Below are 57671 nucleotides of genomic sequence, written 5' to 3'. Positions count from 1 at the left end.
AGAAATACCCGCGATTCCCACAATTTCGCCACCGTTAACATGAAGGCTAATATCGCTAAGCAGCGGCTTCGCTTTGACACCTGGAATAGATACATTCGATACCTCAAGAACAGGCTTGCCTCTGCTCACCTTATTCCGTGATATATGTACTAAATCCCGGCCTACCATAAGCCGTGACAAATGTTCCGCATTCGTGTCTTTCGCTTCGACTGCTCCCGTAACCTTGCCATCTCGAAGGACGGTAACACGGTCAGCAACTTCCATAATTTCTTGCAGCTTATGACTAATAAGAATAAAGCTTTTGCCCTGCGCCGCTAATCCTTTAATTGCAATGAGCAGCTCTTTCACTTCGAGCGGCGTCAAGACGCCAGTTGGCTCATCCAAAATAATAACTTCTGCGCCCTGATAGAGCACCTTCAATATTTCAACGCGCTGCTGCATGCCGAGCGAGCAATCTGCAACTTTCTTCCATGGGTCTACCGGCATGCCATAAAGCTTGCCGATTCTTTCCACCTCTGTGGCAGCTGCCTTGCGGTCAAAGCCTACCCCTTTGGAGGGCTCGCGCCCAATGACGATATTTTCGGCTATCGTAAACGTCGGGAATAACATGAAATGCTGATGAACCATTCCAATCTTATGCTTAATCGCATCAGCAGGGTTCCCGAACGAAACCGGCTTTCCGTCAATGCGAATTTCACCGCTAGTCGGACTTTCCATCCCGTACAGAATACGCATTAACGTCGTTTTCCCTGCACCGTTTTCACCTACTAAGGCATGAATTTCTCCTTTTTGCAGCGAAAACTGAACATTGCTATTTGCGGTTACGCTCCCATATGACTTCGTAATGCTGTCCATTTGCAGCAACATACAAAAGCTCTCCCCTTTCAATCCCGATATAAACAAAAAAACCGCTCCCTCGATTACAGAGGAAGCTTCTAGGCAACAAGCAAACCGGCTGCATGGGTAGCAGCCGGCGTGTTGTTCTATTGAGCTAGCGGATTAACTACTACGATTTTACCAGATTTAATGTCTTCTGCGATAGCTTTTACTTTATCGACATTTTCTTGGCCGATAAACGGGCTAAGCGTCGATTTGCTGTCTCTTGTTACGAAAGTCAAGCCTACGCCGTCTTCTTTCAAGCCGTAGTCTGCAACGCCGAATGCAAAGCTGCCTTCAACGAAGCTTTTCACTGTTTCGTAAGCAACTGCATCCGTACCTTTCAATTGTGAAAGCACGATATGCTCTGGATCTTCATCCGTACGGTCTGTATCTTGACCTGAAGTGAAGAAGCCTTTTTCTTTCGCTGCATCAAACACACCATTGTMGCCAACTGCTGCCATACCTGCGATAAAGTCAGCGCCTTTGGACTGTTGAAGAAGCGCAAGCTCTTTACCTTTAACTGGATCTGTAAAGCTGCCTACATAGTTGATAAGGAATTGTGCATCTGGGTTTGTGCTCTTCAGGCCTTGTTCAAAGCCTGATGTATATTTGCTAAGAAGTGGTGCATCCATTGCAACGACTGCACCCACAATATTTGTTTTAGTTGCAAGACCTGCAAGTGCTCCCATCAAGTAAGAAGCTTCATGCTCGCGGAAGTTAACGCTGCGAACGTTTGGAAGATCAACTACAGTATCGATAATTGCAAAAGACTTGTCCGGATTTTCAGCAGCCACCTTCTTAAGTGCATCTTCTGCTTGGAATGTTGCTGTAATAATCAAGTCGTAATCTTCTGCTACAGTTGCACGAAGATTTTGTTCAAAACCCGCTGGGTCAGTGGACTCAATTGTTTTCACTTCAGCGCCGAATTCGGAGCCTGCTTTTTTGAAGCCTTCATCCATCAATACAAAAAACTTGTTAACGCCAATTTTTTCGGGCAATACAAGAGCGATTTTTTTCTTGTCCGCTTTGTCGCCTGCACCGTTATTCGCTGCGTTTCCTGGTTCATTTTTGTTGGATCCGCAAGCTGCAACAATCGCAACCATTAGAAACAACGATACCGCCAAAGCAAAAACCTTTTTCATCGTAATCTCCCCTAAACAATTGAATGTATTAATTCCTTTTAATCCTAGTTGTTTTATCGGATTTTGTCAATCTTTTTCGATTCGACAAATTTCTAGTTTATTCTACACTAAATTCATCCACAATAATAATGAAATATGAAATTAGTCACGAATTTGTAACATCCGTCTCCATATTATGACTCATTTGCTCAAACATCCGCACACCTTGCTCCATATCAGCGATCGACATGCCATCGAACAGCTTAAGCATAAGCTTTGAGCGTATCGTCTCAATTAATTGAATGATTTCCATACCCTCATCTGTAATTTCGAGCATCACGACACGCCGATCCTTCTCGCCTCGTTCGCGCTTGACATACCCGAGCTCTATCAAACGATCAGCAATTCCAGTAACTCCACCACTAGTGATAAGCAGCTGCTCAGCCAAAGCTGATGCTTTCTGTGGCCCCGATTTCCCTAAAATAATTAACATTTTCCCATGGGTCATGCCTAAGCCATGCACATTATAGGTGTGCCATTCGGTGTTTATTTGTCTTCTCACTTGACGAAATGATTCGTCCAGCCGCCTCATTAACTCTTGTCTCTCCATATCTGAAGCTTCCAATTGATCACCAACCTATCTACTTTCTTTAGTCCATCCTGTTGTTCATATTATACCTTCCCTTTCTTTGTTTAACTAACGTTCTGCACGAAATAAATATGAAACCTTTTTGATTTAGCACAAAAAGACCAACCGAAGGTTGCAGGTTGACCTTTTTGTCTGAAAAAATATAAAACTGCTTAATTTATCCTTGCAAAAATCGCAGCGGCGGCTTGCCAAGCAGTCCCATTCGCGCAGTCTGCCACAGCTCTTGCATTAATTGCTGCAGCGGCCATGCTGCCGTTGAGGCTGCGGACACCGCAACACCGTATCGATAGGTCATAGACGCCCCGCCAATTACTTTATGAGCCTCGGGAGCTTCGAAGCTGTCCAGTTTCTCCTGAAGCTGCTCCAGATGGCTTCTGTTGACACGATCACTGAACATATAAAAGGTTGCCCAGTGCGTCATCTCGTCCCAGCTGCCAGGCGCAGTTATAACTTGACTGCCTGGCACTACTCGCTGACGCTGCGAGAAGATAAGCTCTTCACCATAATGAACGGTTAATGAATTGCTGTATGAGCGATAGTCGAAGCGTTCGCCGCGAAGCGTGCGGCCTGGACAAAGGACGTCGGCTTGCAGCCAAGCGGACCCTTTTTGCAGTCGAACCTGAGTATCGTTTCGAAAGGCCGCTTCCTTATATAGCATAATGGGCTCCGGCATATGCTCGACGACTGCATCTGTCTCTAGTTCGAACAATTGCTGCATCGAAGAGTCACTGTTAGGTAAACTAGGATGCACCTTCGTATACGATTGATTCGTAATCATGACATGAGAATGCTGCTCGGCTGTCCATTCCAGCTCATACCGGTCACCGCTAAGCAGGCCAGGTGAAACATCCATTACGATTACGCCCAGCTGACCAGCCAGTGGAAAAGCTTTGGCAATCTTTATCGGAGCAGTATGATATTTATTGCCGATTAACGTTTGACCGAGGCGGCTGGCAAACGTTGCACGCAGTACGGATGTCCTGACCTCTCCCACTGCATTATCCTCGTGCCGAATGGCTGCAGCCTCTGCACTGCTTTGCTCACGCCTCATTAGGAAGCTGTGTGCCGCTTGTCATCAGGTATGCTCGTAAGCTGAATCACATGCGAGTGTTCCGTTCCGCGCGCATGTGCTACCTCATGTGTAAGCCAATTCACAATCTCATCCACGCCATCGCCGCCAAACAAATTAGAGAAAACGAAAGGTCGCTCCCCGCGCATCTTAATTGTGTCAGCTTCCATAACTGCGAGACTCGCTCCTACATACGGCGCAAGATCGATTTTGTTAATGACAAGCAGGTCCGAGCGCATAATGCCAGGTCCGCCTTTGCGTGGAATCTTCTCGCCTTGGGCGACATCGATAATATAAATAAAACGATCGACAAGCTCAGGACTGAACGCCGCAGCAAGATTATCTCCGCCGCTCTCAATGAAAATAAGATCCAGATGGTCAAAGCGCCGCTCCAGCTCCTCGATCGCTTCAAAATTCATCGATGCATCCTCTCGAATGGCTGTATGCGGGCACCCGCCAGTTTCAACACCGATAATACGTTCTTCCGGCAGCACACCCGTATTGAACAAAATACGAGCATCCTCCTTCGTGTAAATATCGTTCGTAATGACAGCGAGGCTGTATTTGGTATGAAGCTCACGCGTTAATCGTTCTACAAGCGCTGTTTTTCCTGAACCTACTGGTCCCCCGATACCGATTCGGATCGGCCTTGAGCTGTCTATTGCCGGGCTTTCCCATTCCTGATGCGTATGTCCTTGTCCTTGGCACATTTTTCATTCCTCCATTAATTTATAATTAAGACATAAATAATCGCGAATATAACCTCTCGTGGCGCATCATCGCCATCTCCGCCATCGGCATATTAGAATAGGCTTGTTCCGGCTCCATCGCACGCACGATTTTCAAGGCGTCTGCTGTTAGCGGTATAAGCCTTGCGAGCAACGATTGACCCTCCGTCTGTCCCATCGACATCAGCCGCAGAGCGCTGTTGACGCAAGTTACGATGCAAGTATACAAATAGCCTTGGATCGCTTTCTCCTCCGATATGCCAAGCACCCAGCAGGCATAGCCGTGCGAGAGAGGATGGGAAGCAAAACAATTCCCTGCCTTCATTGCTTCCAGTAAAGGCGACCAATCCAGCTGCGGATGTATAGCTGCTGCAAGCTGAAGCAGCCGACGCCCCATTTTCTCTACGCCGCTGCGTGTTTCTGATGCGACCCTTTGCAAATGAACAATCCGCTCAATCGCCCACACCTTCTCCCAATTCCCTTTTGGCGCATCCCTATATACGGCCTTGATCACCATCGCATCCGAGCTTGCCCAGCTTTGCAAAAGCATGGCTGAGGCATAATCATAGAGCTGAGCTGAACGATTCATACGGCCATCTTGAACCATGGTCTCAAGACCGAACGAATGCGAGAAGCCGCCGATCGGCAGTGCTGAATCGAGCAGCTGCTGCATAGCCAGCCATTTCATATCATCATTCAATTTTTCGCTCGCCCTCCTGTCCTCCATGGCCGCAGCGCGCAGCTAAAATAAGAAATAACGCTGCGCCATCGGCAGCACCTCAGCTGGCTCGCAGGTCATATGCTCGCCATCTACCAGAACATGATAGGTTTCCGCGTCCACCTCAAGCTTAGGCGTTGCATCATTGTGGATCATATCCTTCTTCGTTACGCTGCGGCAGCCTTTTACAGGTTCAATACGCTTCTGCAGTCCGAGCTCCTTCGCAACCCCGAGGTCATAGGCTGCCTGAGATACAAAAGTAATCGAGCTGCTGAACACCAGCTTCCCGAAGGAAGCGAACATTGGCCGACCGAACACAGGCTGCGGTGTTGGGATTGAAGCGTTTGGATCACCCATCTGCGCAAATGCGATGCTCCCGCCCTTCAGCACAAGATCCGGCTTGACGCCAAAAAACATCGGATTCCAAATGACAAGATCGGCGAATTTGCCCGCTTCCAGCGAGCCTACCAGATGAGAGACACCATGCGTGATCGCAGGATTAATCGTATATTTGGCAATGTAGCGCTTAATACGGAAGTTATCATGCTGTTCATTGTCCGGAAGGAGCGGTCCTCGCTGCTTTTTCATCTTGTCTGCCGTTTGCCATGTGCGGATAATAACTTCTCCTACGCGCCCCATCGCTTGTGAATCGGAGCTAATCATGCTGAATACGCCCATATCATGCAATATATCTTCCGCTGCAATCGTCTCCGGCCTAATCCGAGAATCAGCAAATGCAACGTCCTCAGGAATGCTGCTGTCCAAATGGTGGCAAACCATCAGCATATCCAAATGTTCTTCTATCGTATTAATTGTAAAAGGACGAGTAGGGTTCGTGGATGACGGTAAAACATTCATCTCGCCTGCCGCGATAATGATGTCTGGGGCATGACCGCCGCCCGCGCCCTCGGTATGATACGTATGAATCGTTCTTCCGCCAATGGCCGCAAGCGTATCCTCAACAAAGCCTGCCTCATTCAGCGTATCGCTGTGGATAGCAACTTGAATGTCGTACTGATCTGCGGCTTGCAAGCAAGCGTTAATTGCTGCTGGTGTTGTTCCCCAGTCCTCATGCAGCTTAAGCCCAATGGCTCCCGCTTCAATTTGCTCAATGAGCGGAGCGGTGAACGAAGCATTGCCTTTACCCGTAAAGCCGATATTCATCGGAAAATGTTCGGCTGCCTCCAGCATGCGCCGCATATGCCACGCGCCAGGTGTAACCGTCGTTGCATTGGTTCCTGTTGCCGGACCTGTTCCGCCGCCGATCATCGTCGTGACGCCTGAGGAAAGCGCCGTTTCAATTTGCTGCGGACAAATAAAGTGAATATGCGAGTCAATGGCTCCTGCTGTTACAATCTTTCCTTCACCAGCAATAACCTCGGTACTTGCGCCAACAATCATATTCGGGTGCACGCCGTCCATAATGTCTGGATTTCCGGCTTTGCCGATACCAACGATAAATCCATCCTTTAAGCCGATATCCGCTTTCACAATGCCGGAATGATCGATAATAACGGCATTCGTAATCAATGTATCCAGCACACCCTCATCACGCAGCGCGCCGCTCGACTGCCCCATGCCATCGCGTATAACCTTGCCGCCGCCGAACTTGCATTCGTCGCCATACACCGTGTAATCATGTTCAATCTGTGCCCATAGCTCCGTATCTGCCAGCCGAATGGCATCACCCGTTGTAGGGCCAAACATGGCCGCATAGCTGCGTCGATCCATCTTAGTCATTTACCTTCGCCCTCCCAAGCCGCAAGCCGTTCGCGAACAACATCTGGCATCCTGCCGTTCTCCGCTTTCCCTTGGCTGAGACCATTAAGTCCATAAGATAGCTTTGTACCACCCAGCTCAACGACGGTTATAGGCTTCTCCTCACCGGGCTCGAAACGAACCGCTGTCCCTGCTGCGATGTGAAGACGCATCCCGAAAGCTGCCTCGCGATCAAACCTCAATGCACGATTCACTTCAAAAAAATGAAAATGAGAGCCTACCTGAACCGGTCTGTCTCCAGTATTTACTACAATTAACTGCTTCGTCATTCGCCTTGCATTCAATTCAATTTCACCGTCAGCCGTTCGATATTGTCCAGGTATCACAGGCCATTCTCTCCTCCCCTATAAAGCTGATCGTTCACATGCCACTTTCTATATCAAATGAAATGATGCCCAGAGCCGTTTTACTTATCGTTTTCAAGTTATCGGGTCGTGAATGGTAACAAGCTTCGTTCCGTCTGGGAAAGTCGCTTCCACCTGAACCTCGTGAATCATTTGCGGAATGCCAGTCATGACTTGATCTGCATTCAAAATTTTTGTTCCAAATGCCATTAGCTGTGCAACGGTCATTCCATCACGAGCGCCTTCCATAATTTCAGAGGTGATTAACGCTATGCTTTCAGGATAATTAAGCTTCAAGCCGCGATTCATTCGTCGTCTTGCCAAATCTGCAGCGATCGTAATGAGCAGCTTTTCTTTTTCACGTTCGGTCAATTGCATATACTCACCTCTTTATCTGTATTAGTTTTATTATAAACAGCAAATACGGGTTCGTAAATCATTTAATGTTAGTTTTTATGACATAAAAACAAAAAGTCCAGAAAAAGCGACTCGCGCTCGTTCTAGACTTAACATGACAATAACACAATTATTTCAATGAGAATAATCGACTTTTTTCAGCAACATTCGAGAAAAACAGATTTACCTCTACCTAGTTCATCCTACTTTAAAGCCTAGTTTGCTTTGAACATGCCCCATCACGCTCTCCAAGCCGCTTAATTGAAAACCGTATTCAAACAGCTTCCCTGTTTCCGTGAATCGCTGCTCTGGCGTCTTCGCCCCCATAATGACGGATACAAGCCGTTTGCCATCCTGCTTTGCAGTACCTGTAAAGCAATAGCCAGCCTGCACGGTATAACCTGTTTTCAATCCGTCATTGCCCGGAAATGCATACGGCATGCCGCTTAGCATCATGTTTGTCGTCTTCAATCTTTGCGAGGTGCTCGCAAGCTTCACGCTATTGCGGCTGGAAACATCGACTACCTCAGGATACTTCTTCAGTAAATAGGCAGCTAGTGTTGCTGTATCCTTAGCTGACATCATAGTATCCCTTTCCGAAGAAGCAGCTTCGAACGGAAGCAGATCCTCATGGCTAAGCCCCGTTGCATTCGCAAAGACGGTTTGATTGGACAAGTCCAGCTTAGCAGCCCGATTGTTCATTAATTGAACAAATGCAGCCTCACTGCCGCTAACATGCTCTGCAAGGGCTACTGCCGCATCGTTCGCGGAATGAATCGCCATCGCTTCAAAAAGCTCTCTAACCGTATAGGTCTCCCCTGCCGCAAAGCCTATTTGGGAACCTGGCACCTCTGCAGCATAAGCGCTGGTTTTCACTTGTTCTTTCCAATCAAGCGTACCTTCACTTGTGAGATCTAATAGGATAAGCTCTGTCATCAGCTTCGACATGCTTGCAGGCGGCAGCGCTTCATTTGCATTTTTTTCGTAGAGCACTTCCCCTGTATTGAGATCTATTAAAATCGCTGAGCTAGAATCCAATTGCAAATCAGCTTTAGATGGGCTGCCTTTTAATGAAATGACGTAAAAGACACTGACGATCACTCCAATTGCGGTTAGAAGCCACAAGATTGTACCTCCACGTTTTCTTCCATACGTTTCTTGCTGCATAAAAAACGATCCCCTTTCACTGTCTCTTCTATACAACCAAGTATAGGAGAGTCAGTTTAAGGAGACCGTAAACAAACCATAAGAAACCCTTAATTATTAATTAATAATCGGCAATGTTATACGGAATGCCGTTTGCTCCGAATCACTCGTCACCGAAATCGTACCTTCATGCTTTTCAACGATGCCTTTGACAATGGCAAGCCCTAAGCCGGAACCGCCTGACCACTGTGTTCTTGATTTGTCTACGCGATAAAATCGTTCAAAAATATGAGGAATGTCCATCATTGGAATCGGTTCACCAAAATTAATAACCTCGATAACGGCTGCACTGCCCTCCAACTGAACCGTCACAACGACCTGTTTGCCGTCTCTGCCGTAATTCATGGCATTCACTATCAAGTTCTCGAATACACGCACAAGCTTGGCTGCATCTCCCTTGATCATGACTGACGTTTTATCTGTCACCAGCTTGCTCTGCATTCCCGCTTCCTCCAGCGGCAATCGAAACTGCACAAGCAGCTGTCCGAGCATTTCGATTAAATTAAAATTCGTTACTTTAAGCGCAGTCGTATCATGCCTCATTCTCGTATATTCAAAAAGATCATTAATGAGGACATTCAGTCGCATCGATTTTTCATAAGCGATTTGAACATAGTGGCGCAGCTCTACCTCGTCTCGATAACGATCCTGCTCAATCAATCCCAAATAGCCAAGCACTGATGTTAAAGGTGTACGCAAATCATGGGAAACGTTCGTAATCAATTCGTTTTTGGTTTGCTCTGCCTTCCGCTCTTCCACGAGCGCATGATGGAGCCTTCCTGCCAAGCTGTTCATATTGGCTGCCATAGGACCAAATATATTTCTTTTCCGCACTTCGATTTTGTAATCCATATCATAGGTACCGTCAGCAATGCCGCGAACCGTCTTATTCATTTGACCGAGATAATGAAATAAGCTCCACTGGAGAATGATGTAGTAAAAAACAGACATTACAATCCCCGCAGCACCATACACAAGCCGTCGATCAAACCTATCAATGAATTGATACAAAACTCTCATTGGCCTTACATTATCGATAAGCCACATTCCGAACCCTAATAGGATATACAGTGAAAAGGCCGCTAGCACGGCGCTTATCGCGATATTCAGCAACGAACGGAAGACAAGCTTTAATGCAATGTTATCCTTCAATTTTATAGCCAACCCCCCAGACCGTGATGATCATCTTATCACCAAGCTCCTTCTCCAGCTTATCTCTGAGCTTGCTGATATGGACCATTACCGTATTGTTGGAATCAAAATATTTTTCTTTCCACACCTGCTGGAAAATATCCTCCGCACTAAACACGCGGCCAGGCTGGCCAGCGAGCAAATGCAAAATGCCGAACTCAGTAGAAGTCAGATGAAGCGGATTGCCGTCTATTTCAGCCGTATGGCTCAGCTTATCGATCCGCAGCGGTCCAAGGCGAAGCTCCTTATCTTGCCGCGCCCCATTATTCGCACTTGCTTGACCGCTGTACTGATAGGATCTTCTCAGTAAAGAGCGTACTCTAGCGACAAGCTCAAGCGGATTAAACGGCTTGATCATATAATCGTCCGCACCGGTCATCAGCCCCATAATTTTATCCATATCCTCTGCTTTTGCACTGAGCATTAGAATGGGGACCGATTGATCGCGCCTGAGCCGCCTCGTAGCTTCCAGCCCGTCCATATTCGGCATCATGATGTCTAAGATGACTAAGTCAAACGGATCTCGCGCATAAGCAAGCAGCGCCTGCTCCCCGTCATACGCCTTTTCGGTAATAAACCCTTCATTTTTCAAATAGATCTCTATAAGATCGGCAATTTCCCGCTCATCATCAACAATTAATACTCTTCTTTCCAATTTCAAGCGCCTCCTTATTCATCTTCAAATTATTCTCATCGTTACCAATGAGCATACTATACATGATTAACCTGCATGATGTCCTATTGTTTCACGGAATATCACAATGTTTAAGCCATTTTTAATGTTTTTTTAACATTTCTTTGCGAAACGCCTTTCGGCTGACGTTATAGCCAACGCCCGTCCGTTGTGATAAAATCGAGAGTATTGATATTTTAATAAGCATATAGGGGGAACTTACATGGCGGCCAAAAGAATGCGTTCAGACATGATCAAAAAAGGATTCGACCGCGCACCGCATCGCAGCTTGCTTCGCGCCGCAGGCGTAAAAGAGGAAGATTTCGACAAGCCGTTTATCGCGGTTTGCAACTCGTATATTGATATTATTCCTGGTCACGTTCATCTACAGGAGTTCGGCAAGCTCGTTAAAGAAGCGATCCGTGAAGCTGGCGGCGTTCCTTTCGAATTTAACACAATCGGCGTTGATGATGGGATTGCAATGGGTCACATCGGTATGCGTTATTCACTTGCCAGCCGTGAAATTATTGCCGATTCCATTGAAACAGTCGTAAATGCTCACTGGTTTGACGGTATGGTTTGTATTCCGAACTGTGACAAAATTACACCGGGCATGATCATGGGCGCACTTCGCGTCAATATCCCGACTATGCTTGTAAGCGGCGGACCTATGAAAGCCGGTAAAACATCCGATGGTCGTTCAATTTCACTCTCCAGCGTATTTGAAGGCGTAGGCGCTCACCAAGCTGGTAAAATCAATGACGATCAACTGATGGAGCTTGAACAATTCGGTTGTCCGACTTGCGGCTCTTGCTCCGGTATGTTTACGGCAAACTCCATGAACTGCTTGGCAGAAGGCATGGGACTTGCAATGCCTGGTAACGGCACGATTCTTGCTGTTTCTCCAGAACGCAAAGAGTTCGTTAAAGACGCTGCTCGCCAATTGATGAAAATCATCGAGCTAGGCATCAAACCACGCGACATCGTTACAAAAGATACAATCGACAATGCATTTGCTCTAGATATGGCAATGGGCGGCTCAACAAATACAGTACTTCACACGCTAGCAATCGCGCATGAAGCTGGAATCGAGTACCCAATTGAGCGTATTAACGAAGTGGCTGAACGCGTACCGCATTTGGCGAAGATCGCTCCTGCATCCGATTATCACATTGAAGATGTGCATAATGCAGGCGGCGTAAGTGCTGTCCTTAATGAGCTATTCAAGAAAGAAGGCGCATTGCATGGTGACTGCATCACCGTTACTGGCAAAACGCTTCGTGAAAATGTTATTGGCTGTGAAATTCAAGACACTGATGTTATTCATACCATCGACAACCCGCATACAGAACGCGGCGGTTTGGCTGTACTATTTGGTAATCTGGCTCCTCACGGCGCTATTATTAAAACAGGTGCAGTTGACAAGTCCGTTGGCGGCTACCACAAAGGTCCTGCTATCTGTTTCGATTCCCAAGACGAAGCGCTTCACGGCATCGCTAACGGAAAAATCAAAGAAGGTCATGTCGTAGTCATTCGTTACGAAGGACCACGCGGCGGCCCTGGTATGCCAGAAATGCTTGCACCAACATCGCAAATCGTAGGTATGGGACTCGGCGCTAAGGTTGCCCTCATTACAGACGGACGTTTCTCCGGCGCATCTCGCGGCATCAGCATCGGCCACGCTTCTCCTGAAGCAGCTGAAGGCGGCCCTATCGCTTTCGTACAAGACGGCGATATCATCGAGATTGACATGAACAACCGTACGATGGATCTTCTTATTAGCGACGAAGAGTTCGAGAAACGCCGTTCCGAATGGAAAGGCTTCGAGCTAAAAATCAAGCGCGGCTACTTGGCTCGCTACGCTCACCTTGTTACATCTGCAAGCACTGGCGGCGTAATGAAAATGTAGTTGTCACCTTCAGCATCCTCTGGATGCTGAAGCAGCTTTGAGCAAAAAATATAAGGTAAGTTAGAGGAAGTGATTTCCTTCCTTATATTAAAACAAAAGGAGTGCAGGCTGGAAACAGCCTGCACTCCTTTATTTATTTAACATTCATTTGGATAAATGTCTTTTATATCTCAACATTAGATCGCTGTTGTTTTTGTACCTAACTGCGCAGCTTCGTCGGCTGCTGCGTTTAAAGTTCTCTCTACTGTTTGGCTTATATCTTGAATCATGTTCAGCTGTGCCGTTGCATAGGACCTAATCGTTGCGACGGGCATTAACAGCATACGCGGCGAGATCAGTTCTCTTTTCTTCTTGCTCTGAGAAGTCTGCTTCGTGTTCGTTAATACTTTAATCAATACACGCAAGTACACACGCGATGATCTGGCAAACCAGCCCTCAGGCAGCTGAAATATTTCAAATCCTAATCGATCAGCACCGCGATGGATCATTGTAACCCCATATACCGCTTTGATGTCATTCGCATCTGTATCTTCAGCAAGCTGATTTGCGAGCAGCGGAAGAGCTTGCTCCACTTCACGCAGCATGCGAATACCTGTAGCTACAGGGGATTTTGAGGTTGCTGCAATCATCGACAATTTCTTGTTGTCAAAATGCAGTTCTGCAATACGGTCTCCCTTTGAGACGCGTCCTCCCTCTGCTAATTCAATGTCCTGGCCAGTGTATGTGGTCACCCGATAATGAAACGCTGCATCCTTCACATCTCCTACGGTCTTCAGACGGAATACGACGTGAAACAGACGCTCCCATGTCAGCCAAAGCGATATCATCGCTTTCTTCAAGAGTGATGTATGAGCAGCACGCGCTGCTTCAGATCGCTTCATCATTTCTTCAATGCCAACAAAGCGGAAACCTTGCTTCGTACCTTCTTCTAAGTAAGCCTCAAGTGCCGTAAGCATATTTCTCGGTGCATCCTTGTCCGCCCCAAAGGTCATGCCGCAATCATGCAGCAGAATGACTTCACCTGGCCGAAGTTTTTTCATCATCCGGTTTTTCAATCGTTCTGACCCTAAACGAATCCGCCAATCACCGAACATTGCCGACCACAAAATAATTTGCAAATGGCCTAAGTTCGCATAATCGAATACATTTACGATTCCCCATGGCGGGCGATAATAAGTCGATCGCAATCCCGTTGCTTGCTCAATAATGTCAAGCGTACGCTCGATTTGGCGCTTAACCGTCCTCGGACGCATTAACCAGTTCGATTTGTGAACATAATTATGGACACCAATATTGTGACCCTCATCCTTCATCCGCTTCAGCAGCTCTTCTTGTCCCTCGGCATGTGAGCCGACAACAAAAAAGGTTGCCTTCGCATTGTAGCGGGCAAGAAGATCGAGCAATTGCGGCGTATAAATCTCATCTGGCCCATCATCGAACGTTAAAGATATTTCGTTTCCCACACGGCCCTTCTTAAAAACACGAAAGCCAAAAGTACGGCTAATGAGGCCAGGAAGAAACGCATAGAAGGATGCTACGTATAATCCCCATAACAGCAAATTTTCCATTTTGTTTTCCCCACCGTTRTATGATTTAGTCGACGAATAAATAGCGGTACAAAACAACAACAGTAGTATTAATTGTAGCATAACGCAATTAAAAATAGGCATCTTTTTAAAAACTATAGTACAATCTTTATGGAAATATGAATATGGAAAAAGAAGGAGAAACATTATGCTGCCCTTTTACAAAAAGTATTGGCGAACCGCCTTTGACATCGCACTCATTGCACTAACTGTCTATTTAATTATGTTTTCTTTCAGCTATTTGTACCGAATCGCAACGCCTATATTTTTATCCTTTCTCATTTTCTTATGTATTGAGCCGCTGGCAAGGCGTCTAAATAAGCTTGGCATGAAAAAATCGATCGCTTCCGGCATTTCGATTCTGCTGTTCACTTTAATTTTACTTACCGCCTTCTCAGGCGCAGCTTACCTGATTACGAAGCAAGGAACTGAGCTCGTTAACAACTTCCCGAAATATCAAGAAATGCTCGCTGTTCAAATCGCTAATCTGACTGAAGAGGTGCAAACCAGATTTGGGAATCTGCCCGCAGATTTGGATTTGGTTCAGCGCTCCAAAGACCTCATTGAAGGTGCTTCTTCAACATTAGCATTGTTTGGAAAGACTGTACTGCTTAGTATCATCGGGTACGTCACATCCTTTTCAACTTTCGTCTTTAATTTTGTAGTCGGGATTATATTAGCTTATTTCTTAAGCATCGAAATTACGACTTGGAAAAAGACGGCCGAGGACAAAACGCCAAACACCTTCAAAACGGCATTTTTCTTCCTTAGAAACAATGTATTTAAAGGAATCGCGTTATATATTAAAGCGCAAGCCAAGATGATTAGTATCACCTTTGTCGTTATTTTGATCGCGCTCCTTCTGCTGCGCGTAGAAAATGCTTTTGTCATAGCAGTCGTATCCGCTATCTTCGACATTTTGCCGCTGCTAGGCGTAGGCACTATTTTTATCCCATGGATTATTTACCTAATAATTGTCGGCAAAGTCTCGCTTGCTATTTGGCTGTCCGTCCTCTTTCTCGCAGTTGTGCTTACACGCCAAATTCTTGAACCAAAAATTACAGGCGACTCCTTAGGCGTATCCGCCTTTACAATGCTCGCTTTCATGATTGTATCCTTATCGCTTTTTGGCGTCGCAGGTGTCATATTATCACCTATTCTTATGATCTTAATCAAAGCGCTGTATGATCAAGGTTATTTCCATCGCTGGATTCACGCTCCGCAGGGGGAATACGACAACCCTTCGGACAAGCCCGACACTGATAGTATATCGGTGAAAATAAATAACAAGGACATCAAGGAACTATAATACGCAAATAAAACAGAGCCACCTCGTTGCAAACGAACGTTGATTCGTCTGCAATGGGGTGGCTCATTTTATTTGGAATGGCGTGCGGCGATATCCATGACGCCGCGAAAGAGCTTAGTCGCCTGGTGCGAGCTCCCAGGCGGCTTGTTCTCCACGAGGACGGCTACGGCATATCGTGGAGCTTTGACCGGGCCGTAGCCCGCAAACCACTGGTGGTTGCGGGCGATTCCGGCCTGAGTCGTTTCGGCGGTGCCGGATTTGCCGGCAATCGCCCACAGCCCTTGGCGGATCGATCGACCGGTTCCATGGTCGACGACCGCCTGCATGCCGCGCAGCAGCGCATGCGCCGTGGCCGGTTTAATCCGGCCACGGATCGCTTGCGCGCGCTGCGCGGGCAGCTTCACCATCCGCTGGCCGTTGGCATAGCGGATTTCACTCACTAGGCGCGGCTCCATTACGCGCCCCTCATTCAGCAGCGTTACAATCAGATTTGCCGCTTGCAGCGGCGACATCCTTACATCACGCTGCCCAAGCGCGCTTTGCGCGAGCACACCGCCATCGACGCCAGCCAGCATGGCTGCTTCTTCCCGCGCTTGCTGCGCCGCATCAAACTTCCCGCTCCGCTTCTCATTTCGCTTGCCACCGCCACTGCCATTATCCTTGCCACTACCGTTTCCGTTGCCGTTGCCTTTGCCATTTCCATTCTCACCGCCACTGCCATTCCCAATCTCATGTTCACTCTCGTGCTCATGCTCACCCATCTCACCGCCGCTATTCCAAGCGAGCTTGCTCTTATCGGCTGCAAACAGCTGTCCGCGATCTTCTTCCTCAAGCAGTCTCAGAGGCGATGTAAAGGGGCCAAAAGCTTCATCGCGATGCCAGCCCGCTTGCTGCCCTATCCCGAGCAAGTCTGCGGTCCGCTTCAACTGCTTAGCTTCAAGCCGCTCTGCCAGCGTTGCAAACACAATATTGCATGATTGCGCCAAGCCCTCTTGGAGCGTCAAGCGGCCGTGTCCGCCTTCCTTCCAGCAGGATAAGCCATATTTGCCGTATTCACCATTGCAAAAAAACGTTTCATGCTGATTCACTGCACCCGCTTCCAACGCAGCTGCTTCCGCAACAAGCTTGAACACAGAGCCGGGAGCGACCGCCTTGATTGCATGATTAGCCCACTCGCTGCCGTCGGAGCTTTGGAACTGTCCTGGCTTCAATTGCGGCCGTGATACCATCGCTACAATATCCGCATTGCTCGCATCCAGCACAACGATTGCTCCCTCTTGCAAGCCTTGTGCATCCACATACGCTTCGATTTCATTTTGCAGCTGCAAATCAATCGTCGTCATCGCTTTAAGAGGATAATATCGATTGCCAGGCTGCGTAATCCGCATATCAAGGCCATGCATTGGTGCATTACGTCCATCCAGGAAGTAGGAAACAGAAGTAGCCCCTACTCCATGCAGCAGCTTGTCCAGCGATTTCTCAAGCCCCGACCCGCCAACCTGATCTACCAGCTTTCTTTTGCCGCTTACAAGATCTTCTGGATGGTTAGTCTGCAGCCACTCTGGATGCTGGCTTGTAAAGCCAATCAGATGCTTCGCATCAAAATCCGGCAAATAGCGATTGCGATAAGGAAGCACTCGTATACCGTTTAGCTCAATTTTTTTTAGGCGGGTAATTTGATCATTTGTCAGTCGCATAGGCGCCTGCATCCCATCAGCCTTCCAAAACACAGGCTCTCGCACGGCATCCCATTTCTGCCGCAGCTGCTCCATGGTTACGCCTAGTAAGCGGCTAAGCTCAGCTAAACTCTTTTCTTGACCTCGCAGCTCTGCCCGTATGGGAAATAAAGCAACGGCCGAATAAGTTTCACCTGTTATCGGTTTTCCATAGCGATCATAAAAGTCGCCTCTGCCTGTGTCCAACACCAAGTTTCGTTGACGCTGCTGAACTGACAGCCGTTGCCATCCTCCCCGGTTTGCCAGTGGAGAAAGGACCGCAGAAGAGGAGCTTCCAGGCATCAATTGAATCCAAGCTAAGCGGCCAATATAAAGCATCATTATTAAACTAATGAAACAAGCAGCCATTGTTATTCGTTTAATCATGTCTCGTTCTCATCCTGCGAAAGCTCCTTTTTAATGCTGACTAATGTTTGATAAGCGCTGGAATCGTTGTTATACGTTCATTATCTCCTTCCGCGGCTCTCCTTCAAACATCCATTCTATTTTCTACAACAAAAAAAAGAGCTGTTCAGCATTAACTGCTTGAACAGCTCTTCCTTCAATATTAACAATTTAATAGGATACCGTGATTGCTAATTAATTTTAAATTTTGAAAGTGAATCCTTGAGCTCACGAGACACCGTATCCAGCTTTTCCGACAAGCGTACCATACCGTCGCTAATGCTTAGCTGTTCTGTGCTAAGTGATGCGACTTCTTCCGATGTAGCGGAAGATTCTTCAGCTACTGCACTCACGTTAGTCATCGCTTCACCTAATACGACTTGCGATTCATCCAATTGCCCGATTGAATCCGTAACAAGATCCAGCTTCTTAACTAGTTCTCCCATTTGGCCAGAAACGGTTAAGAAAATTTGATTCGCTTCTTTTACAGAACCGATTTGCTCTTGGAATAACGGATAAGCATCGGACAAAACATGAACGGTCTCGTCAATCTCGCCTCTAATTTTCTCCGTGATTTGTCCAACAACGTCAATGGATTGGCGGCTTTGATCCGCCAGCTTGCGAATTTCATCGGCAACGACCATAAAGCCTTTTCCTGCTGCGCCAGCGCGAGCAGCTTCAATCGTCGCATTCAATGACAAGATGTTCGTTTGCTTCGTTAAGCTATTGAGCACGTCTAGGATTTTTACGATTGAGCCCGTGCTTTCCTTCAAAGCATCAACCTTCTCTACCATAGAACGGGTCATTTCTTCTGTCATGCTCGTTTTTTGAATAAGTACGCCCATATAGTTTGTTCCTTGCTCACTTGCCTTCTCAACGGCTTGCGCAGAGTTCACCATTTGTTCGTTGGCTGCAATAACTTTTTTCATTTGAACATCGATGTTTCCTGTAAGGTCAGAACCTCGCTCCGCTTCAACAGCCAAGCTTGTTGCTCCTCCCGCGATCTCCTCTGTTGCGACTGCAATCTCCTTAGCAGAAATAGCTGTTTTCCGAGAAGCATCTCCGAGCTCAGTAGCTGTAACCAGTACATCCTCAGCTGATCTTGTCGTTTGTACCGCTAGAGCAGTTATTTGTGTCATCATAAGATTAAAGCTGTCGCTTAGCTCACCAATTTCATCTTGGCGTTTTTTCATGACAGATCGTACGGTCAGGTTGCCGCTTGCTCCTTCAGTCATCAGGTTGCGAAGCTTAACCAGTGGCTGTGCAATCGTCATAATTACGAGAATACCGATTGCAATTGCAATAAGTGCTGCGATAAATACCGTAATCCATGTCAAATTTTGAATCGCTTTAGCATCTTTTACCAGCTCTTTTACCGGTACCGTGCCTAGAAGCTTCCAGTTCATCGTTTCGAATGTTTTGTATGTAGCCAAAACCTCAGCACCGTTTGTCGTTTTCATTTTCGACGAATCCTCAAGCGCTTTATCGCCTTCGGTTGGGAATGTAATACTCGCTGGCTTGCCTACCAATTCTGGATCATTATTTGTAATATATTCACCGTTTGCATTCACGATCGAAAGCTGGCTTCCTTCACCAAGGTTAACTTCTTCGAAGCGTTTCGCAAGCGTCGAGGCTTGCACCTCCAGCAGCAGTACATAAGATGCTTCACTTGAAGTTATATCTTTAATGAGTCGACTCAAGCCTATAGTTGGCGCACCCGCTGGATCCGACATACCTTCAGGCTGTGGCGGAATCCAGTTTGTTTTTCCCGCATTTTCGACAGTTTCCATAAACCATGCTGTTTTCATTAATTTCTCCGCAGTACCGGTGGTTGCCCGGCCGGATGTTACAACCGTCAATTTCGGATTTACTGGCAGCAGCATCATGGAAACGATCGTATTATTACCCATAACGTAAGATTGCATTTTGTCGCTTAAATTACGCGATGCCTCAAACTTGCTGAAATCGTCATCGCCGTCAAGCATTTTCCTTACAATTTCATGGAAGCTTTTGTCAATTAATATTTGCAGCGATAAATCCTCATACGTCTTGAAAATAACGTCCATATTGTTTGCAACCTGATTGATCGTTTGAAAGCTCGCTTCTGAAACTTTATTTTCAATAATCGACTTCGACTTTGAATAAGCCATTAGACCTACTGTCAATACACACGCGATAATGCTGCAAAAGATAATCGTAAACAGCTTCGTTCCTACTGATTTAATCGGGCTTGACAGCTTTGTGCCTTTTACAGATACCGTCGCTGCCTTTGCTGCCTGTGATAAAGATTGCATTTTTGATGACGCTTTCATACTTGTACCTGACTTAATTTCGTTTGTGCTATTTTGCTCTTTTTCCTGTTTCTGTTTCTTTGTTTTCTTCTTTTTTTGTTCTTCTTGGTTTTCCATGAGGGAAGACACCGCCTTTAATATTGTAAGTCCAAAATAGTACGTTTGCTGCTAGCGCATCTTGCCGAAATATGTATTTACAGTAGATTTACAGTATATTATTTTATATCGACACATTCTTGTCATTTCATAATAATAAATACAAAAAAAAGAGTCTTATTTTCTAAAAAAATAAGACTCTAGTCATGTTTTGCCTATTTACTTCTTCCCGATCTTCTTTCTCATCATATCCATCGGTTTAACCGGCTTTAACGTACGAATGCGAATATGCTGCAAAGGATGGCGAGCCGCTTCAAGCGCATTGCCGTCTGTATCCGTAATTTCGGTTACTGTTTGTTTGAAAAAAGTACCCTTCGGGCCAACAAATTCGATTTCTTGTCCGAGCTTAAAGTGATTGCGCTGCTGCACGATCGCAAAACCCGTTTTATCATTATAATCTACGACTACTCCAGCAAAATCATATGGCGCTGCTTTTTCCTCTGGCTCATAAATATGATCCTCCGCACCCGGTGTATCAAGGAAAAATCCAGTGTTTAGCGGACGGTTGGCAGCCTTATTTATCTCATCCACCCATTCCTGCTTCAACTCGAAACGCTCAGGATCAGTGAAATACGCATCAATCGCTTGACGATAAACATTAACGACCGTCGCCACATAGTGAATGCTTTTCATTCGTCCTTCGATTTTGAAGCTGTCAACGCCAACTTCGATAAGCTCCGGCAAATATTCAATCATACATAGATCTTTTGAGCCCATTGTGAACTTATCTTCTTCTTCCGGGTACATTGGCATATCGTCAACAAACAAATCGTATTTCCAGCGACATGACTGACAGCAGCCTCCACGATTGGAGTCACGATCCGTAAAATGATTAGACAATACGCAGCGACCAGAGAAAGATGAGCACATAGCTCCATGAATAAACGCTTCGATCTCAATATCAACATTTTTTTTAATTTCTGCAATGTCTTTAAAGCTCGTTTCACGGGCCAGCACAACACGCGGCAAGCCTTCTTCCTTCCAGAACTGCACAGCCTGCCAATTCAGCGTGGATTGCTGCGTGCTCAAATGAACCTCAAGCTTCGGAGCTACTCGCTGCGCCGTTTCAATAATGGCAGGATCTGCGGCAATAATAGCTGAGATTCCTGCTGCTTCTAGATTGCGCAAGTAGTCTTCAAGTCCTTCTATATCCTCATTGTGCGCATATATATTGGTCGCAACAAACACCTTTGCACCATAGCGGCTCGCGAACTCAACGCCTTCCTTCATTTCTTCAAAGCTGAAATTGTCTGCATTGGAGCGCAAGCCGTACTTTTGACCGCCGATATAAACCGCGTCAGCTCCGTAATGAATCGCGAATTTCAGCTTCTCTAAATTTCCGGCTGGTGCGAGCAGCTCCGGCTTGTCCAGCCGATGGCGTTTGCCTTGATAGCGAGGTGTCGTCTTCTCAATTGTTGTCACTATGTGTACCTCCTAAGTTTTGCGAAGCAAAACTCACTTCGTAAGCATTAACTTATTAATAGACTTGCTCTTTGAAGAAGAAGCCAAAACTCAGCTCTCGCTGCGGGTTCTGGACTTTCTTGATCGCGTCTAGCCATTCCTCTTGGAAAATATAGCCCTCTGGATCAGCCAAATAGGCATCGATTGCTTGCCGATATGAACGCACAACAATTTCGTTGTACTCGGTAGATTTCATTAATCCCTCAATCTTCAAGCTGGTTACTTTAGCATCCAGCAGCTCATGAAGGTTCTCTACCATACATACATCATCCGAGCTCATAATATGAGTGCCGTTCGCATCTTCGTAGATTGGATAACGCTCGTCCTGCCGCTCCGCTTCCATCACATAAAGCCCGCGATCTTTGTCTTTCTCCGGAAGCCGATCCGTCTCCGACTGATGCTCCATATAGCTCTCTACAAGAGAACGCTTTGAATGATAAATATTCGTCATCCCATGCACATGCACTTGAACCTCAAGCTCTGTACTAGCCGTTGTCTCGCAAACCTGTTCCATATTGAGTTCGCGTGCGAGCACATATCTAGTCGCACCTCTGCGGCCCCAATAATTAGCTGTAACATAATTAGTTGAGGTCATTTCGGCATTCCAGTGCAGCGCCATGCCTGGGGCATGCAACCTAGCAGCCATTAAGACCGCAGGGTCGCCGAATACTAGTGCATCAACGCCAGCTTCAGCAAGCGAGGATACATAATCATTTAATGAATCCGCTGCTTCATTATCCATAAGATTGTTAAGGGCAGCATAGATTTTCACACCCTTAGGCTTAGCGAGCTTTACAGCCTGCGCTATCATTTCTTTGTTAAACTCTCCTGCTAAACGCATACCGTAGCGTGCTTCGCCAATGACAAAAGCATCCGCGCCTGCTGCCATAAGCCTCTCCAGCTCTTCTATAGATGCAGCGGTAGCTAATAATTCCGGCTTGTACGCCATACTTGATCCTCCTTAAAAACACCGTGAAGCTTCGTTTCCTATCTAATCGTTTGACTACCCAGCCGTCTGATTACTTTTCTCGATGTTTTTCAAATGCTCTTTATATGTTTTTGCGAACAAATGAGTCTGACTTCCATCCTTCTTGGTTACATAGAAAAAATATTCCGTATCTTCCGGATATATAGCCGCTTCAATCGACTTAAGACTTGGACTTGCGATAGGTCCAGGCGGCAAACCTTCTACCTTATACGTGTTGTAAGGACTGTCTACGAGCAAATCCTTCTCATAAAGACGTTCCTTAGGCTTATCTAATGAATATTGAACGGTAGCATCAATTTGCAGCTTCATGCCATCTTCAATCCGGTTGTAAATAATGCCCGATACGAGAGCTCTTTCCTCGTCCACAACGACTTCACGCTCTACAAGCGACGCGATTGTCAGCATATCATGAAAGGACATTTTTTTCTMTTCAAGCACTTCCATCCAGCCCTCTGGAAGCTCAGCAAGCTTCCGGTCGAGTTCAAGCGCCATCCGTTTAATAATATCTTCTTCTGTGCTTTCTTTTTTCATCTCATACGTTTCAGGGAACAGATAACCTTCAAGACGCTGATGCAGCTTATCGTTATTGGGAATGGAGCGAACAGCCTCCGCATCACCCCAATTGTTTTCCGATGCAATTAATCCAATAAACTTTTCTTTGTTGATCAATTTCTCTTGAGCAAGCTTGTCAGCAATTTGCAATACGGTAAAGCCCTCAGGAATCGTGAATCGAATCGTTTCTGCTTCTACGGTGTCGCCAGCATTTAGCTTGGCTATAATGGCTTCATTATTCATGCCGGGGTTCAGCTCATAAAGTCCCGCCTGAAAGCGTCCGCCTTGATCCTTAAGCTTCAAGTAATATTTAAATATAAATGCATTTTTAATAATCCCTTGCTCTTCCAGTAATTCTGCAACCTCATTCGCTGATGTTCCTCTTGGAATATCAATCTTCTGAACCGCTCCAGCAGCTGTTGGCTTCAAGCTGCTCCACACATACAAAGCAACGCTTCCAGCACCAATGATCATAATTCCTAACAAGCTTAAAATAACCCATAATGTAATGCGGCTTTTCCTCGGTCCCGATGATGATTGTTGCTCAAGGTGCTGTGATGACTTGTCCAAAATTAGACCCCCTTTTTATAATGCATCATTTTCGGTATATCAATTTGCGCAGGCGAAATGGCTGAGACCATCCTATGGTGGCTCAGCTGAAAATGCTGTTAAACAGGTTAATGAAGAGAATTACTACCGCATGTTTGAGTATTTAACGCTAAACATGGAACAAAAGAGCGGTTATTGGCCGCTCTCTCGTTAGATGCATATACATTACACGACGTTTTATGGACGCTCGTCAGTAGCAAACAATAAATCATCGTACGCTTCTGATGCAGCTTCCCACTCTTCATCGTTTTCGATGTTTTCCAGCTGCGGTTCACCATCGACTTGAATGACGCGGAATAGCTCAACGTCATCCTCGCCACGCATCGGATCCGATTGCAGGGCTGCATAAATGCGATCCCCTAGCTGAAACTCAGCTTTAATATCGTATACCTCTACGCTGCCGTCATCTGCTTCAAGCTCAATTTCATTGCCGAATGCCGCTCGTAGCGTATTCAGCTTCTTAGGTGCTTCATGCTCTGTGCCGGACATTAATTTTCTTCCTCCATCTCACCAAGGAGAGTGTTGAACGTTTCCTCAACCATATTCCATTCTTCTTCATCTTCAATGGTATACAGCTTCAGGTCATCGCCTTCTTCTTCATAACGGAAAGCATATACTTCATCTTCCTCGTCATTTTCTCCATGAAGCGGAACTACCATCATATATTTCTGATCGGAACCATCAACTTCAAATTTCATGATGACTTCGAATTCCTCTTCATTTCCTTCTTCATCCGGGATATAAATAATTTCCGGCTCTTCGAATTCCAACTCTTCATTTGTCATGTTTACCCTCACCTTTTCGCTTTAGAATCGAGATAATTTTGCAAAATAAGCGTTGCCGCCATTTTGTCTATTACGAGCTTTCGCTTCTTCCGGCTGACGTCCGCTTCAATAAGCGTTCGTTCGGCAGCTACCGTTGTCAGCCTTTCGTCCCAAAGGTGAACAGGTATGTTTAGTTTCTGCTTAATCTGTTCTGCGAATTCTATACAAATTTCTCCACGTGGACCGATGGTGCCATTCATGTTTTTTGGAAGACCAACAACAATTTCACTAACCTCATGCTCCTTAACCAGATCGGCAATGCGGTCAAACTCACTATGGTCTCGCCTTCGTTCAATAACACCAGTTCCTTGCGCGGTCCAACGAAAAGCGTCGCTGACAGCAACTCCTATGTTGCGGTCACCGTAATCAAGTCCCATCAATCTCATGTCTTGTCCGGCTCCTGCCTCATTAGTTAAAATATAAGAATTTATAAGTTTATCTGCTTATAAACTGCTTATATTTCTCTGCGAAACGATAGCTAAGCCTCCTAAAGGGGGCTTTAGCCGTTTACGCTTGTTGTTTCTTATGGTTTAGATAAAACCGGACAAGCTCTTCGATTAATTCGTCTCGTTCCTTCTTGCGAATTAAACTCCTGGCGTTGTTATGCCGCGGAATATACGCGGGATCTCCGGACAGCAAATACCCAACGATCTGGTTAATCGGATTATACTCTTTCTCTAGAAGCGCTTCATGCACGGATAGCAGAATGTCTTGAGAAGATTCAACCCCCTCCGCCTTCACGTTAAATTTCATTGTTTTGTCCATGGAACTCATCGCCAGCACCTCGCTTTCCAAACCGCATTTCAATGAGATATACACTCATATCATATCACATTTGTTTGATTAAGAACTAGTTCTTCTGTAAGTTTCAACGCTTCATCCAACTTCGTTGTGTCTTTTCCGCCTGCTTGCGCCATATCTGGGCGTCCGCCGCCGCTGCCGCCGCAATGAATTGCAGCTTCTTTTACAATTTTGCCTGCATGGAAACCTTTTTTAATTAAATCTGCTGAAACGGCAGCTGCAAGGTTCACCTTGTCATCCGAAATCGCACCAAGCACGATAACGCTTGACTCCAGCTTCAGCTTCAATTCATCAACAATGCCGCGAAGCGCGTCCATTGAAGGAGCATTCACTTTTGCGCAAAGGACAGTGATGCCATTCACTATTTTCGCGTTTTGCTCAAGTGATCCTGCTTCGATCCGGCTCAGCTTCGCTTGAAGGGATTCATTCTCGCGAGAGAATTCCTTCACTTGACCAAACAATGCTTCAATCCGTTTTGGCACATCATTTGCATTTGATTTCAGAAGTGCAGCCGATTGCTTAAGCAGGTCAAGCTGACCATCTAAATAGTTATACGCATGTTTACCCGTAACGGCTTCAATTCTTCGAACACCCGACCCAATACCGCTCTCGCTTAACAGCTTGAACAATCCGATTTGCGATGTATTGCTTACATGACAGCCTCCGCATAGCTCCAAGCTATAGCTGCCAACTTGAACCACACGAACCTCATCGCCGTATTTCTCGCCGAACAACGCCATCGCGCCCATCGCTTTAGCTTCATTCAATGATTTCGTTTCGATGGAAACCGGAGTTCCGAGCCAAATTTGCTCATTGACGCGGCGTTCAATCGTTACTAGCTCTTCAGCAGTTATACTGCCAAAGTGCGAGAAGTCGAAGCGCAGGCGTTCAGCCTCTACCGAAGAGCCCGCTTGATTGACATGATCGCCAAGCACTTCTTTGAGCGCTTTATGAAGCAAATGCGTTGCCGTATGGTTTTTGATAATGTCATCGCGTACAGCTCTAGCAACGCTCGCCTCTACTGCTTCACCTGTACGAGCAGTACCTGAGGTAACAACAGCATGATGGACGCTTTGACCGTGCGGTGCTTTGGTTACTTCTTCAACCTGCAGCGTAAAGCCTTTGCCCGTAATCGTTCCTGTATCTCCGATTTGTCCGCCGCTTTCTGCATAGAAAGGTGTGCGATCCAATATCACAACGACTTTGCTGCCTTCTGGAGCCGATTCAACCAATAGATCCTCATGAACGATGGCAATGATTTTGGACTCAGTTACCAGTTCATTATAGCCAACAAACTCACTTTTAACCGTGAAATCGCCGAGCGGTCCACCTTGAACCTTCATGCTTCCAGTATCTTGGCGAGCTGCGCGGGCACGGTCGCGCTGTGCTTCCATCGCTGCGTCGAATCCAGCACGATCGACCGTCATTCCATTTTCTGAAGCAAAGTCCTCCGTCAAATCGAAAGGAAAGCCGTAAGTATCATACAAGCGGAATGCATCATCGCCATTAATCTCTTTTTGGCCAGCTTTCGTACCAGCAGCTACCAGATCAGACAGCATAGCTAGACCATCGGACAATGTCTCATGGAAACGCTCTTCTTCCGTACGGATAACCCGCTCGATAAATTCACGCTTTTCAACAACCTCTGGATAATAAACGCCCATAACCTCGCCAACAATTGAAGTCAGCTCATGCAAAAACGGACGGTCGATTCCGATTGTTTTTCCGTAACGAACAGCTCTGCGAAGCAAACGGCGAATGATGTAGCCACGGCCTTCGTTAGAAGGCATTACGCCATCACCTACTGCGAACGCTACTGTACGAATATGATCGGCAATAACTTTAAGCGCAACATCATGCTCTTCATTCACTTTATAGCTTACTTTCGCAATCTCACAAGTGCGGTCGATAATTGGACGGAATAAATCCGTATCAAAGTTCGAATCCACATCCTGCAATATAGAAGCAAAACGCTCAAGTCCTGCGCCTGTATCGATGTTTTTGATTGGAAGCGGCGTGTAGCTGCCGTCTTTATTATGATTGAATTGTGAGAATACAACGTTCCAAACTTCTAGGAAACGCTCGTTCTCACCGCCTGGCCAGCATTCTGGGTCCGAAAGATCGCCATATTTGTCACCGCGGTCATAGAAAATTTCAGTACAAGGCCCGCAAGGGCCCTCGCCAATATCCCAAAAATTTTCTTCCAGCTTATAAATCCGTTCAGCAGGAAGGCCAATTTTCGTATTCCAGAACTCGAATGCTTCTACATCTTCTGGATATACCGTAACCGACAAGCGATTAGGATCAAAACCAATCCATTTTGGCTCAGTCAGAAACTCCCATGCCCAAGTAATAGCTTCTTCCTTAAAGTAATCACCGATCGAGAAATTGCCCAGCATCTCGAAAAACGTATGATGGCGGCGGGTTTTGCCTACGTTTTCGATATCATTCGTACGAATGCACTTCTGTGAATTCGTAATACGCGGGTTTTCTGGAACGATGCGTCCGTCAAAATAAGCCTTTAGCGGCGCCATACCTGCATTAATCCATAGCAAGGACGGGTCATTATGCGGTACAAGCGATGCACTTGGTTCAATTTTGTGGCCTTTGCTTTCAAAAAATGCAAGCCATTTTGCACGAATTTCACTAGCTTTCATTAGGTTGAGCCCCCTTCAAATGATAAAACACAAAAAAAGCCCCTGTCATTGACAGGGACGAATAGAATCGCGGTACCACCCTGGTTATTGCCTCGCTGCAAACAGCTAGAGCAATCGCCTTCATTAGACATTAACGGGTCCAACCGGTGAAGTTCATTCACACTCCGAAAATAGCTTTCGGCCACTCTTCGTTATAAAAGCTCTCTCAACCGACGCGACTGCTTATCGAAAAGCAAATGCGAAGAAGCTTTCTCTCTGGCTAACGGGCATTGGCTTACTTCATTTCATCAACGATTTATTCCCTTATAATTGACACTTGATTATTTTAAAATTATAGCCACAGCCTATCCGCCTGTCAAATAATCTTTCTTCGCACGTAGTAGGCGAACATATGCTGAATGATCACTTTGCAGGCTGCAAAAATAGGAACAGCCAAAATCATGCCAACAATGCCTGCAATCTCCCCTCCGACCAGCAATGCAAAAATGATCGACAAGGGATGCATATGGAGCGTACGGCCAACTACTTGTGGAGAGATTACGTTGCCCTCAAGTATTTGGCACAGGGTGTTGATAATCGCGACAAGGATGACCATCTTAATGGAAACCGTAGATGCCATTAGTATTGCAGGTGCGGCTCCAAAAAAAGGACCGAGATACGGAATGACATTCGTTATCGCAACGATGCCGGCAAGGAGCAGCGCATAAGGCATGCCGATCAACAGGTACCCGAAATAAGCAAGCACGCCAACGATAATACAAACCAAAAACTGTCCGCGAATATAGCTGCCGAGTGCCGTATCGATATCTTTAAGCAGCCTGACCGTGTTTTTGCGATGTGATTTGGGTACATACGTAATGACCGTTCTTTCAAACACATCAAAATCCTTTAATATATAGAAGGCGAGAAACGGAATAATAAACGCGATAAACACTGCATTCAACATGGACCCAATATTGTTAACAAAGTTGAACAAACTCTCCGACAGCTTTTTTTCCATATGCAAAAGTGACTTATTAAGCCCGCTTCGAATACTCTCCGGTAAAAAAGAAGTGTTGTTAATGTCCGTGACGATATTTTGAGCCCGCATGGAAAGCTCAGGCACATGACGATTGATTTCCTGTACTTGCTCGATGAACATTGGAATCAAGTTAACGAGAATCACCGTAATGACTGCACAAAACACTGCATATATGAGCAGCACGGCAATCGTCCTAGGAACCTTCCGGTCATGCAGCATCGTAACGATCGGATTCAGCACATAAGAAATTATCATCGCGATTATAAATGGAGCAAAAACGGCTTTTACAAACACATATACGTTCACAATAAGCGGCTTTATAAGCAGCATAAGATAAATCGCAAGCAGACCCAAAATGATGTAAACCAGCCAGACAAATAGACGGTTCTTCGTAAAGCGCTCCACCGTCCTCACCCCCGAACTTTCTTTATCCGCTTCGCTCTTAGCAAGACAAGCCGAACTAGTTCAGTATATGTACAAGCGCCCTAAATCATCCTATAACAGCAAAAAAAAGACGGCCGAAGACCGTCTTTTGATATTCAAGTTTATAGCAACGCACGTCAGTTGACGTGAACTTGTGTAATTTCTTCCTCAAAGAACAAGTCGTCGAGTGAGCTTAACGTGCCATCCTCTTCCACTTGGTAAACCGACATTTTGTCGCCGTTAACCGTCAGTTCAATGAAGCAGCCCCAGCAATAAAACTGGTGGGAACCGATCTTTCCGATATCTTTCGAATTACAATTCGGACATCTCATCATCTTTCATTTCTCCCTATTCTCTGAAATTGGAAGCTGCGACAGGCTCCAATTCCGCTTCACTGACAGCAGGAACAATAATCGCGTCTTCCCCGAGTAATACGCTATCCGGATCACTCGGCGCCTTCAGCCATCTGCGCCCTTCCATCAGATCCGAAACAAAACCGTCCGTAAGCTCGTAGCCTATTATTTGTGTACCCTCTTTTGGGTAAAAATAAACATCCGACACTCTGCCAAGTTGAATACCTTGTACAGTTACGACGGGCAGATCCTTTAATTTTACTAATCCTGTGTCATAAGAACGTAGCAATTGCTTCGACTTCATCCGAACGATCGCTGCTTCACTTGCTATAATAACGGTGTCCTCCCCGCAAGATATCACGTGAGTCCACTCCACTATTTTTACGGAGGAAGCAAACCACTTGGGACAATCGAGTATTAGCCCTTTCAGCTGCCAATGCTCATCGAACCAGGCGTCCTTGACAGTTCCAACAAGTTTGCCGGAATGGATAACGATTACGGGTAGTCCAATAAGCCGTTGAAGTTTGATCACGCTTAGCTGGAGTCCTCCTAGTAGTTATTACGAATACGCCTCACGATTGTTCCAACTTTTTGTGCGGCATCTTCTAATTCCTCCAAAGTATTCCCCAAACCAAAGCTAAATCTTACAGCAGAATTAATTTGTTCCTCTGGCAATTGCATTGCTCGAAGTACATGTGACCGTTCAAGCGCGCCGGAGGTACAAGCAGAACCGCTTGCTGCTGCGATACCTTCCATATCCAAATTCATAAGCATCGTTTCCGTATCAACACCAATAAAGCTGATATTTACGATATGCGGCAAATAGTGCTGCTCCGAGCCATTTATAACGATAGGCACTTCAACATGGTTGTGTAGCAGTTCTATCCATCTCTTACGAAGCTCGTCCATAAAAAGTTGCTTATTTTCTCGCTCGTTCACACAAATGTCAACTGCGGCAGCAAACCCGACGATCCCCGCAATATTTTCTGTCCCTGCACGCCGCTTTCTCTCTTGAGATCCACCATGCTGAAGAGCGTCAATCGGCGTACCGTTAGCCACATAAAGTGCGCCAACACCTTGAGGACCGTTGATCTTATGGGCGGAGAAGCTCATCAAATCGACTGGCAGCTCATTGAGCCTATACTCGAATGAACCCAAAGCTTGAACTGCATCCACATGAAAAACAGCACCGCCAGCTCTAGCTATACGCCCTATTTCTTCAATCGGCTGAATCGTTCCAACCTCGTTATTTCCATGCATGATGCTAATAAGGCCTGTTTCTGGGGTCATGGCTTCTTGAACAAGCTCTGGTGATGTTCGTCCAAAGCTATCAATAGGCAGTACGGTTAGGGAGAAACCTTCTTCCTTAACCAGCCATTCGCATGTATGAAGAACAGCGTGATGTTCGCCCGCTGAAGTTATAATATGTGATTTGCCTCGTTTACGCTGTGCTCTAGCAGCCCCAATTAGAGCGGCATTATCGCTTTCCGTTCCACCTGAGGTAAATAATAATTGTCCCGGCTTGCAGCCTATTGCTGCTGAAATGAGATCTCGTGATCGATTTAACTGATGCTTGGCCGCTCTTCCAAAAGCATGCATACTAGACGAATTGCCGCCGGAGCCTTGCATTACCTCAAGCATCGCTTGGATGACTTTCGGATGCATAGGTGTAGTGGCGGCATGATCAAAATAATGATTTGTCATAGGTCGGCTTCCTTAAATATAGAACATATAGCTATCAGGTTTGCCAGCATCTTCGAAATTAATTAGATCTGCAAGCGTAGTCGAATCTAATACTTCTGCAATACTGTCTCTAATGCGCAGCCAAAGCTGACGTTTAGCCGGATCGTCTTCTTCTGTAAAGTCTACAGGCGAAATCGGGCCTTCAAGAATTCGAATAATATCCCCAGACGTAATCGTTTCCGGATCCTTCGATAAAATATAGCCGCCATAAGCTCCGCGAATACTTTTCACAAGACCAGCATTTCTAAGGGGTGCTACTAATTGCTCCAAATAGTGCTCGGAAAGCTGATTTCGTTCAGCGATGCTCTTGAGCGAAGTCGGGCCTTCACCAAATTTAGCCGCAAGCTCCATCATAATAGTTAAGCCGTAACGGCCTTTCGTCGATATTTTCAAAGTGGCACCTCTTTTATTGTTTTTAGTATTGATTTATGATTGTGTCTTCCGCTTTGGTTGTTWATTCTCTGTATTCCCATTTCACTTATATGTTAACATATCGAGCGGGCGGAGTGTGCAAAAAGGTTGACATCTTCATGAAAAAGTTTGCAGCCTATGTTACAATAATAAATGTTTGATTCAARCAAGGTGGTGTTTACGATGGAAAAATCAAAAGCTTCGACAAGAGTTGTCGTCGGGATGTCAGGCGGCGTCGATTCCTCCGTCACTGCACTGCTGCTAAAGCAGCAAGGGTATGACGTTGTCGGCATTTTTATGAAAAACTGGGATGATACCGATGAATTCGGTCATTGCACGGCGGAAGAAGATTCTGAAGATGTACGCCGCGTATGTGAACAAATTGGCATTCCCTACTATACCGTGAATTTTGAACGGCAATATTTTGACAAGGTATTCACTTACTTTCTAGATGAGTACAAGCGCGGACGTACGCCTAACCCAGACGTTATGTGCAACCGCGAGATTAAATTTGGCGACTTCCTGCAGCGCGCCTTGGAGCTTGGAGCGGATTATTTGGCAACAGGCCATTATGCCCAAGTAGAACGTACCGAGGATGGCACAACGAAGCTCATTCGCGGAGTCGATTCAAATAAAGATCAGACGTACTTCCTTAGCGCCCTTAATCAGAAGCAGCTGGCTAAAGCGATGTTCCCAATTGGGCATCTGCCGAAGCCCGAGGTACGCCGTATTGCTGAAGAAGCTGGCCTTTATACCGCTAAGAAAAAAGACAGCACAGGCGTTTGCTTCATTGGGGAGCGCAATTTCAAAACCTTCCTTAGCGGCTATCTTCCCGCTCAAGCCGGCGATATGATTGATATTAGAAACGGCGAGAAAAAAGGTCGTCACGACGGGCTGATGTATTACACGCTCGGCCAGCGCCAAGGACTTGGCATTGGCGGATCAGGTTCCGGCGAACCTTGGTTCGTAGCGGACAAGGATTTGGAGAAAAACATTCTTTATGTTGTACAGGGAGAGCAGCATGCCAGCCTATACTCAGAGAGCTTGACGGCAACTGGCATGAACTGGATTCTACCAGTAAAAAGCGGAGATACCATTCGCTGCACCGCCAAATTCCGTTATCGCCAGCCCGATCAAGGCGTCAGCGTAACGATTGGCGAAGATGGAAACGCGCATATCGTGTTTGACAAGCCTCAGAAAGCCATTACACCTGGACAAGCTGTCGTGCTCTACGACGGCAACGTTTGCCTTGGCGGAGGCACGATCGATAAAGTTAAGAAAGTCGATCCTGCTGCTGATTTTGCAAAGCAAGCCTAACAACACGAAAAGCTGCCTGAAGCATCCGCTATTGATGCATTAGGCAGCTTTTTTTTGATCAAAACGTTTATGTTCAGCCAAAATATTGGCCGTTCTGTCCTTTTTTTCTCTCGCCAATCTTTCGAATCAGAAGCCTGGAGATCCGAAGATGATCCGTCTCTTCGATAATGAATTCATATTCTCCAGCGTGATCGACACGCTGATTGTTGACAGGAGGTATGTTTATTTTGGAATACATCCAGCCCCCGATTGTATCATAATCATCCGTTTCGATATCGAGATTGAAGAAGCTGTTAACTTCCTCTATCAGCATGAGACCGCTAATGGAGTAGGTGTTGTCGTCTTTTTTCTCAAGAGGCTCTCGTTCCTCGTCAAATTCATCTTGAATTTCGCCGACGATTTCCTCCATAATATCCTCCAGCGTTACTAAGCCGGAAGTGCCGCCGTACTCGTCAATCAAAATAGCAATTTGCGACTTTCGTTTTTGCATCAGCTTCAGCAGTGTACTAATTTGCATCGATTCGGGTACTGTCGTAATTGGTCTCGTAATTTGCCTTATATCCTGCAGATTGTGCATCGTGTCCTTCAGTAAATCCTTGATATGCACGAACCCAATGATATTGTCCTTGTCATTCTCACAAACCGGATAACGCGTCAGCATTTGCTCCAGTGCAATTTTTTTATTGTCGGCTAAAGTGCAGCTTGTATTCAGGCATATCATTTCTGTTCGAGGAATCATAATTTCACGCGCATTCGTCTCGGCAAACTCAAAAATGTTATCAACAAGCGTTAGCTCCATATTATCTATTAAACCGTTTTTGTGGCTCTCCTTCATCAAAATCCGAATTTCATCCTCCGTGTGTGCCGAATCCTTCTCGGTCACAGGCTCAATTCCAATTTTTCTAAGAAGCAAATTGGCTACCCCGTTAAATAACCAAATAAAGGGAAACATAAGCTTATAAAAACAAACGAGCGGCAACGCTGTCAATCGCGTAATGGATTCAGCTTTGCGGATTGCAATCGTTTTTGGCGCCAGCTCTCCAAGTACTATTTGCAGCATCGTAATGAGAATAAAGGCAAGCAAAAATGAAAAGGTATGAACAAACCATTCACTGCGAATGCCGATGAAAGCCATAGCAGGCTTGATCACATTTGCAATAGCTGGACCGCCAACCCATCCGAGGCCAAGCGAAGCAAGCGTAATACCAAGCTGGCACGCAGATAAATAAGCATCTAAATTGCCTGTCATATGAGAAGCAAGCTTCGCTCTCGAATCACCATCTGCGATTATTGTATCTAAGCGGCTTCCTCTTACCTTCACCATTGCAAACTCGGCAGCAACAAAAAAACTGTTCATCATGATAAAAACAAAAATAAGCAGCAGAGACAAGCTGGTCGGTAATGGGTCAATCACTGGATTCCTGTCCTCCGCAAGAAATGAAACGGGATGCGATGACAGGTGCACCTCCTTTTGGAACAAAGATACGGCAATCTTTGTGTAGTGTGAGATTTCTCCTAGATGACAAACCGCCGCGTCAAACGGTAAAGCTTGCGAGCCATACCGCTCTCAAGACTGTAATTATGTCTATTCGCCATAGGCTAGCACTTATACGCAGATTTCCAGTCTTTCTAAGCGTTTTTTATAGGAAGCATCAAACGATCTTCAACAAATGTTCACTAAGCCGCAATGAATTGATCATTTTATTTGGCGCAACAGCGAATTGGAATCTGTTATAATGCAATGAGCTTACCAAGTAGGCTCGTTACAAAAATATGTAGGAGGTTTAAAAATGAAACGAATATTGCTTATTTTTCTTGCCGCTCTATGGCTCGTTCCGGGCGTAGCGATGGCCCATTCCAAACTAGAAAGCGCGGTGCCTGCGCGAGATGCGACGGTCGCTGCCTCACCAGAGCGTATAGAGATGACATTTAACACAAAGATCGAAAAGCTTAGTAATTTTAAAATATTAAATGCTGCCGGCGAGGAAATGGAAAAAGAAAAGGTCGAGGTTGACGGCATGACGATGACCGGATCAGTTCCTGCTGCTATGCCTAATGGCATTTATACAGTAAAGTGGGTCATTATCGGAGCGGATGGTCATTCGGTGGAAGGCGATTATTCGTTTACTGTAGAAGCGCCTGTTGTTACTGAACAACCAAGCGAAGAACCAACAGCTACAGCTACTGAAGCACCAGCAGAGACAACGGCTCCTACTCCTTCACCTGATGCTAGCACCAATACTGACGGAGGAAGCAGTGAAGCTACAACTAATGATGCTGGGACAAACTATACTCCTTATGTCGTTATCGGTGTCATTATCGTAGCAGCAGTTCTCTTATTCATGCGGAGGCGCAAATAATGATCTATATCAGCGAAGGCCTTCTATACATTTGCTTCGCCATTTTAACGGGCACCTTTCTATTGCGGCTTGTACCGGAGGACAGAAGGCCTTCCGTTCATGTACCGCATGGCCTGCTGCTCGCATGCGCAGTAGCAATACCGTTCTTATCCTACGTTCCTATTCATAAGCTTGCTATCGTATTTGCCAAAGATTTTGACATGAGCTACGGCGCTATTCTAAAGAGCATCCTGCTTGATGTTAATACAGGCAAAGCGTGGGTTTGGACAACCATCGGATCAGCTGGACTCGCTTTTCTGCTAGGTCTTAAAGCATTCCGGGGCGATAAGCATATGCCTAAGGTAGCTTTGTTTGTTACCTTTTTGCTAATTGTGTGGCTGGGTTATGCAGGACATGCTTCATCCTTGTATGGATTTAAAGGTTTAATTACACATTCTGCTCATTTTCTCGCAGTCAGCGTATGGATCGGCATTTTGTTTGTGATCAGTTGGTTTTCCAAAGATGATGCCAATTGGAACGCATTTCTGCGTTGGTTTTCGCCAGTAGCCATAGTTTCTGTTGTTGTAACGCTTCTTGCCGGCATTACGCTTATGTCATTCACAACTCCAGAATATGTAAACTCATGGATGCTTCCCTACGGTCAGATGCTGCTGATTAAACATCTACTGATTTTGCCTCTACTGCTGTTTGCTTTCTCAAATGGCTTCGGATACAAAAAAATAGCAAAAACTAATCCGAATTTCAATCCAAGGCGCTGGCTAAAAGCAGAAAGCTTCATTGCTTTGCTCGTGCTTGCAGCAACAGGTGTGCTTGGTCAGCAAGCACCACCGCATAAGGTGAAGGAGACACTGCAATCGGAATCACCTTCTCCATTATTCACTTCAATTTACAAAGGAAACTTCAGCCCTGACATCAGCTTGAAATTCACGCTGAACATGGAGTGCCTCCTCATGCTTGCGGCAGCTGCACTAATGGCGGTCGGTCTGCTTTGGATGTATCGCGTAAATAAGCTTATGCCAGCTTTTGTAATGGGTATTTTGACAGTGGTATTCGGCTATTTCGGCCTGATGTTTGCGATTGCTTAATAGAAGAAAAACTCCTGCTAATATGGAGGTAAGCTTAGGAATGAGCTTTCCTCCATCAAATTAGCAGGAGTTTTTTTATTAAGTAAATTATCATTTACCATGGCGTTTTTGCTGATTTTGCCTTATTTTATCTTCCATCCCTTGCTCGGTAGCCTTATAAAAGGTCATTCCCCCAAGCGTATTCGGCAAATATTGCTGCTTTACATAATGGTTCGGAAAATCATGCGGATATTGATACCCCTCGTGGCCAAGCTGCTGCGCCCCTTTGTAGTGGGTATCGCGCAAATGCAGCGGTACCTCTGCACCGCCTGCTCGCTCGATTGCCGCCTCTGCATTGCCGATTGCAATGGCAGTAGCATTCGACTTGGGACTCTCTACCGCGAACAGAATCGCTTGTGAGATGTTATATTTCGCTTCAGGCCAGCCTATCTTATGATAGGCATCCATCGCTGTAACCGCTTGAATCATCGCTTGCGGATTAGCAAGTCCAATATCTTCGCTGCATGCGACAATCAGCCTGCGGATAAACGTCATCGGGTCCATGCCCAGCTTCTCCACAGCATATAAAAACCAAAATAACGCTGCGTCGCTTGAACCTCTTACACTTTTGTGAAACGCCGACAGCACATCATATTGTGTAGATAGATCTGCGCGAATGGACGGCTTCCTTATGGACTCTTGAGCCACCTCAAGCGTCAACCGGACAGAACCATCCATCTCAGACGGCGTTGTCACCGCAGCCAGCTCAAGCGCATTAAGCGCCCTGCGGATGTCTCCGCCAGCCATTGCAGCGATATGCCGCAGCGCGTCCTCATCTACTTGCAAGTCCATAAAGCCTAAACCCCGCTCACGATCGGCTAGTGCTCTTATCATCGCCTCATAGGCGTGCTCCTCGCCAAGCGCTTCGAGCTGAAACAAAGTTGAACGTGACAATAGAGCGCCATTCACATGATGAAATGGATTTTCTGTTGTCGCCCCTATAAATATAATAATGCCCTGCTCGACAGCAGGAAGCAGCGCATCCTGCCTAGCTGTATTAAAGCGATGCACCTCATCAAGAAAAAGGGTCGTCTTCTTGCCGTACATCGCTTTGTTGGTGCGAGCCAGCTCGATAACCTCACGTACATCCTTTACCGACGCATCTACCGCATTCAGCTTCACGAACTCGCCTGCTGTCCGCAAGGATATAATATGTGCAAGCGTCGTTTTACCGCAGCCCGGCGGACCATACAACAAAATTGACGACACCTGATCGCCTTCAATAGCCCGCCGCAGCAGCTTACCCGTTCCTACTATATGCTCTTGCCCGATATATTCGTCTAATGTCTGCGGCCGCATGCGATCTGCAAGCAGCCTGGCGCGAGGCGCTTCTTCCTCTTGATATGAAAATAAATCCATTCTGCTCCCCAACCTTCTGCCATCTGTTACTCCGATCATAGCATACAAGCACATTTGTTCGCCAGATTTACACGGAGTTCTGATCTCATCAACGTTTATATCGTGGAATATGGGATGGCTGGTATATAAAAAAATAGCCGATTCTCAGAAAAAGCAAAATCGCTTTCTCTAGAAACGGCTATTTATTTATTGGTTAATTATCGAATGGAGATTTTAAACCTCGCTCCAGCTTATCGATAGTTGCTGCTACTCGTTTCATGCGTGTTTCTTCCCGCTTCGCATCCGTAATCCACTTTACGAAATCACGTCGCTTTGCAGCGGTCAGGCTGCCTTCGAAAAAGGCTGCTGCTGTACTAGATGCCTGTAAAGCAGCTGCTAGATTATCTGGAAAAGGAAGCTCTTCAGCCGACCCAGTAGATGATGTGCTGGAAACGGCTGCTGAGGATGTTCGCCTAGCTTTACTCTTTTGCGCAGCACCTTCTGGACGATAACGCATAGATGACCAAGTGTCATCCATCGATATCATAGCGACGCCTTCAACATGAAATGTCAGCATCAGCTTCCAGCCCGTGTCTCGGTTGATGTCCGTCTTCACCTTAGACGAGCCCTTGGGATATGTGATCCATAACAAACCATCAGGCTTAACTGCCTTGATAGCTGCTGGTGCATGCTCCGCAAGCTCAGCTAAGCTGTTAACAAATAGAAGCACAAAGTCGTATTGCAAATCTGCAGCAATAGCTGCTGAAGCTGCTTGTAATCCAAGCTCCTCCAAGTAATGCTCGGAAGGCGGCCTTAGGACAAGCGCCTTCATATCCGGCATCAAGCGCAGCTTTTTGACAAGTGCTTCGTTCATACCTCAATGCCGCCAGCAGCAAGCAAATCCTTCACGACAACACTAACCATGATCAGACCCGCTACCGGCGGAACAAATGCATTGCTGGCCGGAGGCTGCTTCGCTTTGCGAATGTCAGGCGCATTCTCGGGAACGATTTTTTTTGTAACATCCTCACGAGGCTTCATTGGCAGCTCCGTTGAGAATACAACCTTAACGCCGCGTTTGATGCCTTCCTTACGAAGTTTCGTACGGATGACCCTTGCTAGGGGATCGGTATGCGTCTGCGAAATATCGACAACCTGAAATTTCGTCGGGTCCATCTTGTTCGCTGCGCCCATACTAGAAATTATCGGAATTTTTCTCTCGAGACATTGCTTGATCAAATGAATCTTATACGAAATCGTATCGGACGCATCAACAACATAATCAAGCGGGTACTCGAAAAACTGTTCAAACGTTTCTTCCGTATAAAACATACGCAGGGCAATGACATCACATTCAGGATTAATCAGCTTAATCCGATCGCGCATAAGCTCTGATTTTACTTGCCCCACTGTCGTTGTGAGCGCATGAATCTGACGATTAACGTTCGTAATATCTACAACGTCCTTGTCAACGAGTATAATACGTCCAACTCCGGTGCGTGCAAGCGCCTCAGCTGCAATGCCGCCAACGCCTCCGATGCCGAGCACGGCAACCGTGCTCCCCTTCATTAGCGCTAGCCCCTCTGGCCCAATAGCCAGCTCTGTTCGTGAAAATTGGTGAAGCATCCGGCCGCCGCCTCCTTCGTATTGATTGCTTATTTTTCGCTAGTTTCTGTTGCTGCAGTTGCTGCTGCCGCTGCAACTGGCTGCTTCGGTTTAAGAACTGTACGGATATGCAATTGCTCAAGCTGCGAAAGCTCGACCTCGGACGGCGCATCGCAGAGAAGATCTGTTGCGCTTGCCGTTTTTGGGAATGCAATCGTCTCACGCAAATTCGTGCGGCCTGTAAGCAGCATCACCAGACGGTCGAAACCAAAAGCAATACCGCCGTGTGGAGGCGTTCCATATTCAAATGCATCCAGCAAGAAGCCGAATTTCTCTTGTGCTTCTTCCGCATTAAAGCCAAGCGCTTTGAACATTTGTTCTTGTACCTCACGCTTGTAAATACGCATAGAGCCGCCGCCAACTTCATAACCGTTCAGAACTAGATCGTATGCTTGTGCGCGAATTTGGCCTGGATCAGTATCGAAGAAATGAAGGTCGTCTTCATTTGGACGTGTGAACGGGTGGTGTTCAGCAACATAACGCTTCGCATCCTCATCCCAGCCAAGCAATGGGAAGTCAACAACCCAAGCAAACTTGAATTTCGATTCGTCAATCAGGCCGAGGTCTTTACCAAGCTTAGAGCGCAGGTTGCCAAGTACATCACAAACCACTTTTTTCTTATCTGCAGAGAAAGTTAGCAAATCGCCATCTTCAACTTGCAGACGCTCAGTTAGCGAAGCAATCTCTTCCGGTTTAAGGAACTTAACGATCGGCCCGCGCCATTCGCCATCCTTCACGGTGATCCAAGCTAGCCCTTTACCGCCATAACGAGCAGCGAACGGCTGCAAGTCATCAAGCTCTTTGCGGCTCCAGCTTGCACAGCCCTTAGCGTTCAACGCTTTAACAACGCCGCCGCCTGCTGCAACGCTTGCGAATACTTTTACATCGCTAGTTGAAACGATATCGGTAATATCTTTAATTTCTAGGTTAAAACGAAGGTCCGGTTTGTCGGAGCCGTATTTGTTCATTGCATCTGCATAAGTGATGCGTTGGAACGGAAGCTCAAGCTCTACGCCAACTGTTTCTTTCAAAAGTTTAGCTGTCAGCTCTTCCATCATAGCAAGCAATTGATCTTGTGAAAGGAAAGAAGTCTCGATGTCGACTTGCGTGAATTCCGGTTGACGGTCTGCACGAAGATCCTCATCGCGGAAGCAGCGAGCGATTTGGTAGTAGCGTTCAATACCGCCAACCATTAGAAGCTGCTTAAAGATTTGCGGCGATTGCGGCAATGCAAAAAACTCACCTTCATGCACACGGCTTGGCACCAAGTAATCACGCGCGCCTTCAGGCGTACTCTTCGTTAAAATTGGTGTTTCTACGTCGATAAAGCCTTCTCCGTCTAGGAAATCGCGGAAAACCTTTGCAGCTTTCGAACGAAGCAACAACGTTTTTTGCATTTCTGGACGACGCAGGTCAAGGTAACGATATTTCAAGCGAAGCGACTCGTCTACTTCTACGCCATCCTCAATTGGGAATGGAGGCGTTTTGGCAGCGTTCAACACTTCAATTTTTGTAACACGAACTTCAATTTCACCGGTAGCAAGGTTAGCGTTGTAAGTTTCAGCATCGCGCTCCACTACTGTTCCTTGAATGGCAAGGACGAACTCATTACGAGCACGGTCAGCGATCGCTAGTGCGTCACCAGAGAAATCTGGGTTGAATACCGTTTGTACAATACCAGAACGGTCGCGAAGATCGATAAATAGGACACCGCCAAGGTCGCGGCGACGTTGTACCCAGCCGTTTAGAATAACTGATTGACCAACGTCCGCTTTCGTTAAGCGGCCGCAGTGATGTGTTTTTAACAACATTGTGTTCATTCTCCTCGTTTAGTTAGATTTATTTTTGTGTAGCAAACGAACGACTAATTTCTTCAGCGAGCTTATCCAGTGCAACAACACGCTGTTCGCCTTTTGTCATGTCTTTCAAGGAAATCTCGCCGCGCTCAAGCTCATCGTCGCCTAGTATAGCGGTAAAACGGGCTTGAAGACGGTCTGCCGACTTCATTTGCGCCTTCATTTTACGACCAAGATAATCGCGCTCTGCACGTATGCCTTGCTGTCTTAGCTGGTAAACGAGCTTAGTTACCTCACGCTCTGCAGCTTCACCAAGCGCAACCACATACACATCGATTTGATTAAAAACCGGCAATTCTGTTTCTTGATGCTGAAGCAGCAAAATCGTTCTTTCAAGACCTAAGCCAAGACCGACTCCCGGCTGGTCAGGACCGCCGATTTCTGATACTAGGCCGTTATAGCGACCGCCGCCGCCGACAGTATCGATCGTACCGATACCCTCTGCCTTGTATTCGAAGGCCGTATGGGTATAGTAGTCGAGTCCGCGAACGAGGCGATGATTGATCTCATAAGGAATGCCCATGTCGCTCAAATACATTTTTACTTTATCAAAGTGAATTTGGCATTCCTCGTCCAGGCTGTCCAAAATTGATGGCGCATCCGTAAAATGCTCTTGATCGACCTTGCAATCAAGCACGCGCAGCGGATTGCGATCCATCCGTGATTGGCAATCCTTGCAGAGCAGCTCACGCTTAGGCTCTAAGAAAGCAAGCAGACGCTCGCGGAACACCGCACGTACAGCCGGTGTGCCGACGGAATTAATTTCTACGCGTACACCTTTTAGACCCACCTCTGTATAAAAGGTATAGCCAAGTGCAATGACTTCTGCATCTATAGCAGGATCAACCGAACCGATAGCCTCAACGCCAAATTGATGCAGCTGGCGATAACGGCCTGCCTGTGGCCGCTCATAACGGAACATCGGACCAATATAATACAATTTAGACACGTCTGGCTCGCCGTACAGCTTGTTCTCTACGTAAGACCTTACAACGCCTGCGGTTCCTTCCGGACGAAGCGTCAGACTGCGATTGCCGCGGTCTGTGAAGGTATACATTTCTTTCTCAACGATGTCGGTCGTTTCACCGACGCCCCGTTGAAACAGCTCAGTGGATTCAAATATCGGCGTACGAATTTCCCGGAAATTATAACGCTGACAAATATCCCGAGCCTTCTGCTCCACATACTGCCATCTCTCTACCGCGCCAGGCAAAATATCCTGTGTGCCCGGCATTTTCTGAAATGCCATTGAATAACCCCTCCTGCCCTCATAATAAACGGGTTAAATTTCGGAAAACGCAAAAAACTCCCGTTCCTAATAGCTTGCGCCATAAGGGACGAGAGTGAATCTCCCGTGGTACCACCCACATTTCGAGCCTGCATCCTATGCGTTCGGCTCGCTCAAAGACGGTTAACGTCCGTCATCCGCAGTCCAGCTACTGTGCGTTAGCTGCAAGCCTAATAGCTTGCTGCCACCCTGCCGTTCACCGTCTGTTCTCCGGGAAGTCTGTTCATTCTGCCAATATAAGGACGCTTGCAGCCAAGTGACGTCCCTCTCTGAATATAAGGCGTAGAATTACTTTGTCCCATCAACGAATCCATATCTATACTGAGGACTAATTTTACCTCTGACTAAGATTAAAGTCAAGATCGAACTGCCCAAGCAACGCCATCCTGTTTAAAATAGGCAGAAAAAAACCTACAAAACGTATTTGTAGGTCCAAAAGTAAAATATATTTTAAAAAGGGGGTCGAGTTCTATTATAGGTCAATGATATTAAAAAAAAGTTAGAGATTGATTACAGTAATATTACAATTTCGAAAGCGTTTTAATGGAGGCATTGTGTAGATGTCCTTTTCTCCAGTAGTTTATTTCAAAAGATAACCGCCCCAGCTCTCGGCTTGGGCGGCAGTATGCTTATGCTATAGTTGACCCAAATTATCGCGGCGCGGGTGCTGCGGGAAACCCGCCCACTCCTCCGCTGCTTCCATATCTTCCTCAAGCTCTGCAAAAATTTTAGCTTCTCTGCGATCGGAATGAAGCAGTCTGCGAGATGCTCGTTCCATCCCTTGTTCCTTGCGTGATTGGTGCATTCGCGGTTTACCTCCAATATGGCATACTGCTTGTACAAGCTTCTTATGATGCGTGCACAGCCTACACTATATTGTTTCCCGCGTTGCCTTAGTTAAATACGGCTATCCAAAATTAACGTTATAGGACCGGAATTCACGAGCTCCACGTCCATCATCGCACCAAAGCGCCCCGTTTCCACGACCAATCCGGTGGAACGAAGCGTCTCATTAAATAAATCATACAGCTGCTCTGCTTGCTCGGGTCTGGCGGCTGCCATGAAGTTAGGGCGTCTGCCTTTCCGGCAGTCTCCATACAGTGTAAACTGTGAGACCGAAAGCAGCTGCCCGCCAACATCTGAAATAGAATGATTCATTTTGCCTGACTCATCCTCAAAAATACGCATGTTAGCTACCTTATCAGCCATCCATTTGACATCCGCTTCTGTGTCCTCATGCGTCATGCCTACAAGAAGCACAAGCCCCGAGTCAATTGAACCTACTGTTTCACCCTCAATGACTACCTTTGCTTGTTTACTGCGTTGAACGACAACCTTCACTGCTTAAAAACCTCCGATATTCGTTTTGATCTCAATCCGGYAAGAGCAAAACGATTATTGCATAATCCGTTGAACAGAATAAATATCCTGCACTCGTTTGATCTTCTCAACGACCGAAGTAAGGTGCTCGACATTGCGGATAAGCACCGTCATATGAATATGCGACATTTTGTTTTTTACAGAACGTCCGGTTACAGCTGAAATATTCGTCTTGCTTTCGGAGACAGCCTGCAGCACTTCATTCAGAAGGCCTCTGCGATCGTGTCCGGTTATTTCGATATCGACGCTGTAATTGGCATCGATATTATCTTCCCACTCTACCTCTATTACGCGTTCGCCCTCTTCGCCCTGATCGCCAAAAGGTATGTTCAAACAATCCATTCGGTGGACTGAAACGCCGCGCCCTCGGGTAATGTAACCAATAATCGCGTCTCCCGGTACAGGGTTGCAGCAGCGTGCAAAACGAACGAGCAAATTGTCGATGCCCTTCACAGTCACGCCTTGGTTCGGACGTGATTTGCGATTGCCCGGCGATTTTATTTCCTTGATTTCGCTTGTAAGCTCAATCTGGCTTGCCAGCTCGGCCTCTCTACGCATCTTTTCAGTAAGTTTCGTGCAAATTTGTGCAGCCGTAATTCCGCCAAAGCCGATAGCGGACATCATATCCTCAATATCGTTAAATGCAAACTTCGCGKCAGCCTCCTGCAGCTTATCTTCCTGCAGCCATGCGGAAGGCTCAAGCCCCAAACGCTTCAACTCGCGCTCTAGCAGGTCTTTGCCTTTTGCTACATTTTCTTCGCGACGCTCTTTCTTGAACCACTGCCGAATTTTGCTTCTAGCATGTGAGGACTGCGCAATTTTCACCCAGTCTTGACTTGGTCCATAAGAATGCTTCGATGTTAATATTTCAACGATATCTCCGGTTTTGAGCTTATGGTCAAGCGGCACAATTCGACCGTTCAGCTTCGCGCCAATCGTTCGATTGCCCACTTCCGTATGAATCCGGTAGGCGAAATCAAGCGGAACAGAGCCAGCTGGCAGTTCAATGACTTCACCGCTAGGCGTAAATACAAATACGAGATCGGCAAAGAAGTCCATTTTAAGCGACTCCATAAACTCCGACGCATCGCGCGCTTCATGCTGAAGCTCTAAGATTTCTCGGAACCATGACATTTTATCTTCAAAGTTGCCGCCTGGTACAAGCGAACCCTCTTTGTAAGCCCAATGTGCCGCAATTCCGTATTCTGAGGTGCGATGCATTTCCCAAGTACGAATCTGTACCTCTGTAGGCTCTCCATTTGGCCCTATAACGGTCGTATGCAGCGATTGATACATATTCGCCTTCGGCATCGCGATATAGTCCTTRAAGCGGCCAGGCATCGGTTTCCAGAGCGTATGAATAATTCCGAGCGTAGCATAGCAGTCCTTAATATTATCAACGATTATTCGAATAGCAAGCAGATCATAAATCTCCGTAAACTGCTTGTTGCGATCAGTCATTTTTTTGTAAATGCTGTACAAATGCTTAGGGCGACCAGAAATATCACCTTCAATACCCATTTCTTCGAGCTTCTCGGTAATCCGGGAGATGACATCGTCAATAAACTGCTCGCGTTCCGCACGCTTCTTCTTCATCAGATTGGCGATACGGTAATATTGCTGCGGGTTCAAATAACGAAGAGCAATATCTTCCATTTCCCATTTGATAGCTGAAATCCCGAGGCGATGAGCAATCGGACAAAATATTTCCAACGTTTCATAAGCGATACGACGCTGTGCTTCTTCCGATTGGAACTTCAGCGTGCGCATGTTATGAAGCCGGTCAGCCAATTTTATTAAAATGACGCGAATGTCCTGAGCCATGGCGACAAACATTTTACGATAGTTTTCGTTTTGCTGCTCTTCTTTAGAACGAAATTGAATTTTTTCGAGCTTTGTTAGACCGTCTACCAGCATCGCACAGGTTTCGCCAAATTTCGCACGCACCGTCTGCAAATCAACAGTTGTATCCTCAACGACATCATGGAGCAATGCTGCGATAATGGACAGCACGTCCATTTGCATATCAACAAGAATATCCGCCACCGCTACGGGGTGCAGAATATATGGCTCTCCCGATTTCCGTACTTGTCCGTGATGGGCTTGCTCCGCAAAGTCATAGGCTTCCTGGATGCGTATAAGGTCCTGCTCTTTCATATAGGCGGATGCCTTCTCGAGTAAATGCTCAATGCCCATGAAACGTCCCTTTCTGATTACACTCCTGGCGGATCCCATTCATGCGTTTTCCGAGTTTTTATAATATTATGCCTGTAATCACAGTACCGCGTCAACTACCAGAGACCTCCAGCAATAAAATAAAACCGCCTGGCCTTCTCGCAATTTGCGAATAAGGGGGATAGGCGGTCATTTTATAGAGCAATCTTGCTGCTTGAATTATGAGTAAGTCATTAGTGAGAATACGTCGATTCCTTTAAGCTTCTCACGGCCAGTTAAGTATGCAAGCTCAATTAGAAAAGCTGCGCCTACTACTTCACCGCCAAGCTGCTCAATCAAATTGATCGATGTTGCGATCGTTCCGCCTGTTGCAAGCAGATCGTCAGCAATGAGTACGCGTTGGCCCGGTGTGATTGCATCCTTGTGCATAGCCAGTTTATCCTGTCCATACTCCAAGTCGTAGCTTGCTGTAATCGTCTCGCCCGGCAGCTTGCCGCTTTTGCGAATCGGAGCAAAACCTACGCCTAGCGCAATAGCCAGCGGTGCGCCTACTACGAAGCCGCGAGCTTCTGGTCCTRCAATGACGTCAATTTTCATATCCTGAACAGCAACTCGCATCTCTTCAATCGCAGCACGATATGCTCCTCCGTCTTTCAGAAGCGTCGTAATATCTTTGAAACGGATACCTGGTTGCGGGAAATCAGGAATTACCCGGATGTAATCTTTGAAGTTGTATTGTGTGTTGGACACTTGAGGTCAACCCTTTCCATTTCTAACTATTCATTATAATTTGTGTTGCTTCAAATTGTGCTTTTGCTTCTCGGTAACGTTCAGAAGTAGCTAAATCACGTTTCTGAGGTGAGGCTGCTGCATGCATCATACCATTGTCTCGGTTAATAAATTGCAGCTCCTCGAATACTGCCAGCATAAGCTCAACCGTCTCTAAGGATAAACCACTTTGCTTCGATAAGCGAGCATTTAATCCTTGAAGCGGAACTTGCCCCAGCTGTTTCAACAGTTGATACACTTTGCCGAATTGCTCGCGCTCTGGAAATTCGACAGCAGCAGGATCAAAATGCACATCATGCAGTTGAAGCTGAGGTTTGCGCTGCCCATTCCACTCATTAACAGATAATTCACCGACAACATCTATTTTGCTGCCCGGCTTTAATCCTTCTGCTAGCATTCCCATACTGAAGCCGATACCGTCTAATAAACGACGGCCGCTCCCTAGAGATAGCTTTAAGTGTCTTGACTCCTTGCCTATCGTACGACGATCTGCAAGCTCCGTCTTCTGAAACAGCAATCTTGGCGATGGATTTCCCATCCCGAACGGCTCAAGCTGTGAAAGCTCGGTAATCGTATCGAGAGTGGCTTCGCTAACCGAGCATACAAGATCAACTGACGTTTTGGGAATCCAATCGTCAGCGCTCAGCCATTCAGCAGCCAGCTCGCCAAGTTTCTGTTCAAATTCAGATAGTCGATCGCGATGAAGACTCATTCCAGCAGCGGCCTGGTGTCCTCCGTAATGATCGAGCAGCTCGTCGCAAGCTGTAAGGGCTGCATGCAGGTCGAAGCCTTCTATGGAGCGCGCAGAGCCTTTACACATCCCTGTCTGCTCATCTATCCCAAGAATAATAACTGGCTTATAATTGCGTTCTAGCAGTTTGGAGGCAACGATACCGATGACACCAACATTCCAGCCTTCACCTGAGAGCACAATAACTGGCGGAGGTGATGCATTCGCGGCTGCAGCATCGTCGCATTTGGCCTGCCACTGCAGCTCGGCTTCCTTCACGATACTCTCCACTACGCGCTGCCGTTCTTTGTTTAAACTGTCCAGTCCGATTGCAGTCAAAATTGCATTGTCATAATCGTCGGTTGTGAGAAGTTCGACTGCACGTTTCGCATGGTCGAGCCTTCCAGCTGCATTGATGCGCGGTGCCATTCCAAAAGCAATGCCTGTCGCAGTAATGCTGCCTAGCTCAATGCCGCCAGCCTCTGCCAGCGCTCGGAAGCCTACCCCTGCATGATTCTTCAATCGCTCTAAACCGCAGCGAACAAAAATACGATTCTCGTCTTTAAGCGGCATTAAATCTGCTACTGTTCCAAGACTCACAATGTCGGCCCACTCAAGCGGAGGACGCTCTAATAAAGCATGCGCCAGCTTGAATGCAACGCCTACACCTGCAAGTCCTTTGAACGGATAAGCGCAGCCTTCTTGCTTCGGATTGACAACAGCTGCTGCATTTGGGATTTGCTCTGGCGGCTCGTGATGATCAGTAACAACAACATCAATCCCGAGCTGCTTCGCATAATCTATTTCTTCAACAGCGCTGATGCCCGTATCAACCGTAACAATTAAACCGATGCCCTCTTCAGCAGCCAGCTCAATCGCTTTTTTGTTTAATCCGTAACCTTCCAAAGCACGATGAGGAATATAATAATCAAAATCATAGTTTAATGATCGAAATAAATGTACCAATAAAGATGTGCTTGAAACGCCGTCCGCATCGTAATCGCCATAAATCCTTATTTTCTCATTGCTGGCTGCTGCTCGCTTTATGCGTGCAACGGCAGCCTCCATTCCAAGCAATAAATAGGGATTATGAAAATGCTCCACCCCGCCTCGCAAAAAACGTTCAGCCGCTTCGGTATCATCAAAGCCGCGCTGCACAAGAAGTCTCGCTACTAGCGGCGGCAAACTAAGATTCGCTGCCAAATCCTTCGCTTTTGCTTCGTCGGCAGCAGACCATGGCGCTACAGCCCATCTTGTCTTCCTTTGAATCATGCTGCTTGCTCCTCTCCTGCTGTTTGCTGTTCTTATTGCAGCAGTGTCGGCATCTGCTCCTGATTCGGATCATGATTAGACTTATAAGGATAACCAGGATCATAAGGCTCAACGAAAATCGATACATCCGTGACATGTATAAAACGTTTCATGACGAGCTGCTTTACCCTTTTGGCAATCTCTTGACCCTCAAGAACAGAAATGCGTGGATTTACACTAATAACCATTTCTGCAATGACATAATGACCATGCTCTTTCGCTCGCAAGGTTTGCACAGTAATGACTCCATCAACACGTTGAATAAGCTGCATCAGCTCATCCGGATTTTCCTCTGAAGTCTTGCTATGTTCATCTTTTCGCATAAAGACTGTAGCCATTCTGTAGCCGTTTACGATAACAATGACCGCAATAACGATCGCTGCCGCCGGATCAAAATAATAGAGCACCGGCACATTCAGCATTTTGCCAATAATCGCTCCGCTTGCGCCCACTAATGCTGCGACTGAACAATAAAGTCCTGTCATTCGATCCTTCGATGGAAAAAACAGCTGCTGCACGATTAGAGCAAGCGCGATGGCCACTGCCGCACTCCAGTGCGGAGCGCTCGTTACACGATCAGAAAGGTCTCTAATGGCAGATATACCAATTTCGAGCCCAACGATGAGAAGGACGACTGACAACAATATCGTTGTCGCCGTCTCTCCTCTTAAATCTACTGGTACCGCTTTGGCACCCGGGTTTGCCATTTTTCGCTGCCGGCTTGCCCTCAAACCTGAAAGGGCAACAACCCCGGCAGCGACCTCAGCCGCTGTTCGAAATGCATCCGCGAGCAGCGCTTTGCTTCCTGACAACCATCCTATTACGCCTTTAAATAGAGCCAGCAGCATGTTTCCCCATAAGCCGGCCCAGCTTGCGGACTCTGCTTTTACATATCGCTGTGTGGTTGACATTTATACCTCCTACAAGGTTTTGCGAATGCAAAACCTACTTCGTAAGCATTCAACTGCTTATAATTAAGCTGTTTTCTTAACAACAGCCTTCGGCTTTTGTCTGCCTTTTAGCATTAGCCATAGCGGGCTCGCGATACAAATGGACGAGTACGCACCGCTTGTAAGACCAATGATTTTTGCTAGGGCAAATAGCTTGATTGACTCGCTTCCGAAGATGAACAAACATACTGCAACGATAAGCACTGCTAATACAGTATAGATATTACGCGCCATTGTTTGCCAAATACTTGCGTTAACCATCTCAGCGAGCTGCTCACGGTTTTTATATTGACCAAACCGAAGATTTTCACGAATCCGGTCAAAAATAACGATTTTATCATTGATAGAATAACCGATCGTTGTCAACACCGCCGCAATAAATGGAAGATCAACTTCCAGACGGAATATCGAGAACAACGCGATAACGACAAAGGCGTCATACAAAATCGCAATGTTCGCAGCTAGTGCAAAGCGCCATTCAAAACGAATCATGACATAAATCATAATGGCTACACTGGCAATCAGTACTGCCCAGATCGTTTTGATCCCAAGCTCCTGCGCCATGTCCGGCGATACGACGTTAACCTCAGCGGATACTTGATCACCATACTTCGCTTTAAATAAGTCTTGAATTTCAGTAATTTTGGCTTGTGTAAGCACTTCGTCAAAACGAGCCGTTACACGTTCTTCACCTGTACCGCCAACTGTAGGCGTGATGCCTTCGATTCCTGCTTTCACAAGAATTTCTTTCGCGTCCTGCTGGGTTACTGCTTTGCCTACTGAAATATCCATATTCGTACCGGCCTTGAAATCAACACCGAAATTAAGGCTGAAAAAAAGCAAAGACAAGATGCCGATTACGGTTAACGTGATCGAGAACAGAAAGAACTTATTGCGGTTCCCGATGAAATCATAACGAATTTTTGTATTAAAGTTCACGGATTTCTGCCTCCTTCACACCATAGTAGCTTGGTTTTGTAAACAGGTTGCTCTTAATAAGGAGCATAATTAAAAAGCGGGACAAGAAGATGTTTGTCAGCATACTTACCAAAATACTGAAAATCATCGTTAATGCAAAACCACGAATCGCTCCGTTACCGATAAAGTACAATACTGCGCTTGAAATGATGTTCGTAATGTTTGCATCCATGATGGTACGGAATGAGTTTTTCGATCCAGCTTTAAGCGATGAAAGCAAGCTTTTTCCGCTTCGAATCTCTTCCTTTATCCGTTCATACATGATGATATTGGCATCAACCGCCATACCTATACCAAGCACAAAGGCGGCTATACCTGGGAGTGTCAGGGTCGCATTCATTAAATTAAATACTACGATCAAGAGCCATGTATAAGTAATTACTGTAATACCAGCTACAATGCCTGGAATACGGAACAAAATAACAAGGAATATCAAAATAATGACTGTTCCGATAACACCAGCTTCAACGGTGTCTTTCAAGGAAGCAAGTCCAAGTTTAGCGCCAACGCTTTGCGTATATTTCTCAGTCAGCTTGAGAGGCAATGCTCCGAGGTTAATCATATCGGCCATATCTCTCGCTTCATTTACGGTATATTCTCCCGTAATTGTAGCTGATCCACCTGAAATCGGTTCTCTTACGGATGGTCTGGAAAGCTCTTTATCATCTAGATAGATCGCTAAATACGAACCGATCAAACGAGTTGTAATTTCCTCGAATTTTTTCGCATCCTTAAGTTCGATCGTAACAAAAGGTTTGCTTAAGTTGTCATAACCAACACCTGCACCATTTTGCTTAAAATCGCTGCCGTCCAGCTCGATCTTGCCGTCAGGTCCGCGGAACGTTAAATTAATTGGTTTGGCAAGAATGTCTCTTACTTCATTCTCGTTCGCAACACCTGCAAGTCTCAAACGAATGCGGTTTGAGCCTTCAGTTGTAATTTCCGGCTCTACAATACCGAGCTCGTCAATCCGCTTTTCCAAACTTTTTGCCGTTTCCTTTAGTGATTGTGGTGTTACAGCTTCTCCACCTTCAAGCGGCGTAGCTTCGTACAAAACCTCAAATCCGCCTTTCAAATCAAGGCCTAGCCTTACGTCTTTCACTAGCGATGGGCTTGTCCAAGCGATAACGCCAAACATAATGACTACGATCGCAAGGAAGGCAATTATTCTCTTCCCGAACATACGTCTAAATCCCCCTTATGATCTCAATATTCCTATTATACAGACGGGACAAAATCGAGTCAAAAAAAAAGAAACCGTCAATTTAAAATTGGGTTCCTTTGTATGCGCTTATCGTCATGAAATTCATAAATTTCATAACTTTTAAAGATAAAATATCATTTACTAATTCATGTAGTTCGGGCTGTCCCGATTTGTTATATTTCTGGCTAACGCATTCCCAAACTTCTTGACCCGTTACATGTTCGTAGCCAATGAGATGAAATTCCTCCGCTTTGCTGTTGCATAGCTCCTCGATCATACGATTTAATTCTTCGTCTGCCATGCTGCGCCTCCCAAAAGCTTATGACATAAAGCTGTATCCCATCTATTCGCTGTGCCTCTGCCTTTTTCCTGCCCGCTTCACTGCTAATCTATAAATTCACTGACATGGAACTGGACATGCCGCGCATAAAGATGATAGTACATGCTTGTCTAAAGACTTCGACTCACATCAGTAGAAGGCAGCATTTGGTTATTCCATGATAGAGAAGAGGGTTCATCATAATGACAAAACGATCGGATCAAACAAAGCAAAACTTTATAAAAGGCGCCATGATATTGCTTGCCGCAGGTTTAATTAACAGGCTGCTTGGTTTCATTCCTCGCATTGCACTCCCCCGTATTATGGGGGCAGAGGGTGTAGGATTATACCAGCTGAGCTATCCGTTTCTAACGGTCATGATAACCTTAATCACAGGAGGCATTCCGCTTGCCGTTGCCAAATGGATTGCTGAAGCAGAGTCGCAAGGTGATTCCAAAAGAGTAAAGTATATTTTTCGAACGGCAATGCTCCTCGTTACTTCGCTAGGCGTATTGTTGRCCGCTCTCATGCTTCTTTTTGCACCTTGGATAACGAAGCATGTGCTGCCGGATGCCCGCGTATACCGCACCTTTATGGTTATGACACCTATGCTGCTCATTATTGGCATATCTTCGGTTTATCGAGGTTACTTCCAAGGCAAACAGAACATGATTCCTACCGCGGTATCTCAAATCGTAGAAACCTTGCTGCGCATTGTTGCATCGCTATCATTTTCCTTCATGCTCCTGCCCTATGGACTTGAATGGGCAGCTGCTGGCGCTATGCTTGGTGCCGTGCTTGGAGAGATCGGCGGCCTCGCCGTTCTGCTTTGGAAATACTACAGAGACAAATCCCGCATCAAACAAAAAGCTCTTAGTCATCCAAATGAAAAAGCAGGAAAAAACATTCCTGTATTGCGAAAATTACTTAGCTTATCCATTCCCGTTACAGGCAGTCGATTAGTCGGCTCCTTCTCCTACTTGCTGGAATCCATCTTTACCGTCCGAAGTTTAGCAGCGGCAGGAATTACAACAGGCATCGCCACTGCGCAATACGGAGCATTGCAAGGAATGATCATACCGCTGCTTTTATTGCCAACTGCATTAACCTACTCTCTTGCGGTTTCACTGGTACCCTCCTTATCCGAAGCGGCTGCTCGCGGAGATCATGCGTTAATCCACAAAAGGCTGCATCAATCGATGAGGCTTGCACTTGTTTCAGGGGCGCCTTTTGTTGTTATTATGGCTTTGTTAGCTGAACCGATTTGCCGTATCGTTTATAACCATGCCGAAATAGCTCCGATGCTCCAGCTCATCGCTCCCGTTGGCATTTTCATCTATCTGCAGGCTCCCCTGCAAGCAGCACTCCAAGCACTAAATAAACCGGGAACGGCATTAATTAACACATTAATTGGTGCGGTGGTCAAGCTATTTCTCATCGTTCAACTTGCATCGAATGCTGATTTTGGAATATACGGTGCTTTAATCGCTATTAATGTCAATATCGTACTCGTCACATTATTGCATGGCATTAGCGTATTGCGGTTCATTGGCTTCCATATGAAAGTGCTTGATTTTGTAAAAGTTGGTACTGCTATGATTATTATGGGAGCTGCCGCTAAGTTTACGATGAATCATGAACCTCTTTCCATGGAATGGGTAAATTTACTTCTTGCATGCGCAGCTGGCGTAATTATTTATTTAATCTTGATGATCGTAATGAAAATTATCGATCGCCACGATATGGCACGTTTACCATTGTTCGGAGCTTGGTTTAAATAACAATGATATGGTCGTCGAATGATAAAAACCGCGGTAAAGAAAGGGATAAGCCCTCTCTTTAACGCGGTTTTTTCTCGTGCGTATCAATAAACAACTTCCCTTTATAGTCAATCGTGCAAAAAAACACGTCCTTAAAATCGAAGACGCCTCTTTCCTGCAAAACATTTTTAAGCCAAAATCTTGTCTTTTCAAGATTTTCCAAGTTTTTGTCCTGCACCTTGCCATCCATAATAAGCGGGACAGGCAATATCTCAAAGCGATATTTCGGTGGAAAAATATTCGTTTGATTGTACTGCTTCAGCTTTTGGTCGGATCGCTCTGATTCCTGATCTTCATTACTGCCCTCTTCAGACTCATCAGCATTTTCCTTGGGTATGACGGACAACTTGCCGCTCGTCTCCAAAATCGCAAATTCAACATCCGATACAGCACTGATTTTATTTTCCCGTAACTGCAGCATTAGATCATCCAGATTGTACCGCTGCTTGCGCATAACGTCACTATTCAACTTGCCCTTGTCAATAATTACACTTGGTTTGCCATCAAACAGCAGCCTTAGCTTTCGACTTTTCATCGTCATAAAAGCACTGCCTACTTGAATAATCATCAAAACGACCATCGGTAAAATGCCTTCCCACATCGCCCGTTCCATGTCTTCAATTACAATGACTGCAATCTCTGCAATCATGACTGAAATAACGAGATCAAACACGGAAAGTTTACCGATTTCTCGTTTTCCCATAAAACGCATGATCAGAAATACGACGAAATAAATCATTATCGTCCGGATCAACAGGCCCCAAAATTCCAAAGGAAACCGCCTCCTCGTCTTTATCATTCGAGCTGACGCCAGCTGCGTTTTGTCCGTAAAGCTATTCTGACCTACGCGTTACAACATCATACTCCTGCTGTTTATACGAATATATGGCAATGCGGAATAAGCTGCTTATAAATACATACTGACAAGCTAATTCCTGTACTATTCTACCTAGCTTGACCATATGGATAAGTAATACGTTCATAACGCTGGGGGGAATATGATGAGCTCGGTTAAACAAGCACCTAAGCCGCCTTTAATCGCTTCGCCTTTGCTTGCCGGAGTGCTTTTTTCAATCATTTGGCTAGCAGTAGGCGCATTGCTGCTCTCACTGCTTTTGCATTTTACGGCAATGAAGGAAAGCAGTTTGCCCTCTAACGCCATGCTGGTTCACGGCTTCGCAGCACTGGCGGGGGGCTTTACATCAGGAAGACGCTCGGAGAACAAAGGCTGGTACAATGGCGCACTGCTCGGTTTGCTTTATGGCGTAATCGTTATCATAATCAGCTTCCTTGCATCAAATGCTTCTTTATCCGTTCACAGTGTCCTTCTTCTTGGAGCTGCTCTCCTATCAGGCGCATTTGGCGGAATGATTGGCGTAAATATGAAGAAATGAGCGTTTACAAAAAAAATAAAAAAACGACTGACATGAAATCATGTCAGTCGTTTTTTTATTATTTCTCTAAATCAACCGACGCTGGTGCGGAGTTGATAATTGTATTAATTGCGCTGCGCTCGAATGTCATTTTAGTTGTATCGTTGACACGAATAACAACCGTATCGTCACTCAGCTCAACGACCGTGCCATGCAATCCACCAATTGTTGAAATTTTATCGCCTTTTTTCAATTGGTTAAGCATACTTGCACGAGTCTTTTGTTTCTTCTGCTGCGGACGGATAAGCAAGAAATAAAAAACCGCAAACATAAGCACAAAAGGCCAAATCATTTGTAGGATATTAGTTGATCCTGCTTCACCTGCTGCTTGCAACATCGAAATCCCTCCTTTCAAAACCCTTTCTCATTATCGAACAGGCCGTAGCTTGTGAAGAAGGAATCCCGGAAATCCAAAAGCCGGTCATCCATGATCGCTTGCCGAACGTCCCGCATGAGTTGTAGCAAGAAATGCAAATTGTGATAAGTCGTCAGCCTCATACCGAACGTCTCATCCGCTTTAATTAAATGCCGGATATAAGCTCTGGAATAATTCGTGCATGTATAGCATGAGCACTCTGGATCCAGAGGACCATAATCCTCAGCGTACTTCGCATTACGGATGACGAGTCTGCCTTGGCTTGTCATGGTTGTCCCATTGCGAGCAATACGCGTTGGCAGAACACAATCGAACATATCAATACCGCGGATAGACCCTTCAATCAATGCATCCGGCGATCCAACTCCCATAAGGTAGCGTGGTTTATTCGCTGGCAAAATGGGTACCGTATAGTCGAGCACATCATACATCAGATGTTTAGGCTCCCCTACACTCAGTCCACCAATAGCATACCCCGGGAAATCCATGGAAGTCAAATCATTTGCGCTTTGAATACGCAAATCTTTGTACATCCCCCCTTGAACGATAGCGAACAGCCCTTGGTCATGCGGTCTTGCGTGAGCCTTAAGGCAGCGCTCTGCCCAACGTGTTGTACGCTCCAACGATTTCTTCACATAGTCATGCTCGGYAGGAAATGGCGGACATTCATCAAATGCCATCATAATATCAGAGCCAAGAGCATTCTGAATTTCCATCGCTACTTCTGGTGAAAGAAATTTTTTGTCGCCATTGAGATGGGAACGAAAGTGTACGCCTTCTTCGGTAATCTTACGCATTTCGCTAAGGCTAAAAACTTGGAATCCGCCGCTGTCTGTTAGAATGGGCCGATCCCAGTTCATGAACTTATGCAATCCACCGGCATTTCTTACAATGTCATGTCCCGGTCTTAGGAACAAATGGTAGGTGTTGCTCAAAATAATTTGAGCATCCATCGCTTTCAGTTCTTCTGGAGCCATCGTTTTCACAGTAGCTTGTGTTCCTACCGGCATAAAGGTAGGCGTCTCAATCACACCATGCGGAGTGTGTACACGTCCTAGTCTTGCTCCTGATTGTTTGCATTGTTTGATTAATTCATATTTTACAGCCACAATTCACGCTTCCTATTCCTAATTAGTAAATAAACATGGCATCGCCAAAGCTGAAAAATCGATATTCATGAGCAATCGCTTCTTCATAGGCGTGCATGACAGCATCTCGTCCAGCCAGCGCACTTACAAGCATAACGAGCGTTGACTTTGGTAGATGAAAATTGGTGAGTAATGCATTGACA

General features: G+C 46.1%; 56 protein-coding genes (1 of these 56 running past the window's edge). 9 read left to right on the top strand and 47 right to left on the bottom strand.

From position 1 onward, the window contains the following. From AB4Z17_RS03840 to AB4Z17_RS03785, 12 genes are all read right to left on the bottom strand, one after another. Positions 1 to 867 carry the 5' portion of an ABC transporter ATP-binding protein gene (locus AB4Z17_RS03840; protein WP_441958232.1) on the bottom strand. The gene continues 633 nt to the left of window position 1, outside the view, so 867 of the gene's 1500 nt are visible here — the first part of the coding sequence; the start codon lies at positions 865 to 867; its stop codon lies off the left edge, out of view. A 116-nt stretch (positions 868 to 983) separates the two neighbouring features. Next, positions 984 to 2021 carry a BMP family lipoprotein gene (locus AB4Z17_RS03835; protein WP_441958231.1) on the bottom strand — a complete coding sequence of 346 codons (1038 nt, stop codon included), beginning with the start codon at positions 2019 to 2021 and terminating at the stop codon, positions 984 to 986. 145 nt (positions 2022 to 2166) lie between these two features. Beyond that, positions 2167 to 2610, bottom strand: a complete 444-nt coding sequence (locus AB4Z17_RS03830; RefSeq protein WP_441912555.1) for a MarR family winged helix-turn-helix transcriptional regulator — start codon at positions 2608 to 2610, stop codon at positions 2167 to 2169. A 196-nt stretch (positions 2611 to 2806) separates the two neighbouring features. After that, on the bottom strand, positions 2807 to 3700 hold the full coding sequence (locus AB4Z17_RS03825) for an urease accessory protein UreD (RefSeq protein WP_441958229.1): 894 nt from the start codon (positions 3698 to 3700) through the stop codon (positions 2807 to 2809). Continuing rightward, positions 3700 to 4428 carry an urease accessory protein UreG gene (ureG, locus tag AB4Z17_RS03820; RefSeq protein WP_441912557.1) on the bottom strand — a complete coding sequence of 243 codons (729 nt, stop codon included), beginning with the start codon at positions 4426 to 4428 and terminating at the stop codon, positions 3700 to 3702. Before ureG ends, AB4Z17_RS03825 begins: the two co-directional genes overlap by 1 nt. A gap of 25 nt (positions 4429 to 4453) precedes the next feature. Next, complete coding sequence (locus AB4Z17_RS03815) at positions 4454 to 5146, bottom strand: urease accessory protein UreF (protein ID WP_441912558.1); 693 nt, start codon at positions 5144 to 5146, stop codon at positions 4454 to 4456. A gap of 42 nt (positions 5147 to 5188) precedes the next feature. Next, positions 5189 to 6904 (bottom strand): urease subunit alpha, encoded by a 1716-nt coding sequence (gene ureC, locus AB4Z17_RS03810; protein ID WP_441912559.1) that lies wholly within the window; start codon positions 6902 to 6904, stop codon positions 5189 to 5191. Next, on the bottom strand, positions 6901 to 7269 hold the full coding sequence (locus AB4Z17_RS03805; protein ID WP_441912560.1) for an urease subunit beta: 369 nt from the start codon (positions 7267 to 7269) through the stop codon (positions 6901 to 6903). The genes ureC and AB4Z17_RS03805 overlap by 4 nt, the downstream gene beginning before the upstream one ends. A gap of 93 nt (positions 7270 to 7362) precedes the next feature. Next, complete coding sequence (locus AB4Z17_RS03800) at positions 7363 to 7665, bottom strand: urease subunit gamma (protein WP_441875885.1); 303 nt, start codon at positions 7663 to 7665, stop codon at positions 7363 to 7365. A gap of 216 nt (positions 7666 to 7881) precedes the next feature. Next, the gene (locus AB4Z17_RS03795; protein WP_441958227.1) at positions 7882 to 8850 is read right to left on the bottom strand and encodes a D-alanyl-D-alanine carboxypeptidase family protein; all 969 of its coding nucleotides are present in this window, start codon (positions 8848 to 8850) and stop codon (positions 7882 to 7884) included. A 96-nt stretch (positions 8851 to 8946) separates the two neighbouring features. Next, positions 8947 to 10041, bottom strand: coding sequence for a sensor histidine kinase (locus AB4Z17_RS03790; protein WP_441958226.1), 1095 nt, complete (start codon positions 10039 to 10041; stop codon positions 8947 to 8949). Next, positions 10031 to 10735: a response regulator transcription factor gene (locus tag AB4Z17_RS03785; RefSeq protein ID WP_441912563.1), complete on the bottom strand. Its 705-nt coding sequence runs from the start codon at positions 10733 to 10735 to the stop codon at positions 10031 to 10033. Before AB4Z17_RS03785 ends, AB4Z17_RS03790 begins: the two co-directional genes overlap by 11 nt. 241 nt (positions 10736 to 10976) lie before the next feature. On the opposite strand from AB4Z17_RS03785, the gene ilvD reads away from it, so the two are divergent. Further along, the gene (gene ilvD, locus AB4Z17_RS03780) at positions 10977 to 12662 is read left to right on the top strand and encodes a dihydroxy-acid dehydratase (protein ID WP_076270807.1); all 1686 of its coding nucleotides are present in this window, start codon (positions 10977 to 10979) and stop codon (positions 12660 to 12662) included. Between the two features lie 176 nt (positions 12663 to 12838). On the opposite strand, the gene AB4Z17_RS03775 is transcribed toward ilvD, so the two are convergent. Further along, entirely contained in the window at positions 12839 to 14230 is a 1392-nt protein-coding gene (locus tag AB4Z17_RS03775) for a polysaccharide deacetylase family protein (protein WP_339207921.1), read from the bottom strand. A 166-nt stretch (positions 14231 to 14396) separates the two neighbouring features. Here AB4Z17_RS03775 and ytvI point away from each other — a divergent pair, with 166 nt between their 5' ends. Then, positions 14397 to 15557, top strand: a complete 1161-nt coding sequence (ytvI, locus tag AB4Z17_RS03770; protein WP_441912564.1) for a sporulation integral membrane protein YtvI — start codon at positions 14397 to 14399, stop codon at positions 15555 to 15557. Between the two features lie 68 nt (positions 15558 to 15625). On the opposite strand, the gene AB4Z17_RS03765 is transcribed toward ytvI, so the two are convergent. The 5 genes from AB4Z17_RS03765 to mltG form a co-directional block, all read right to left on the bottom strand. Beyond that, a complete protein-coding gene (locus tag AB4Z17_RS03765) occupies positions 15626 to 17614 on the bottom strand; it encodes a peptidoglycan D,D-transpeptidase FtsI family protein (RefSeq protein WP_441958224.1) in 1989 nt (662 codons plus the stop codon). Between the two features lie 254 nt (positions 17615 to 17868). After that, positions 17869 to 20085 (bottom strand): methyl-accepting chemotaxis protein, encoded by a 2217-nt coding sequence (locus AB4Z17_RS03760; protein ID WP_441958222.1) that lies wholly within the window; start codon positions 20083 to 20085, stop codon positions 17869 to 17871. A gap of 198 nt (positions 20086 to 20283) precedes the next feature. Continuing rightward, positions 20284 to 21546, bottom strand: a complete 1263-nt coding sequence (locus AB4Z17_RS03755; protein WP_441912567.1) for a peptidase U32 family protein — start codon at positions 21544 to 21546, stop codon at positions 20284 to 20286. Between the two features lie 55 nt (positions 21547 to 21601). Beyond that, a complete protein-coding gene (locus AB4Z17_RS03750) occupies positions 21602 to 22534 on the bottom strand; it encodes a peptidase U32 family protein (protein ID WP_339207917.1) in 933 nt (310 codons plus the stop codon). 54 nt (positions 22535 to 22588) lie between these two features. After that, positions 22589 to 23695, bottom strand: coding sequence for an endolytic transglycosylase MltG (gene mltG, locus AB4Z17_RS03745; RefSeq protein ID WP_441958220.1), 1107 nt, complete (start codon positions 23693 to 23695; stop codon positions 22589 to 22591). Here mltG and AB4Z17_RS03740 point away from each other — a divergent pair. Beyond that, positions 23688 to 23888 carry a hypothetical protein gene (locus AB4Z17_RS03740; RefSeq protein WP_441958219.1) on the top strand — a complete coding sequence of 67 codons (201 nt, stop codon included), beginning with the start codon at positions 23688 to 23690 and terminating at the stop codon, positions 23886 to 23888. The genes mltG and AB4Z17_RS03740 overlap by 8 nt on opposite strands. Before the next feature lie 23 nt (positions 23889 to 23911). On the opposite strand, the gene AB4Z17_RS03735 is transcribed toward AB4Z17_RS03740, so the two are convergent. From AB4Z17_RS03735 to cymR, 10 genes are all read right to left on the bottom strand, one after another. Then, positions 23912 to 24223, bottom strand: a complete 312-nt coding sequence (locus tag AB4Z17_RS03735; RefSeq protein WP_054027280.1) for a DUF1292 domain-containing protein — start codon at positions 24221 to 24223, stop codon at positions 23912 to 23914. Continuing rightward, the gene (locus tag AB4Z17_RS03730) at positions 24223 to 24519 is read right to left on the bottom strand and encodes a DUF1292 domain-containing protein (protein ID WP_076270813.1); all 297 of its coding nucleotides are present in this window, start codon (positions 24517 to 24519) and stop codon (positions 24223 to 24225) included. Before AB4Z17_RS03730 ends, AB4Z17_RS03735 begins: the two co-directional genes overlap by 1 nt. A gap of 8 nt (positions 24520 to 24527) precedes the next feature. Continuing rightward, positions 24528 to 24944, bottom strand: a complete 417-nt coding sequence (ruvX, locus tag AB4Z17_RS03725; RefSeq protein WP_076270814.1) for a Holliday junction resolvase RuvX — start codon at positions 24942 to 24944, stop codon at positions 24528 to 24530. Between the two features lie 121 nt (positions 24945 to 25065). Beyond that, positions 25066 to 25332, bottom strand: a complete 267-nt coding sequence (locus AB4Z17_RS03720; protein ID WP_076270873.1) for an IreB family regulatory phosphoprotein — start codon at positions 25330 to 25332, stop codon at positions 25066 to 25068. Between the two features lie 50 nt (positions 25333 to 25382). Next, positions 25383 to 28016, bottom strand: coding sequence for an alanine--tRNA ligase (gene alaS, locus AB4Z17_RS03715; protein WP_441958218.1), 2634 nt, complete (start codon positions 28014 to 28016; stop codon positions 25383 to 25385). A 355-nt stretch (positions 28017 to 28371) separates the two neighbouring features. Continuing rightward, entirely contained in the window at positions 28372 to 29442 is a 1071-nt protein-coding gene (locus AB4Z17_RS03710) for an AI-2E family transporter (protein WP_076270816.1), read from the bottom strand. Positions 29443 to 29597: 155 nt separating this feature from the next. After that, complete coding sequence (locus AB4Z17_RS03705) at positions 29598 to 29795, bottom strand: hypothetical protein (RefSeq protein ID WP_054027275.1); 198 nt, start codon at positions 29793 to 29795, stop codon at positions 29598 to 29600. A 13-nt stretch (positions 29796 to 29808) separates the two neighbouring features. Then, positions 29809 to 30345: a PRC-barrel domain-containing protein gene (locus tag AB4Z17_RS03700; protein ID WP_441912570.1), complete on the bottom strand. Its 537-nt coding sequence runs from the start codon at positions 30343 to 30345 to the stop codon at positions 29809 to 29811. Between the two features lie 17 nt (positions 30346 to 30362). After that, the gene (locus AB4Z17_RS03695) at positions 30363 to 31517 is read right to left on the bottom strand and encodes a cysteine desulfurase family protein (RefSeq protein ID WP_339207912.1); all 1155 of its coding nucleotides are present in this window, start codon (positions 31515 to 31517) and stop codon (positions 30363 to 30365) included. A 12-nt stretch (positions 31518 to 31529) separates the two neighbouring features. Further along, the gene (gene cymR / locus AB4Z17_RS03690) at positions 31530 to 31949 is read right to left on the bottom strand and encodes a cysteine metabolism transcriptional regulator CymR (RefSeq protein ID WP_054027272.1); all 420 of its coding nucleotides are present in this window, start codon (positions 31947 to 31949) and stop codon (positions 31530 to 31532) included. Between the two features lie 201 nt (positions 31950 to 32150). Between cymR and mnmA the strand changes: the two genes are divergently transcribed. Next, on the top strand, positions 32151 to 33284 hold the full coding sequence (gene mnmA / locus AB4Z17_RS03685; protein WP_441958216.1) for a tRNA 2-thiouridine(34) synthase MnmA: 1134 nt from the start codon (positions 32151 to 32153) through the stop codon (positions 33282 to 33284). Between the two features lie 73 nt (positions 33285 to 33357). Here the strand turns inward: mnmA and AB4Z17_RS03680 are convergent, their stop codons facing one another. Beyond that, positions 33358 to 34698, bottom strand: a complete 1341-nt coding sequence (locus AB4Z17_RS03680; protein WP_441958214.1) for a hemolysin family protein — start codon at positions 34696 to 34698, stop codon at positions 33358 to 33360. Between AB4Z17_RS03680 and AB4Z17_RS03675 the strand changes: the two genes are divergently transcribed. From AB4Z17_RS03675 to AB4Z17_RS03665, 3 genes are read left to right on the top strand one after another with little or no spacing between them, the layout of a single operon-like run. Beyond that, positions 34686 to 35021 (top strand): hypothetical protein, encoded by a 336-nt coding sequence (locus tag AB4Z17_RS03675; RefSeq protein WP_441912574.1) that lies wholly within the window; start codon positions 34686 to 34688, stop codon positions 35019 to 35021. The genes AB4Z17_RS03680 and AB4Z17_RS03675 overlap by 13 nt on opposite strands. Before the next feature lie 53 nt (positions 35022 to 35074). Then, entirely contained in the window at positions 35075 to 35644 is a 570-nt protein-coding gene (locus AB4Z17_RS03670; protein ID WP_441958212.1) for a copper resistance protein CopC, read from the top strand. Beyond that, entirely contained in the window at positions 35644 to 36729 is a 1086-nt protein-coding gene (locus AB4Z17_RS03665) for a copper resistance D family protein (RefSeq protein WP_441958210.1), read from the top strand. Before AB4Z17_RS03670 ends, AB4Z17_RS03665 begins: the two co-directional genes overlap by 1 nt. A 90-nt stretch (positions 36730 to 36819) precedes the next feature. Here the strand turns inward: AB4Z17_RS03665 and AB4Z17_RS03660 are convergent, their stop codons facing one another. The 14 genes from AB4Z17_RS03660 to AB4Z17_RS03595 all read right to left on the bottom strand — a co-directional run bounded on the left by AB4Z17_RS03660 (position 36820) and on the right by AB4Z17_RS03595 (position 52733). After that, positions 36820 to 38127 carry a replication-associated recombination protein A gene (locus tag AB4Z17_RS03660; RefSeq protein WP_441912577.1) on the bottom strand — a complete coding sequence of 436 codons (1308 nt, stop codon included), beginning with the start codon at positions 38125 to 38127 and terminating at the stop codon, positions 36820 to 36822. Positions 38128 to 38320: 193 nt separating this feature from the next. Continuing rightward, the gene (locus AB4Z17_RS03655; protein WP_441958208.1) at positions 38321 to 38980 is read right to left on the bottom strand and encodes a YdeI/OmpD-associated family protein; all 660 of its coding nucleotides are present in this window, start codon (positions 38978 to 38980) and stop codon (positions 38321 to 38323) included. Continuing rightward, on the bottom strand, positions 38977 to 39732 hold the full coding sequence (locus AB4Z17_RS03650) for a tRNA threonylcarbamoyladenosine dehydratase (RefSeq protein ID WP_430057769.1): 756 nt from the start codon (positions 39730 to 39732) through the stop codon (positions 38977 to 38979). Before AB4Z17_RS03650 ends, AB4Z17_RS03655 begins: the two co-directional genes overlap by 4 nt. Positions 39733 to 39761: 29 nt before the next feature. Beyond that, positions 39762 to 41582: an aspartate--tRNA ligase gene (gene aspS, locus AB4Z17_RS03645; RefSeq protein ID WP_441958206.1), complete on the bottom strand. Its 1821-nt coding sequence runs from the start codon at positions 41580 to 41582 to the stop codon at positions 39762 to 39764. 28 nt (positions 41583 to 41610) lie between these two features. After that, positions 41611 to 42876 carry a histidine--tRNA ligase gene (gene hisS, locus AB4Z17_RS03640; protein ID WP_076270825.1) on the bottom strand — a complete coding sequence of 422 codons (1266 nt, stop codon included), beginning with the start codon at positions 42874 to 42876 and terminating at the stop codon, positions 41611 to 41613. A gap of 673 nt (positions 42877 to 43549) precedes the next feature. Further along, positions 43550 to 43720 (bottom strand): hypothetical protein, encoded by a 171-nt coding sequence (locus AB4Z17_RS03635; protein WP_441912580.1) that lies wholly within the window; start codon positions 43718 to 43720, stop codon positions 43550 to 43552. A gap of 92 nt (positions 43721 to 43812) precedes the next feature. Beyond that, positions 43813 to 44256, bottom strand: coding sequence for a D-aminoacyl-tRNA deacylase (gene dtd / locus AB4Z17_RS03630; protein ID WP_441958205.1), 444 nt, complete (start codon positions 44254 to 44256; stop codon positions 43813 to 43815). A 54-nt stretch (positions 44257 to 44310) separates the two neighbouring features. Then, the gene (locus tag AB4Z17_RS03625; RefSeq protein ID WP_441958203.1) at positions 44311 to 46491 is read right to left on the bottom strand and encodes a RelA/SpoT family protein; all 2181 of its coding nucleotides are present in this window, start codon (positions 46489 to 46491) and stop codon (positions 44311 to 44313) included. 198 nt (positions 46492 to 46689) lie between these two features. Next, entirely contained in the window at positions 46690 to 47220 is a 531-nt protein-coding gene (locus tag AB4Z17_RS03620; protein WP_441958201.1) for an adenine phosphoribosyltransferase, read from the bottom strand. Positions 47221 to 47242: 22 nt separating this feature from the next. Next, on the bottom strand, positions 47243 to 49261 hold the full coding sequence (gene recJ, locus AB4Z17_RS03615; protein WP_441958200.1) for a single-stranded-DNA-specific exonuclease RecJ: 2019 nt from the start codon (positions 49259 to 49261) through the stop codon (positions 47243 to 47245). Between the two features lie 32 nt (positions 49262 to 49293). Continuing rightward, complete coding sequence (locus tag AB4Z17_RS03610) at positions 49294 to 50211, bottom strand: cation diffusion facilitator family transporter (protein ID WP_076270829.1); 918 nt, start codon at positions 50209 to 50211, stop codon at positions 49294 to 49296. Positions 50212 to 50274: 63 nt separating this feature from the next. Continuing rightward, on the bottom strand, positions 50275 to 51189 hold the full coding sequence (secF, locus tag AB4Z17_RS03605; protein ID WP_441912582.1) for a protein translocase subunit SecF: 915 nt from the start codon (positions 51187 to 51189) through the stop codon (positions 50275 to 50277). After that, positions 51179 to 52411 carry a protein translocase subunit SecD gene (secD, locus tag AB4Z17_RS03600; RefSeq protein ID WP_441912583.1) on the bottom strand — a complete coding sequence of 411 codons (1233 nt, stop codon included), beginning with the start codon at positions 52409 to 52411 and terminating at the stop codon, positions 51179 to 51181. Before secD ends, secF begins: the two co-directional genes overlap by 11 nt. An 82-nt stretch (positions 52412 to 52493) precedes the next feature. Continuing rightward, positions 52494 to 52733 carry a post-transcriptional regulator gene (locus AB4Z17_RS03595; protein ID WP_076270832.1) on the bottom strand — a complete coding sequence of 80 codons (240 nt, stop codon included), beginning with the start codon at positions 52731 to 52733 and terminating at the stop codon, positions 52494 to 52496. 221 nt (positions 52734 to 52954) lie between these two features. Here AB4Z17_RS03595 and spoVB point away from each other — a divergent pair, with 221 nt between their 5' ends. Continuing rightward, on the top strand, positions 52955 to 54532 hold the full coding sequence (spoVB, locus tag AB4Z17_RS03590; RefSeq protein ID WP_441958198.1) for a stage V sporulation protein B: 1578 nt from the start codon (positions 52955 to 52957) through the stop codon (positions 54530 to 54532). A 58-nt stretch (positions 54533 to 54590) separates the two neighbouring features. On the opposite strand, the gene AB4Z17_RS03585 is transcribed toward spoVB, so the two are convergent. Further along, complete coding sequence (locus AB4Z17_RS03585; RefSeq protein WP_441912590.1) at positions 54591 to 55310, bottom strand: YetF domain-containing protein; 720 nt, start codon at positions 55308 to 55310, stop codon at positions 54591 to 54593. A gap of 259 nt (positions 55311 to 55569) precedes the next feature. Here AB4Z17_RS03585 and AB4Z17_RS03580 point away from each other — a divergent pair, with 259 nt between their 5' ends. Next, a complete protein-coding gene (locus AB4Z17_RS03580; protein ID WP_441912585.1) occupies positions 55570 to 55965 on the top strand; it encodes a TIGR04086 family membrane protein in 396 nt (131 codons plus the stop codon). Between the two features lie 58 nt (positions 55966 to 56023). On the opposite strand, the gene yajC is transcribed toward AB4Z17_RS03580, so the two are convergent. The 3 genes from yajC to AB4Z17_RS03565 all read right to left on the bottom strand — a co-directional run. Next, positions 56024 to 56341, bottom strand: coding sequence for a preprotein translocase subunit YajC (yajC, locus tag AB4Z17_RS03575; RefSeq protein ID WP_076270836.1), 318 nt, complete (start codon positions 56339 to 56341; stop codon positions 56024 to 56026). A 14-nt stretch (positions 56342 to 56355) separates the two neighbouring features. After that, on the bottom strand, positions 56356 to 57489 hold the full coding sequence (tgt, locus tag AB4Z17_RS03570) for a tRNA guanosine(34) transglycosylase Tgt (RefSeq protein WP_441958196.1): 1134 nt from the start codon (positions 57487 to 57489) through the stop codon (positions 56356 to 56358). Between the two features lie 22 nt (positions 57490 to 57511). Then, positions 57512 to 57671 (bottom strand): S-adenosylmethionine:tRNA ribosyltransferase-isomerase (locus AB4Z17_RS03565; RefSeq protein WP_441958244.1); only part of this gene is annotated, 160 nt, incomplete at its 5' end.

It is taken from the genome of Paenibacillus sp. TAF43_2, from assembly GCF_052113545.1.
In the GTDB taxonomy this organism is placed as follows: Bacteria; Bacillota; Bacilli; order Paenibacillales; family Paenibacillaceae; genus Pristimantibacillus.
This window is presented reverse-complemented; position numbering and strand designations above follow the sequence as displayed.

Excerpts from the sequence above, each read along its gene's own strand:
- AB4Z17_RS03750 (WP_339207917.1), bottom strand. The coding sequence starts at position 22,534 with ATGGCGTACAAGCCGGAATTATTAGCTACCGCTGCATCTATAGAAGAG.
- alaS (WP_441958218.1), bottom strand. The coding sequence starts at position 28,016 with ATGAAAGCTAGTGAAATTCGTGCAAAATGGCTTGCATTTTTTGAAAGC.
- AB4Z17_RS03665 (WP_441958210.1), top strand. The coding sequence starts at position 35,644 with ATGATCTATATCAGCGAAGGCCTTCTATACATTTGCTTCGCCATTTTA.
- ureG (WP_441912557.1), bottom strand. The coding sequence starts at position 4,428 with ATGTGCCAAGGACAAGGACATACGCATCAGGAATGGGAAAGCCCGGCA.
- AB4Z17_RS03775 (WP_339207921.1), bottom strand. The coding sequence starts at position 14,230 with ATGGAAAATTTGCTGTTATGGGGATTATACGTAGCATCCTTCTATGCG.
- mnmA (WP_441958216.1), top strand. The coding sequence starts at position 32,151 with ATGGAAAAATCAAAAGCTTCGACAAGAGTTGTCGTCGGGATGTCAGGC.
- AB4Z17_RS03705 (WP_054027275.1), bottom strand. The coding sequence starts at position 29,795 with ATGATGAGATGTCCGAATTGTAATTCGAAAGATATCGGAAAGATCGGT.
- AB4Z17_RS03650 (WP_430057769.1), bottom strand. The coding sequence starts at position 39,732 with ATGCTTCACCAATTTTCACGAACAGAGCTGGCTATTGGGCCAGAGGGG.
- AB4Z17_RS03765 (WP_441958224.1), bottom strand. The coding sequence starts at position 17,614 with ATGATGCTTTATATTGGCCGCTTAGCTTGGATTCAATTGATGCCTGGA.
- ureC (WP_441912559.1), bottom strand. The coding sequence starts at position 6,904 with ATGACTAAGATGGATCGACGCAGCTATGCGGCCATGTTTGGCCCTACA.
- AB4Z17_RS03730 (WP_076270813.1), bottom strand. The coding sequence starts at position 24,519 with ATGACAAATGAAGAGTTGGAATTCGAAGAGCCGGAAATTATTTATATC.
- AB4Z17_RS03735 (WP_054027280.1), bottom strand. The coding sequence starts at position 24,223 with ATGTCCGGCACAGAGCATGAAGCACCTAAGAAGCTGAATACGCTACGA.
- AB4Z17_RS03675 (WP_441912574.1), top strand. The coding sequence starts at position 34,686 with ATGGGTCAATCACTGGATTCCTGTCCTCCGCAAGAAATGAAACGGGAT.
- AB4Z17_RS03635 (WP_441912580.1), bottom strand. The coding sequence starts at position 43,720 with ATGCACCAATCACGCAAGGAACAAGGGATGGAACGAGCATCTCGCAGA.
- AB4Z17_RS03830 (WP_441912555.1), bottom strand. The coding sequence starts at position 2,610 with ATGGAGAGACAAGAGTTAATGAGGCGGCTGGACGAATCATTTCGTCAA.
- yajC (WP_076270836.1), bottom strand. The coding sequence starts at position 56,341 with ATGTTGCAAGCAGCAGGTGAAGCAGGATCAACTAATATCCTACAAATG.
- recJ (WP_441958200.1), bottom strand. The coding sequence starts at position 49,261 with ATGATTCAAAGGAAGACAAGATGGGCTGTAGCGCCATGGTCTGCTGCC.
- AB4Z17_RS03760 (WP_441958222.1), bottom strand. The coding sequence starts at position 20,085 with ATGGAAAACCAAGAAGAACAAAAAAAGAAGAAAACAAAGAAACAGAAA.
- ilvD (WP_076270807.1), top strand. The coding sequence starts at position 10,977 with ATGGCGGCCAAAAGAATGCGTTCAGACATGATCAAAAAAGGATTCGAC.
- ruvX (WP_076270814.1), bottom strand. The coding sequence starts at position 24,944 with ATGAGATTGATGGGACTTGATTACGGTGACCGCAACATAGGAGTTGCT.
- AB4Z17_RS03670 (WP_441958212.1), top strand. The coding sequence starts at position 35,075 with ATGAAACGAATATTGCTTATTTTTCTTGCCGCTCTATGGCTCGTTCCG.
- AB4Z17_RS03800 (WP_441875885.1), bottom strand. The coding sequence starts at position 7,665 with ATGCAATTGACCGAACGTGAAAAAGAAAAGCTGCTCATTACGATCGCT.
- AB4Z17_RS03580 (WP_441912585.1), top strand. The coding sequence starts at position 55,570 with ATGATGAGCTCGGTTAAACAAGCACCTAAGCCGCCTTTAATCGCTTCG.
- AB4Z17_RS03720 (WP_076270873.1), bottom strand. The coding sequence starts at position 25,332 with ATGAGTTCCATGGACAAAACAATGAAATTTAACGTGAAGGCGGAGGGG.
- AB4Z17_RS03610 (WP_076270829.1), bottom strand. The coding sequence starts at position 50,211 with ATGTCAACCACACAGCGATATGTAAAAGCAGAGTCCGCAAGCTGGGCC.
- secD (WP_441912583.1), bottom strand. The coding sequence starts at position 52,411 with ATGTTCGGGAAGAGAATAATTGCCTTCCTTGCGATCGTAGTCATTATG.
- ytvI (WP_441912564.1), top strand. The coding sequence starts at position 14,397 with ATGCTGCCCTTTTACAAAAAGTATTGGCGAACCGCCTTTGACATCGCA.
- AB4Z17_RS03825 (WP_441958229.1), bottom strand. The coding sequence starts at position 3,700 with ATGAGGCGTGAGCAAAGCAGTGCAGAGGCTGCAGCCATTCGGCACGAG.
- AB4Z17_RS03595 (WP_076270832.1), bottom strand. The coding sequence starts at position 52,733 with ATGGCAGACGAAGAATTAAATCGTATGATCGAGGAGCTATGCAACAGC.
- AB4Z17_RS03660 (WP_441912577.1), bottom strand. The coding sequence starts at position 38,127 with ATGGATTTATTTTCATATCAAGAGGAAGAAGCGCCTCGCGCCAGGCTG.
- AB4Z17_RS03655 (WP_441958208.1), bottom strand. The coding sequence starts at position 38,980 with ATGAACGAAGCACTTGTCAAAAAGCTGCGCTTGATGCCGGATATGAAG.
- aspS (WP_441958206.1), bottom strand. The coding sequence starts at position 41,582 with ATGTTGTTAAAAACACATCACTGCGGCCGCTTAACGAAAGCGGACGTT.
- AB4Z17_RS03585 (WP_441912590.1), bottom strand. The coding sequence starts at position 55,310 with ATGATTTATTTCGTCGTATTTCTGATCATGCGTTTTATGGGAAAACGA.
- hisS (WP_076270825.1), bottom strand. The coding sequence starts at position 42,876 with ATGGCATTTCAGAAAATGCCGGGCACACAGGATATTTTGCCTGGCGCG.
- AB4Z17_RS03795 (WP_441958227.1), bottom strand. The coding sequence starts at position 8,850 with ATGCAGCAAGAAACGTATGGAAGAAAACGTGGAGGTACAATCTTGTGG.
- AB4Z17_RS03695 (WP_339207912.1), bottom strand. The coding sequence starts at position 31,517 with ATGACAAATCATTATTTTGATCATGCCGCCACTACACCTATGCATCCG.